Annotated in this window: 51 protein-coding genes (1 of these 51 running past the window's edge); 21 read left to right on the forward strand and 30 right to left on the reverse strand. The window is 42.2% G+C overall.

Annotated features, from left to right (window positions below; translation table 11 throughout):
* Positions 1–307 precede the first annotated feature (307 nt).
* Positions 308–556, reverse strand: a complete 249-nt coding sequence (locus tag D1164_RS20460; protein WP_119351774.1) for an AAA family ATPase — start codon at positions 554–556, stop codon at positions 308–310.
* Positions 557–573: 17 nt separating this feature from the next.
* Here D1164_RS20460 and D1164_RS20465 point away from each other — a divergent pair, with 17 nt between their 5' ends.
* A complete protein-coding gene (locus D1164_RS20465) occupies positions 574–774 on the forward strand; it encodes a hypothetical protein (protein WP_119351775.1) in 201 nt (66 codons plus the stop codon).
* A 280-nt stretch (positions 775–1054) separates the two neighbouring features.
* Positions 1055–1744, forward strand: a complete 690-nt coding sequence (locus D1164_RS20470) for a hypothetical protein (RefSeq protein ID WP_119351776.1) — start codon at positions 1055–1057, stop codon at positions 1742–1744.
* Between the two features lie 549 nt (positions 1745–2293).
* Here the strand turns inward: D1164_RS20470 and D1164_RS20480 are convergent.
* The 18 genes from D1164_RS20480 to D1164_RS20575 all read right to left on the reverse strand — a co-directional run bounded on the left by D1164_RS20480 (position 2294) and on the right by D1164_RS20575 (position 23579).
* Positions 2294–3508 carry a glycosyltransferase family 4 protein gene (locus D1164_RS20480; protein WP_119351778.1) on the reverse strand — a complete coding sequence of 405 codons (1215 nt, stop codon included), beginning with the start codon at positions 3506–3508 and terminating at the stop codon, positions 2294–2296.
* A complete protein-coding gene (locus D1164_RS24260; protein ID WP_394340406.1) occupies positions 3483–3545 on the reverse strand; it encodes a hypothetical protein in 63 nt (20 codons plus the stop codon). Before D1164_RS24260 ends, D1164_RS20480 begins: the two co-directional genes overlap by 26 nt.
* On the reverse strand, positions 3545–5260 hold the full coding sequence (locus D1164_RS20485) for an alginate lyase family protein (protein WP_172594557.1): 1716 nt from the start codon (positions 5258–5260) through the stop codon (positions 3545–3547). Before D1164_RS20485 ends, D1164_RS24260 begins: the two co-directional genes overlap by 1 nt.
* 84 nt (positions 5261–5344) lie before the next feature.
* Positions 5345–7648, reverse strand: a complete 2304-nt coding sequence (locus D1164_RS20495) for a bi-domain-containing oxidoreductase (protein ID WP_206611084.1) — start codon at positions 7646–7648, stop codon at positions 5345–5347.
* Positions 7649–7692: 44 nt separating this feature from the next.
* Positions 7693–8223 carry an acyltransferase gene (locus D1164_RS20500; RefSeq protein WP_119351780.1) on the reverse strand — a complete coding sequence of 177 codons (531 nt, stop codon included), beginning with the start codon at positions 8221–8223 and terminating at the stop codon, positions 7693–7695.
* Entirely contained in the window at positions 8201–9343 is a 1143-nt protein-coding gene (locus D1164_RS20505; protein WP_119351781.1) for a glycosyltransferase, read from the reverse strand. The genes D1164_RS20500 and D1164_RS20505 overlap by 23 nt, the downstream gene beginning before the upstream one ends.
* A 185-nt stretch (positions 9344–9528) precedes the next feature.
* Complete coding sequence (locus D1164_RS20510) at positions 9529–10461, reverse strand: glycosyltransferase family 2 protein (RefSeq protein ID WP_119351782.1); 933 nt, start codon at positions 10459–10461, stop codon at positions 9529–9531.
* A gap of 6 nt (positions 10462–10467) precedes the next feature.
* Positions 10468–11721, reverse strand: coding sequence for an O-antigen polymerase (locus tag D1164_RS20515; RefSeq protein WP_119351783.1), 1254 nt, complete (start codon positions 11719–11721; stop codon positions 10468–10470).
* A gap of 1 nt (position 11722) precedes the next feature.
* Positions 11723–12532 carry a glycosyltransferase gene (locus D1164_RS20520; RefSeq protein WP_119351784.1) on the reverse strand — a complete coding sequence of 270 codons (810 nt, stop codon included), beginning with the start codon at positions 12530–12532 and terminating at the stop codon, positions 11723–11725.
* A 50-nt stretch (positions 12533–12582) separates the two neighbouring features.
* Complete coding sequence (locus D1164_RS20525) at positions 12583–14061, reverse strand: oligosaccharide flippase family protein (protein ID WP_119351785.1); 1479 nt, start codon at positions 14059–14061, stop codon at positions 12583–12585.
* On the reverse strand, positions 14046–14759 hold the full coding sequence (locus D1164_RS20530; protein ID WP_119351786.1) for a glycosyltransferase family 2 protein: 714 nt from the start codon (positions 14757–14759) through the stop codon (positions 14046–14048). Before D1164_RS20530 ends, D1164_RS20525 begins: the two co-directional genes overlap by 16 nt.
* Before the next feature lies 1 nt (position 14760).
* Positions 14761–15009, reverse strand: coding sequence for a hypothetical protein (locus tag D1164_RS20535; protein ID WP_119351787.1), 249 nt, complete (start codon positions 15007–15009; stop codon positions 14761–14763).
* Between the two features lie 2737 nt (positions 15010–17746).
* Complete coding sequence (locus D1164_RS20550) at positions 17747–18031, reverse strand: GIY-YIG nuclease family protein (RefSeq protein WP_119351790.1); 285 nt, start codon at positions 18029–18031, stop codon at positions 17747–17749.
* Positions 18032–18107: 76 nt separating this feature from the next.
* Positions 18108–18740 (reverse strand): nucleotidyl transferase AbiEii/AbiGii toxin family protein, encoded by a 633-nt coding sequence (locus D1164_RS20555; RefSeq protein WP_119351791.1) that lies wholly within the window; start codon positions 18738–18740, stop codon positions 18108–18110.
* Positions 18695–19003, reverse strand: coding sequence for a DUF6922 domain-containing protein (locus tag D1164_RS23840; RefSeq protein ID WP_172594558.1), 309 nt, complete (start codon positions 19001–19003; stop codon positions 18695–18697). The genes D1164_RS20555 and D1164_RS23840 overlap by 46 nt, the downstream gene beginning before the upstream one ends.
* Before the next feature lie 387 nt (positions 19004–19390).
* A complete protein-coding gene (locus D1164_RS20565; protein WP_119351793.1) occupies positions 19391–20701 on the reverse strand; it encodes a nucleotide sugar dehydrogenase in 1311 nt (436 codons plus the stop codon).
* Positions 20702–21207: 506 nt separating this feature from the next.
* Positions 21208–21738 carry an ArsR family transcriptional regulator gene (locus D1164_RS20570; protein WP_119351794.1) on the reverse strand — a complete coding sequence of 177 codons (531 nt, stop codon included), beginning with the start codon at positions 21736–21738 and terminating at the stop codon, positions 21208–21210.
* Positions 21739–21776: 38 nt separating this feature from the next.
* Entirely contained in the window at positions 21777–23579 is a 1803-nt protein-coding gene (locus D1164_RS20575; protein ID WP_119351795.1) for an SLC13 family permease, read from the reverse strand.
* A 1005-nt stretch (positions 23580–24584) separates the two neighbouring features.
* Here D1164_RS20575 and D1164_RS20585 point away from each other — a divergent pair.
* Positions 24585–25376, forward strand: coding sequence for an XRE family transcriptional regulator (locus tag D1164_RS20585; RefSeq protein ID WP_119351797.1), 792 nt, complete (start codon positions 24585–24587; stop codon positions 25374–25376).
* A 4-nt stretch (positions 25377–25380) separates the two neighbouring features.
* Here the strand turns inward: D1164_RS20585 and D1164_RS20590 are convergent, their stop codons facing one another.
* Entirely contained in the window at positions 25381–26385 is a 1005-nt protein-coding gene (locus D1164_RS20590) for a helix-turn-helix transcriptional regulator (RefSeq protein WP_119351798.1), read from the reverse strand.
* Positions 26386–26607: 222 nt separating this feature from the next.
* On the opposite strand from D1164_RS20590, the gene D1164_RS20595 reads away from it, so the two are divergent.
* Genes D1164_RS20595 through D1164_RS20605 form a run of 3 tightly spaced genes read left to right on the forward strand, consistent with a single transcriptional unit; the run spans position 26608 to position 30468 of the window.
* Positions 26608–27441 (forward strand): sugar phosphate isomerase/epimerase family protein, encoded by an 834-nt coding sequence (locus tag D1164_RS20595; RefSeq protein WP_119351838.1) that lies wholly within the window; start codon positions 26608–26610, stop codon positions 27439–27441.
* Between the two features lie 7 nt (positions 27442–27448).
* The gene (locus D1164_RS20600) at positions 27449–29101 is read left to right on the forward strand and encodes a DUF6807 family protein (protein ID WP_119351799.1); all 1653 of its coding nucleotides are present in this window, start codon (positions 27449–27451) and stop codon (positions 29099–29101) included.
* Positions 29102–29112: 11 nt separating this feature from the next.
* A complete protein-coding gene (locus D1164_RS20605) occupies positions 29113–30468 on the forward strand; it encodes a Gfo/Idh/MocA family protein (protein ID WP_119351800.1) in 1356 nt (451 codons plus the stop codon).
* 6 nt (positions 30469–30474) lie between these two features.
* Here the strand turns inward: D1164_RS20605 and D1164_RS20610 are convergent, their stop codons facing one another.
* Positions 30475–32892, reverse strand: a complete 2418-nt coding sequence (locus tag D1164_RS20610; protein WP_119351801.1) for an alpha-ketoacid dehydrogenase subunit alpha/beta — start codon at positions 32890–32892, stop codon at positions 30475–30477.
* 164 nt (positions 32893–33056) lie between these two features.
* Positions 33057–33566 (reverse strand): DUF4251 domain-containing protein, encoded by a 510-nt coding sequence (locus tag D1164_RS20615; RefSeq protein WP_119351802.1) that lies wholly within the window; start codon positions 33564–33566, stop codon positions 33057–33059.
* Between the two features lie 109 nt (positions 33567–33675).
* On the opposite strand from D1164_RS20615, the gene nfo reads away from it, so the two are divergent.
* The gene (gene nfo / locus D1164_RS20620) at positions 33676–34524 is read left to right on the forward strand and encodes a deoxyribonuclease IV (protein WP_119351803.1); all 849 of its coding nucleotides are present in this window, start codon (positions 33676–33678) and stop codon (positions 34522–34524) included.
* A complete protein-coding gene (dat, locus tag D1164_RS20625) occupies positions 34521–35357 on the forward strand; it encodes a D-amino-acid transaminase (protein ID WP_119351804.1) in 837 nt (278 codons plus the stop codon). The genes nfo and dat overlap by 4 nt, the downstream gene beginning before the upstream one ends.
* Before the next feature lie 6 nt (positions 35358–35363).
* On the opposite strand, the gene D1164_RS20630 is transcribed toward dat, so the two are convergent.
* The 4 genes from D1164_RS20630 to D1164_RS20645 all read right to left on the reverse strand — a co-directional run bounded on the left by D1164_RS20630 (position 35364) and on the right by D1164_RS20645 (position 39308).
* Positions 35364–36515, reverse strand: a complete 1152-nt coding sequence (locus tag D1164_RS20630; RefSeq protein WP_119351805.1) for a pyridoxal phosphate-dependent aminotransferase — start codon at positions 36513–36515, stop codon at positions 35364–35366.
* A 1-nt stretch (position 36516) separates the two neighbouring features.
* Positions 36517–37416 carry a fructosamine kinase family protein gene (locus D1164_RS20635; RefSeq protein ID WP_119351806.1) on the reverse strand — a complete coding sequence of 300 codons (900 nt, stop codon included), beginning with the start codon at positions 37414–37416 and terminating at the stop codon, positions 36517–36519.
* Between the two features lie 336 nt (positions 37417–37752).
* Positions 37753–37935, reverse strand: coding sequence for a hypothetical protein (locus D1164_RS20640; protein ID WP_119351807.1), 183 nt, complete (start codon positions 37933–37935; stop codon positions 37753–37755).
* Positions 37935–39308, reverse strand: a complete 1374-nt coding sequence (locus tag D1164_RS20645; protein ID WP_119351808.1) for a purine-cytosine permease family protein — start codon at positions 39306–39308, stop codon at positions 37935–37937. Before D1164_RS20645 ends, D1164_RS20640 begins: the two co-directional genes overlap by 1 nt.
* Before the next feature lie 159 nt (positions 39309–39467).
* Here D1164_RS20645 and D1164_RS20650 point away from each other — a divergent pair, with 159 nt between their 5' ends.
* The 3 genes from D1164_RS20650 (at position 39468) to D1164_RS20660 (ending at position 41992) form a co-directional block, all read left to right on the forward strand.
* The gene (locus D1164_RS20650; RefSeq protein ID WP_119351809.1) at positions 39468–40169 is read left to right on the forward strand and encodes a class I SAM-dependent methyltransferase; all 702 of its coding nucleotides are present in this window, start codon (positions 39468–39470) and stop codon (positions 40167–40169) included.
* Positions 40170–40599: 430 nt separating this feature from the next.
* Complete coding sequence (locus D1164_RS20655) at positions 40600–40836, forward strand: hypothetical protein (RefSeq protein ID WP_119351810.1); 237 nt, start codon at positions 40600–40602, stop codon at positions 40834–40836.
* Between the two features lie 229 nt (positions 40837–41065).
* Positions 41066–41992: an aldo/keto reductase gene (locus D1164_RS20660; RefSeq protein WP_119351811.1), complete on the forward strand. Its 927-nt coding sequence runs from the start codon at positions 41066–41068 to the stop codon at positions 41990–41992.
* A gap of 61 nt (positions 41993–42053) precedes the next feature.
* On the opposite strand, the gene D1164_RS20665 is transcribed toward D1164_RS20660, so the two are convergent.
* Positions 42054–42821: a ThuA domain-containing protein gene (locus tag D1164_RS20665; RefSeq protein ID WP_119351812.1), complete on the reverse strand. Its 768-nt coding sequence runs from the start codon at positions 42819–42821 to the stop codon at positions 42054–42056.
* Between the two features lie 114 nt (positions 42822–42935).
* Here D1164_RS20665 and D1164_RS20670 point away from each other — a divergent pair, with 114 nt between their 5' ends.
* Both D1164_RS20670 and D1164_RS20675 read left to right on the forward strand, forming a co-directional pair.
* On the forward strand, positions 42936–44174 hold the full coding sequence (locus tag D1164_RS20670) for a M48 family metallopeptidase (RefSeq protein WP_119351813.1): 1239 nt from the start codon (positions 42936–42938) through the stop codon (positions 44172–44174).
* A 98-nt stretch (positions 44175–44272) separates the two neighbouring features.
* On the forward strand, positions 44273–45514 hold the full coding sequence (locus tag D1164_RS20675) for a competence/damage-inducible protein A (protein ID WP_119351814.1): 1242 nt from the start codon (positions 44273–44275) through the stop codon (positions 45512–45514).
* Positions 45515–45525: 11 nt separating this feature from the next.
* Here D1164_RS20675 and D1164_RS20680 read toward each other — a convergent pair whose 3' ends face one another.
* Positions 45526–45990 (reverse strand): MaoC family dehydratase, encoded by a 465-nt coding sequence (locus D1164_RS20680; RefSeq protein WP_119351815.1) that lies wholly within the window; start codon positions 45988–45990, stop codon positions 45526–45528.
* Between the two features lie 223 nt (positions 45991–46213).
* On the opposite strand from D1164_RS20680, the gene D1164_RS20685 reads away from it, so the two are divergent.
* Entirely contained in the window at positions 46214–47119 is a 906-nt protein-coding gene (locus D1164_RS20685) for a DMT family transporter (protein WP_172594559.1), read from the forward strand.
* A 44-nt stretch (positions 47120–47163) separates the two neighbouring features.
* Here the strand turns inward: D1164_RS20685 and D1164_RS20690 are convergent, their stop codons facing one another.
* A complete protein-coding gene (locus tag D1164_RS20690; RefSeq protein ID WP_206611085.1) occupies positions 47164–47991 on the reverse strand; it encodes a 3-keto-disaccharide hydrolase in 828 nt (275 codons plus the stop codon).
* Positions 47992–48402: 411 nt separating this feature from the next.
* Here D1164_RS20690 and D1164_RS20695 point away from each other — a divergent pair, with 411 nt between their 5' ends.
* The 4 genes from D1164_RS20695 (at position 48403) to D1164_RS20715 (ending at position 53955) form a co-directional block, all read left to right on the forward strand.
* The gene (locus D1164_RS20695; protein WP_119351818.1) at positions 48403–49515 is read left to right on the forward strand and encodes an MraY family glycosyltransferase; all 1113 of its coding nucleotides are present in this window, start codon (positions 48403–48405) and stop codon (positions 49513–49515) included.
* A 257-nt stretch (positions 49516–49772) separates the two neighbouring features.
* Complete coding sequence (locus tag D1164_RS20705; RefSeq protein WP_147372247.1) at positions 49773–51860, forward strand: hypothetical protein; 2088 nt, start codon at positions 49773–49775, stop codon at positions 51858–51860.
* 17 nt (positions 51861–51877) lie between these two features.
* A complete protein-coding gene (locus D1164_RS20710; RefSeq protein WP_147372248.1) occupies positions 51878–52939 on the forward strand; it encodes a DUF6340 family protein in 1062 nt (353 codons plus the stop codon).
* Positions 52936–53955: a DUF6340 family protein gene (locus D1164_RS20715; RefSeq protein ID WP_119351822.1), complete on the forward strand. Its 1020-nt coding sequence runs from the start codon at positions 52936–52938 to the stop codon at positions 53953–53955. The genes D1164_RS20710 and D1164_RS20715 overlap by 4 nt, the downstream gene beginning before the upstream one ends.
* 58 nt (positions 53956–54013) lie before the next feature.
* Here D1164_RS20715 and D1164_RS20720 read toward each other — a convergent pair whose 3' ends face one another.
* The gene (locus tag D1164_RS20720; protein WP_172594560.1) at positions 54014–54652 is read right to left on the reverse strand and encodes an RNA polymerase sigma factor; all 639 of its coding nucleotides are present in this window, start codon (positions 54650–54652) and stop codon (positions 54014–54016) included.
* A gap of 186 nt (positions 54653–54838) precedes the next feature.
* Between D1164_RS20720 and D1164_RS20725 the strand changes: the two genes are divergently transcribed.
* From D1164_RS20725 to D1164_RS20735, 3 genes are all read left to right on the forward strand, one after another.
* Positions 54839–55414 (forward strand): RNA polymerase sigma-70 factor, encoded by a 576-nt coding sequence (locus tag D1164_RS20725; protein ID WP_119351824.1) that lies wholly within the window; start codon positions 54839–54841, stop codon positions 55412–55414.
* Positions 55415–55630: 216 nt separating this feature from the next.
* Positions 55631–56647 (forward strand): FecR family protein, encoded by a 1017-nt coding sequence (locus tag D1164_RS20730; protein WP_119351825.1) that lies wholly within the window; start codon positions 55631–55633, stop codon positions 56645–56647.
* Between the two features lie 198 nt (positions 56648–56845).
* A protein-coding gene (locus D1164_RS20735; protein WP_119351826.1) for a TonB-dependent receptor crosses the window boundary here: on the forward strand, positions 56846–57671 show its beginning. Its footprint extends 2582 nt past the window's final position; 826 of the gene's 3408 nt are visible here — the first part of the coding sequence; the start codon lies at positions 56846–56848; its stop codon lies beyond the right edge, outside the window.

Consider the following 57671-nt stretch of genomic DNA (forward strand, 5'->3'; position numbering starts at 1 on the left):
CTCTTGAAGAGCTTCAAGTACTACTTTTGTTTTAAAGCCTGCGCTGTAAGTTTTTCTCTTTTTCATAACAACAAGTTTATTAAATTTTCAAATTATACTTGTTGTCTAAATTTTGGGGCTAATTATAAACAGATGCAATCAGTTGGTTCTGAGAAGGAGTAAGTATGGTTTGGTTCCAGATAGGTATGACGCGGTTACAAACCGCATATCCCGGCGGTAGCCGAAAACGACTGTGTTATTATAGTGTTGCTGTAATCAGAAAATTTTGAAAAAAGTGTGAAACCGGAAAGAGACAGGTAAGTAGCAATTACCCGACAACAGGGGCACGCTGTACTTCATCCAAAATAGCCCCCTCCGGGTAATTCGATAAAAATCCTCTCGGGTCATCTATTGCAAATCTTCGAATGTCCGGATTTTCCAGGTTAGCATAAGGCTTATCTTTAAATACCTTACGAACCAGGGTGGTTTTTCCTGATTGCCTTGGACCGGTTACAGCTACTGCTTTAAACTGGGCTGCCAGCATTCTTAATTCATTTTCTGCTTCGCGAAGTATCATGCTGTAAATTTACAAATATGGAATCTAATTCCAAAATTGTAAAAATGATTGGAGTCAATGCATTCGTTCAGGTACTTTTTCTGTTGCCAGTGAAACACAAAGAGGCGCACCGGGGCAGGGTGATGCGATTTTTAATCGCGTCTAATTGTTCCGGCGAATGCAATTCGCCGATCCCCGAGTTGGTCCCCGGGGTAACAGATGCAATCAGTTGGTTCTGAGAAGGAGTAAGTATGGTTTGGTTCCAGGTGAGTATGACGCGGTTACAAACCGCATCACCCCTACGCATCACCCGGTGGGAACCGGGAGGTGTGAGCTATTTTTATAGCTGTTATTGAGCATAAATTATTGTATAATAATCTGATCTTTTTTAATTTAAGGGCAAATATTACAATAATGTAAACCGCCGGCTCGTCTTTTCCCATCTAGTAGTAGTGTACCCGGACAGGCTTAAGAGGCCGGCGGAGCATGGGTAATATATAACTAAATTTTTATAAACAAATGTCTTACACCCAAGATTTTGAACAATGGAAAGAATCCATTGAAAATGTTCCGTCGAAAGAGGTAAAGCTGCCCCATCTACCCATTGATGATTTTGTGGCAGCTACCGAGACGCTGGCAGTTGATGCCAACGAAGACCGGGAGGCACTGACTGCTGCCGGTATGGATACTACCCTTATTGATGATCTGACGCCCTTGAGCGGCGCGCTGCGTTACTGCCAGGCGAACTGGATGAGTATTTTCAGGGCGCGGGAAGAAGCCCAGAACCAATGGTATGAGCAATCACCGTTCGCCTATGAATTTCGTAATGAACTCCTGCATGATTTTTCTTTTGCTTACCGTGATATCGACGATGTGAAAAAGAAAGTAATGCGTATCCGCGAAGGCGGAAGTAATGCCGATATGGTTCAGGACCTGCTGGAACTGGCTATTTTGGGCGAAAAATACCCGGAACCGCTGGCGGCTATTCAGTTTAATTCTGAAAAGCTTTCTCAGGCGCGTGCGCTTTCGCACACGATGTCGGAACTGCTGGCTGCAGCCAACGGAGCTGCCGGCGAAGGCAATGAGGCCAAAGTATTGCGCGACAAAGCTTTTACCCTGTTGGCCGAAAAGGTACGGGTTATTCGCGAGTACGGCCAGTATGTGTTCTGGAAAGACCCGGACAAACTTAAAAAATACTATTCGCAGTAATTTGTAAGTTGTTGGTTTTGAAAGCCCCTGTGGGATTTGACTCTCCCCGGGGGCTTTTTTCCTTCCCCCGCGACTTTTGACCCGCCCCAACACAATTTTTTATATCCCCAACGCGATTTGGCCCTCCCCAACGGAAAATTTCATGCTCCCAGAGGAAAATGACCCGCCCCGGCGCAATTTCTCACGGCCCCAGCGGAATTTGAGCTTCCCCGCTGCGATTTTTTGTGTTCCCAACGAAAAAATGACCCTCCCCAACGTAATTTCTGGTGTTCCCAATGGGAATTGAGTCTCCAAAGGACTGGCGCCGCCGAGCCGCATATTAAAATGGCACGGATTTTATGTGTCAATCTGTGCCAGCGTGGGGGTGATGCGATTTGTAATCGCATTTTATTGTAGCGGCGAATGCAATTCGCCGATCCCGATCCCGGGAGCAGGGAGTAAAGAAGTAACGGGGCCACATCTAAGTCCTTTTGTTCCCAAAGAGTCATAAGATACAATTTTGTGCTAATACTTAGTCAGGATATACGATTGGGGGTGGATGATGAGTGATTACATCGTATTTTTAACGATGTCCAACATTTCGCCAGCCAGTTTTTTGCGGTCAAAATCTATCGCCAGCTTTTGGCATCCTTTTTTTAGCGATTGTATTTTTTCGTCATCAGAGAATAAGGTAATGGCTTTTTCGATAAAATCTTTTTGATTTTCCGGTTCATAAAACAGGCCTGCATCGTATTTTTCAACTATTGAACGGGCCTCGCCATCAACTCCCAGTAAGATGGGAATTTGCATGGCCGCTGTTTCAAATATTTTTGAAGGAATAACTGTTGTAAAAAGAGTGCTTTTTTTCAGGTTTATGATAGCTACATCCAAAAGGTTTAGGTAGTGGGGCACTTCATTTTTGGATACTGTATTTAGCATGGTAACATTTCTTATACTTTCTGTTTTTAGTTTTCGTAATAGATTATTTTTTTCCGCTCCGTCGCCGATTAAAAGAAAGTGAAATGCTGGATTTGATTGTTGTAGTTGTTTGGCACAATCCAGAATAAAATGAAGGTTATGGGCCATTCCGTGAGTTCCAATGTAACCCAATACCTTTTTACCTTTCAAATTCAGTTTATCCAGTAACGATTCATTTTTTTGTTTGGGATTGTACAATTCAAGGTTTGCTCCGTTTTTTATTACTTCAATTTTTTTTTCGGGAATACCCTTATTAATAATGTTATTTTTGAAACTATCTGTTACCGTAATAATTTTACTAGCACGCCGGTAACACCATTTTTCTTCCATCTCAAAATAGCGGATGAACAGGTTATCCCTCATGGCACCAACCGTTTTGATGGACTCAGGCCACAGGTCACGAACTTCCATGATCCACGGTTTCCTTTTCCAGAAAGAGAGCGTACGTCCTGCCAGGGCAGTAAAGAATTGCGGAGAAGTAGCAATGATCAGATCTGTTTTCTGAAACAGGCCAGCAAAAAATGCAGAGAAGGAGAAGGAGATATAATCAAGTGTTCGTTTGATAAAACCTTCGTTTGCGGCAATGTAGGTCCATACTCGTATCACTTTGATTCCGTCTATGTTTTCGTGGCTGATTCGTTTATTCTGATAACCTTCATAGACTTTCCCCTGTGGAAAGTTTGGAAAACAGGTGATTACAGTTACATCAACTCCTTGTTTTACCCATTCTTTGCAATGTTCGTAGGTTCTTGTTGCCGGAGCATTTACTTCCGGAGGAAAATTATCGGTTAAAAATAATATGCGCATTTTCTACTTGATATTGGATTCTGGGGGCTTGATGAATTACTCTTTGGTTTCTATGATGGTTGTGAGTTTGTTCTGAAAAACAATTTCGAGTTTGTAGTAATTTACTAAGCGATTATAGCCGTCAGGAAGCTGTGCTTTGATAAGCGAAATTGTTTCAGCTCCCTCAAAGCTTAAACGAGAATCATTGATCAAAACTTCATTATTTGTTTTGGTTGGGTTCAGGTCAGGACTAAAGTGAAAATAAGCAGTCCCTTTGGTTTGGCGGCCGGTTAAAACATCTTCAATGCTTATTGTTTGTGCATTAAACAGCCAACTTCGTTGATGACTTATTCCAAAGCTTTTAAAGCCATCATGCGCGGCTGTAACTTCATTCTTTTCTTCTTTTATGATTTCAACATTGGCTCTTTGAGCAACCCGAAATGAGGACCATACTTTGGATGAATTGTGCTTGTTTACGGTGACCGTATTGTGAGCCGCGGTGCCTCTTTCTTTTAGCCGGGTGTCATTGGAATCATAGGTTGAAATGCCGGTATCAATCAAAAATGGTTGATGATTTATATTCAAGATAAAGTTAAACGTATCGGCATGGGCATGGCCGGGTTGGTAGGAAGGGCCAACAGGGCCTATGTCCAGAATACATTCATAGTTTTTCCCATCAAAGCGGCGGTACCCGGAAGTGGTTAGTGAGTAGTGATCAGTGGTTCGTATTGAGTCGTTGGTAGTCTTTGACAGCGCACCAACATTGAGTCGTGTAGCATATTCATTCAGTTGTGCAGTGGTTGGGGCGATACCTGGGGCTGAATCGTTGAGTAAGGGAGTACGACCATCGGAAAGCGTGATCGTATTTAGCCATGCCAACATTTGCTCCGCCTTGTGTCTGAGTAGTGCCAACAGTTTGTCCTGCCCGTCAAAACAGGTGTTGTTTTGCATGAGATTAATACAGTCCAGCAGGCGATCGAGCAAAATCTGGTGGTACATCGGGCTTAACTCGAAGTGAGCTCCATCTGATAACACCTGTTCTTTTAATTCCTGAATCAGTAACCTTTTAGCTTTTGCCCAAAATCGCTTCTCTTTAAAATACCAGGCTCCAAAAAGTAAGCTAAAAGCATCTTCCAGTAAATGATTACCCATCAGGTGGTACTCCAGGTTATCGAGAAGGATAAGGTATTGGGCGTACAGACATCCGTTTAAACGGATGAGGTTGCTTCGTCCTCCTTCGTCGTCCTCACAATGACCGGGCATTGAAGAATCTGAGGCGTTAATCTGAGGAGATTGCCGCGTCGTCGTTTCTCCTCCTTGCAATGACGTTCGACTTAAGAACTTGATCCAGTTGATGCCGCGGAGGGCGATGGGGTAGGGATCAAGGCCTTCGGAGTTTTGATGGAGGTTTTGTATAAAGCTTTCAATCAGTTGGAGTCCTGTTTCGGTGTCCATCCCGGGTTGGAGCAGGTAATCCATGTAATTGAGGTTGTAAGCCCAAAGCTTACCATGCTCTGTTTCATTCCAGTTGATGGTATCAAACGCTGATCTTTTCGAAAGATTCAAAAAAGTGAAACGATTGTTTAATAAGGAAACCGGTTTTTCAATCCAAGATATAAGTTTGAGCGGCGTTCCTTCTCTTTTTATGGAAAGCGGATAGGTAAATCGACTTGCTTTACGCCACATCTTTCTCAACCGGTACCAAAGCTGGTAACGTATCTGGATGGGACGCAGGTGGCGGATGGTATGAATGATTAGGAAAAGTTTATTCATTTCTGTTCGTTTCGAGTGTATGCGGACAGATTGCTTCATCGTTTAGGCTGCGCTTCCACTCCTCGCAATGACGGCTTCGATGACCTATACCTCAATCCACCTTCCTTCTTTTAAACTTTGGATGGCTGCAAAGCTGGCCTGAGTCGTGTTGATTACCTCGTCAAAAGGAATAATGGGAACCCCACTTTTAACGGACTCAACCAATTGTTTAAACTGGTTTTTATGTCCTTTGTCCAATCTTGTTTTTTGTTTCGAAAAGCCCTTGATGCCATAGGCTTTTAATGTTCGCCAGTTATCGATAATTAGTGTTTTTTCCTGGGCGAACGCCTCAATACGTTCTTTGGAATATGCTTTACTCCCATTGGCAAAATAATTGATTACCGCATTCGAACCATTTTCATATTTGAGCAAGATACTTGCATTGTCGGTATTTTCTTCGGGGTTGATACCCATGCTGTTCATGCATACAGCTGTTACCTTACTTCCGGCTAAATACGTGCACAGGTCGATGTAGTGGCAGGCTTCGCCAATGATCCGGCCTCCGCCAATCGCTAAATCATGTACCCATACTTCAGGAGGAATAAAGCCTGCATTCATGGTAGCCACAATATTTTTGGCTCCTTCGCCAAGCAGTTGTTTCATTTTGATGGCAAGGGGAGCGAAGCGACGGTTGAAGCCAACAACAATCATCGGAGCACCGTTATTGTGAGGAGTGACCGAAGGGAGCGACGCGGCAATCTGTTTATCAACTGTAGCCGGTTCTTCGTTGGAAGCGCTGCCAGGTGTTTCAACAAGTTGCTTCGGAAGGCTTCGTTGCACTTCGCCTTCCTCGCAATGACGGTTCTTTGAAGAGGCGGCAGCAAAAGCGCCGGTGGCTTCAAGGATCTGTTCCAGTTCTTCTTCTGTCAAACAAAGAGGTTTCTCCACAAAAACATTTTTACCAGCCTTTAGGGCTTCAATGGTCATGGGTGCATGGAGATTGTGGCGGGTGGTTATCATTACGGTATCCACTTCCGGATCATTCAGTATCTCTTTATAATCGGATGTTGCAACCGCAATATTTCCTTTTTTTGCCATGGTTTTGGCTGAAAGTCCGCCTGCGCTGGCAATGATTTTCAGGTTGGCACCAGCCGCATTCATCCCCGGAATAATGGTTGAAGATGTGAAGTTGCCGGCTCCAATAATTCCAAAAACTCCTTTTGCAGCCCCCCCTAAATCCCCTGAAGGGGACTGTCGTTCTATATGTGATTCTCTTAGTGATACTGAACTGTTTCTTTTAGAATTTTCGGGGTAAACGAGAATGCTGGCAATAGACCCTTTTTTGCGCATGTCTCCATAAATTTCGCCGTATTGCTCCAAAGGAACCTGTTCGGTGATTAAGGGTTTTACATCGAGCTGACCACTTTCCATGGCTTGAAGGATGGCCTCAAAATTTCGCTGTTCGGTCCATCGGACATAAGGGAGTGGATAGTCTTGTCCTTTTTGCTCGTAGTTTTCATCGTATCGGCCGGGTCCGTAAGAGCAGGAGACCTGAAAGGTCAGTTCTTTCTTGTAAAAATCGTCGCGACGGATATTTAAGCCAATCACACCCACCAGAATGATTCGTCCACGTTTACGGCTCATATCAGCAGCCTGATGGATTACTTCATCGCTTTTGGCCGAGGCCGTAATAATTACCCCATCGGCACCTGTTTCATTGGTGGCCTGTTGTACAAACTTTACCGGATCGGTTCCCTGTGATGGATTAAATGCTGTGAGCCCTTTCGAGCGGGCCATGTCCACCTTTTGCTGATCGAAGTCGTAACCAATTACCCGACACCCGTTGGCTTTTAATAATTCAGCTGTAACCAGTCCGATCAAGCCCAAGCCAATAATAACAATCGTTTCTCCAAAGGTTGGATTACATAAGCGAATGCCCTGCAGCCCAATGGCCCCAATGACCGTAAAGGCCGCTTCTTCATCACTTACACCATCCGGAATTTTCGCACAAAGGTTTTCGGGCACGCATACATATTCAGCATGATTGCCGTTGGAGGCTACCCGGTCACCCACTTTAAACCGGTGAACACCTTTGCCTACAGCTTCTACCACGCCTACATTGCAATAGCCCAGGGGGAGCGGTTGGTTCAGTTTATTAAAGACAGCTTCCAATGTGGGCAAAATGCCTTCGGCTTTCATCTTATCCAGCACTTGTTTTACTTTATCCGGCTGTTGACGGGCTTTGTCTATAAATCCGGCCTTGCCAAATTCAACCAACATTCGTTCGGTTCCCAAGGAAACCAAACTACGTGTTGTTTTAATCAATAAGCTTCCGGCCTTTACCTGTGGCGCCGGAACTTCTTCTAATATGGTGTTACCTTTTTTTAGGTCTTGTATGATTTGTTTCATGATTAAATGATAACTATTGAAGGAGTTATTTATATGATTTGGTATTAGTCTCTTTCTTTTAATTTTTTGGCAGGAATTCCCCCAGCAATTGTAAAAGGTTCAATATTCTTAGTGACTACACTTCCTGCTGCTATTACTGCTCCTTCTCCAATTGATACTCCGGGGAGGATAATACAGTTTGCTCCAATCCAAACATCTTTACCTATCGTAACTTTAGCGGAGAGGTGCCCCGATTGGAAAATTCTTTCATGATTTGCAGGGATAGCATGGTTGGCAGATAAGATTTGTGTTCGATAACCTATTAATGTTCTGTCTCCAATTTCAATGCCTCCTTTAGTTGTAATAATTACTCCCCAGGCTAAATCAACGTGGCTTCCAAGTTTTACCTTCTTTGCAAAGCCTATTCTAATACCTGGATAGTAGGTAACCCATCTCCCAATTTTTGCACCTTGTAGAATCAAAAAAGTCCGTTTAATAGGATTGATCAATTTATGACGAGGTAGCGAAAATATGAGAAATGAGATTGCTTCAAAGCTAGAGATAATAAAGTCTCTAAACAGTTGTTTTAAAGTCATGATAAATTTTTTCTAAAAATTCGATTTCCAACGATGTTTTTTCTTTAATACTTGGATACTCTTTCAGATTTTCCAAACCTGATTGAATTAATTGACTTTGTATGTTCTCAGATTTGTAAAGTTGATAAATCGAATCTGAAACCTCACGCGAAGACTCTCTGTTGACGTAGTACCCTGCATTTTTACATATTGCCTTAGACCATTCCTCATTGCTTACAATTAAAGGCTTTTTGAAATACCAAGCTTCAATAATATTGTTGCTAAAACTTTCCAGTTTACTCATTAATAGAACAAAGTCGATTTGAGAATAAAGTGATTTTAATTGCTGTTTTGATACCGGACCAATAATAGATATCATCTCTTTGACGCCATATTTTTCGACTAGTCTTGAGAACTCAAGATGATCTGTTGAGTTATCTTCAGGAGCTGTTATAATGAAGCGAAATTCCTCACTAGCTTGCTTCAGAAGACTGGCAATCTCCGGAACTTTCATAATATTTTTGTTTCTTTGCCAGCCACACAGCATTAGCAATTTTGTGGTATCTTTTTTTAATCCGTTGATTTTTAGCTCTTGTTGTTCAAAAGTGGGATTAAATGAAGGAGCAATGTAAGTTGTTTTGCTTTTAAGTATTTTATAAATTCTGTGAGCCCTTTCTTCCATCGCTTGGTTTTCAAAAATTAATGCATTTGCCTTTTTAATTCCATATAGCCTGTATCTGTCAATTATTTTATACATCAGAAGTTTTAATGAGGAACCTTCCCAAAATTTTATTTCAGGGAAGAATATGTTAGAGACAGCAACACCAGATACTTGAGGAATACTATTATTGAATAATCCGTAACCGAAATAGGTGTATGTGATGTCTATGTTCAACCTATTCAGAGTTTTAGGTAGCTTAAAGAATTCTTGAACTATTCTTTTTATCGGAGAGCCTGCTGAGAAAATAATATTTTGTTGTTTCCTTTCTTGCAGGTATTTATGGATTGCGGAATGCTTAACAACCAAAAAGAAGAAAGTATGGGTAGGATATTTTAACTCAAAAAGTCCATGGAGAAAATTAAGTGCAACATTTTGCCCTCCTCCTTTTTTGAGAGCAGAAAAATTAATTAAAATATTCATTTTAATCAAAATTAAGTAGAATAATTTAGCAAGAAGGCCATATGGTGTTTTATTATCATTATTGTACGCGTTATGGGGTCATGAGACAAACTGGATAATCAGTGCCAACTTAAGGGAAATGAATATTGCTTGCGTCATAAACGTTATTAGAATAAAAAGTTCTTTATCTAAATTCTAATATCAAACTATTTCTTTGGATAGAAAAAAAGTAATCCATAAAGTATTTTAAAGTCAATATAGCCGTCCACAAAGAATCGTTTAATTTTAGGTATGCTATCATTTGTTTTTCTTATAAAAAACATTTTTATTGACAAAACCATTACGTATAGTAGGAGAAAAGATGGATTTTGTATAATGGCAGTGAGAAAAATAGCTAATAATAATGAAAAGAATGAAAGATTCTTTCTGACAAGGTAAATTAGAATTTTTGAAAAGATATATTTTCGAAAAATGACTCCCTTAAATAAGAAGTTGTTTCCGCGTGCTAGATCTATATATCGTTTTTTATTTGTATAACCAATTGTGTGGTGCTCTGCAAAGATGCTTCCCACGTTCAAAATTTTAATATTCTTTTTTAAATAAATTCTATAAGCTAAGTCGTTGTCTTCAAAGCATCTAAGCTTGCTGTCCATTCCGTTCATTTGATGCCAAAGTGTACGCTTGATTATATATAAACCACCTGTTGTAATTAAGTATTTATCATTTTTAATTTTAGTAACTTCATTCTTTGTATCAGAAAGGAATCTTCCATTTTCATCATAATAAATATCAATTCGTTGCCCGTTTAAAAAAGGATAGATTAATTCTCCGTTTTTGATTATTTTGTTACCAAATTCCGGATATAAAACCATATCACCATCCACAAAAACAAAGTAATCACCTTCTGCATTTCTTGCTCCTAAGTTTCTTGCTTTAGCAGCATTACAAGGTGATTGTAGAATAAGAGTTTTGACCTTATTGAAATTGCTCGCTATGGCTAGACTGTTATCTGTTGATTGCGAGTCTACATATATTATTTCATAGTCAATAGCAATATTGTAAGCGAAGCTTATACAACTACTAATACATGCGGTTAGGTTTTTTCCTTCGTTCTTGCCAATTATAATAAATGAGAGCATATCGAATTAATTGAATTTAATCTTTTTGGGTAGAACTACAATAAATAAGTAGCTTATTATCAGACTAACAGTAGTTCCTATTGAAACAAAGGGCCACCCATGTAAAGAGATTAATATAACATAGTAGATCCATACCAATGGAATAAGTAATTGACTTTTTTGTGAGATGAAATATCCTTTGTAAATTTTAGATGCCCAAAAACCAAAAATGAAAAATAATGCAAAGGTTATAATAAATCCAAAGTCGTTGTAAAAGGGCGTTAAAATAGTAAAAGTATTTAGATTTGAACCGAACGGAGATAAAACGTAATAGGTAGAACCTAAATATTGAGCAGGATTTTCAAACCAAAGTCCCAATTTGTATAAAGTATATATTATTGGGTACAAAGTTGAGGCAAAATGTGTAGATAGATTCAGGTTATTTATATATTGATCTAATACAATCCAACTACCAGTAAAGTATGAATATAGACTTTCGAACATGGTCATTCTACCTTCTGACCGGGAAAATGTTATTAAAAGAATTAGAGCAGAAGATAGTATGGAAATGAAATATTTAACGAAGGCAGGTATTTGAATGCGCTGATTGGGAAATGAATATTTCCATGATAAAATGTAAGAAATACCCCAAAGAAATATTGTTGTAATGGTTGTTATTCTTCCAGCATTTCCTAAATCAAAAAGTATAGCTGCTATTATTGGTATGTATAGTATTATTTTTTTGTGATACCAGCAAGCTATGGCACCTGTAATAATTGAGGTTGAGTAAATTAACGCGGCAGTATACGTGTTTAGCAGTGCACCTGCAGAAAAGTCACCTCCTACTATGGTTTGACGAATTTCTTGTGACGCATAAATAAGTGCTAAAGGATTTGAAAGGTGATTAATTATTTTATTAATGAATGCAATAGCACCGACGAAAGATAACAGTATTAAAATGTGTAGGATAAGTCTTCCTTTAACCGAAGAGTATATTTTTATAAATACATTGGGCCTATTACTTGATATTTGCTTATTAATACGAGTTTGAGAAGCAAATCGAAAAAATACATACCCTAAAGAGAAAAGGAACCATGCTCCAAATATTAATAGTTGTGTATTTAGATTAAGTGTAGGGTACGGTTTGGGACTAAATTCATACATCAATAAACTTATTCCCCATAGGATTGAAAAAAAACCAATTGGTGAGAAATAGTTTCTATCCAACTTCTTTGAAAAAAATAAACCTATAGATATTAGAGGTATAATAAAAACTATCATGCTATTTCATGTGTCGATATACAGATAAAAGTAAATTCGCCTCGTACGATGCCGCAATAAAAGCAACTTTTAAACCATTTAGTCCAGATCTGTACTGCCCTCCATAGATTTGTAATAATAAAATCTTAATGAAAATAGGAATTATTTTAAATAGTGGTCTATTTCTATAAAAATTTTGAATTCGTATTATCTCTTCTTTTGAGTCAACATTGAAACCATCAATATTTGCAATGTCCTCTAAAATGTATTTAGTATGTTTTTTTATCCAATTTTTTTGTTTAGTCTTAAAGGTTTTTAAACTATAATTATCATATAAAGGCCAATGTTCTATTATATAAGGCAAATATGCTACTTTACCATACGTTTTCATTGGTTGGTGTGGAAAGTTCCATTGATACATTTTACTTTTTCTTGCTAAACAAAGTCTGTATGGGAATTTTAACGAAAATTGTTTTTTACCGTCAGTATAAGGCCATATGAATGCATATGCATCAATAGATTCATCTTTCACAAGAATTTTAATGTTTTTTTGAATTTCATGTGATAAATATTCATCTGCATCAATAGATAGTATCCAATCACTCTTTGTCATGGAATATGCAAATTTTTTATGTGCTTCGCACATGCCTTGGTGTTTTCGAATGAAAATTTTTTCCGTATACTTTTTTGCGATAGAAATTGTATTATCGAAGCATTCTCCATCATGGACAATTATTATTTCATCAACAATATTGTGTATACTTTTTAAGCACCGTTCAATTACTTTTTCCTCATTATAAACTATCAAGCATGCACTTATCGTTACATTCATAACGCTATATTTTTTTAGTTAGAATTTTTATTTTACTTTTTTGCTTTCGCTTACTTTTTAATGATACTATTTATAGCATCCTTAGCTAAAAAGATCTCTTTTAATGTGATAATCTTGAAAACAATTAAAAATAGGGCGTAACTAATTAATCCAATAAAAATTTGAATAAATAAGTTCAGACTTAATGTCAGATACAGAATAAAAGCTAATCCTAATCCGGATAAGATTATTCGTGGTACGTCAAATAGAAGAAAGCTTCTTAAATTAATCCCAATTTTTCTAATTTGTAAGTATAAGTATGTAAGAGCGGTAAGTTGAATTGTGAGTTGACTCAATGCAGCTCCCTTTATTCCCCAAAAATTTATTGAAATAGGATAGAGAATGAAAGCAATAATGAGACATAATAATGTTTGAATCATTACTTTTTTCCTTAAGTCTCTTGATAACAGATTATCTGCTGCTACGATAGACATATATATCACTACTTGCGTCCAAACCAGAATAATAAGAATCGGAGTGGATTGTGAGTAATTTGGTCCGTATATTAATTCAACAATCTTTGAGGATAGAAATGAAAAGCCTAAGCCAATTCCTACTCCAAGCGCTAATAAATATCGTGATGATTGACGAAATAATATATTTGAATGTGCCAATGCAGATTCATAGTCATTATTTTGAGAGGATAAAAATGGAAATACTGAGGAAACAAAAGCTGTTCCGATAATCGCCAATAATCCGGCTAATTGACTAGCTGCCCTATAATATCCTGCCATCTCAACATTTGTAATTCTTGATATGAGGACATGATCAATAGATGTGTAAATTATGATTGCCATTGCAGATATGCCTAATGGAATACTCCTCTTTAGTACTAGTGAAAAATCTTTTTTCAAAGGCTTATAAAATGGGAATAGTTTTGTCGCATTAAAAAAGTTGAGTGAAACGATAAAGATAGCTTTGGTTAAAAATAGCCATGCTACAAGGTTGAATGGTAGTTCTAATAATATTATCGAACCTATGATGATAAGTGTTAGTAATGCATTGATTAGCTGAGAGTATGTGATGAATATTGCTTTAGAAGTTGACTTGAAAGAGTAAAAGAAGATGTCATTAAAGGACATTACTATTACAGATAATCCAAACGGAATGATTGTTTTCGATTCAGCTGTGGTATAGTTAAGGATAAAGGTTGATGTAATAAAGATAATCGCTCCAATAGGAATAGCTAATAGTCGTAATATTCCAGCTGTCCAGACAACCTTATTGGGTGTTTTTGATTGAGCAACATCGATATAAACAATTTTCGAAATTCCATAATCAGTAAAGAAAATCATCATTGCTCCCAATGCCATTCCTACAGAATAAGCTCCAATATCATCGGGAAGAAACTTACGAACAATATAGATCCCAAATATTAATCGAATAATCTGTGAAACGATTTCACCTGATAATAAAAAGAATGTATTTTTAAATATTAAAACGTGTTTACTATGTTTATTCTCCTTTTCAATAATTATTGAGTCTTCCATTTGTCTTCAAACTTGTATTTGTTGGTCATAATTAAATCATTTTCAGATATGTTATTTGCTTTCATTGTGGCATGTGCCTCGTGCCAAACCCAAGCATGCTGAGCGATGTTTAATTTAAAACTATTATGTTTTGCTCTTTTACAGAAATCATCATCTTCGAATGTTCCTAATCCAAAACTTTCATCAAGTAATCCTATTTTTTTGAAAACTTCGCTTTTAATTAATATGCAAAAAAATGAGAGATATTCAACTTCTTGATTACTTGGAAGAAGCTTGCGAAAGGGTTTAATGAAAACTCTTTTGCTCTGTAACCCTTTTGCTTTGTTTGTTAACGGGCCGACAAGTGAAGCGTCTGTTTTTTCCATATGACGAATCATTAACTCAATAGATCCTTTAGTAACGAATGCATCACTATTGAGTAAGCAAATATATTTCCCTTTTGCCATTTTTATTCCTACATTATTACCGCCTGCGTATCCCTGATTAGAATCATTAAAAATGACTGTTGTGTTTTTATGGTTAGATTCCTTAAAATACTTTGCAGAGCCATCAGTAGAGCCATTATCCACAAGAATTACTTCATATGGGACAATAACATTTTTTTCTATGCTTTCTATACACTTTTTTGTAATCTCTAATGTGTTCCAATTTACAACAACAATCGAAACAAGTGGATTAGCTATAATAGTTGATTTCATTTTATAAAATATTTTGTTTTAGTGGACAATCCTCCCCTGTTGCGCGGATTTGCAATCCATGCTTTGTTTTGCAAAAACAAACCAAATCGTTCGAGTCATTTTTCAAGGCAGTGAGTATTTTTATTTTCAGTTCTGGCGGCTGGGGTAGGGATTGCAAATCTGCATCAGCAAAGGGAGGTCCCTTCGTCGCAAGCTCCCCGGGTAGTCGTGGGGCTGCCGCGTCGCTGCGCTCCTCGCAGACTCGTGCCATGTAGTTTGTTTTGTGTAGGGACGTCTGTGCTTTTAATATTGTTAGGTGCAAGGCTCCGCGAGGGAGGAACGACCGCAGCGGTCTTAAGCCCCTTGCACCGTGTACCTAAAGGACTTCCTTCCGTAGGAAGTGCGGAGGTTTTTTTTTTTATTTATTGACATTGTGCTGAAGGTCATGAGGCTGCCGCGGTCGTTTTTTCAGCCTTCGTTTCTCTTCGGCAGAAAAGCTCCCTCGCAGACCCGTACCATGTAATTTGTTTTGTGCAGGGGAAGTCGAGAGTTCCCTTCGGTCGCTGCGCTTCCTCGGGAAGTCGTACTCTAAAGTTTATTTTGTGTAGGGGCTGCCGCGTCGCTACGCTCCTCGCAGACCTGTGCCACGTAGTTTGTTTTGTGTAGGGACGTCTGTGCTCTTAATATTGTTTGGTGCAAGGCTCCGCGAGGCGACGCAGGAGCCGAAGCGGGCTTAAGCCCCTTGCACCGCGTAACGAAAAGACTTCCTTCCGTAGGAAGTGCGGTGGTTTTTTCAAAGGTCCGCTGTTCCTGTTTAGGGTGTTTTCTTTTTATTGACATTGTGCTAAAGTCGTGGGGCTGCCGCGCTCGTTTTTTCGGCCTTCGTTTCTCTTCGGCAAAAAAAGCTCCCTCGCAGACCCGTACCACGAATGTTATTTTGTACTGGGGAAGTCATGAGTTCCCTTCGGTCGCTGGGCTTCCTCGGGAAGTCGTACTCTAAAGTTTATTTTGTGTAGGGGCTGCCGCGTCGCTAGGCTCCTCACAGACCTGTGCCACGTAGTTTGTTTTGTGTAGGGACGTCTGTGCTCTTAATATTGTTAGGTGCAAGGTTCCGCGAGGCGACGCAGGAGCCGCAGCGGTCTTAAGCCCCTTGCACCGCGTAACGAAAAGACTTCCTTCCGTAGGAAGTGCGGTGGTCTTTTTTTTTATTTATTGACATTGTGCTGAAGGTCATGAGGCTGCCGCGGTCGTTTTTTCAGCCTTCGTTTCTCTTCGGCAGAAAAGCTCCCTCGCAGACCCGTACCATGTAATTTGTTTTGTGCAGGGGAAGTCGAGAGTTCCCTTCGGTCGCTGCGCTTCCTCGGGAAGTCGTGCTACGTAGTTTGTTTTGTGTAGGGGCTGCTGCGTCGCTACGCTCCTCGCAGACTCGTGCTACGTAGTTTGTTTTGTGTAGGGATGTCTGTGCTCTTAATATTATTAGGTACAGGATTCCGCGAGGCGACGCAGGAGCCGAAGTGGTCTTAAGCCCTGTGCACCATGTACCTAAAGGATTTCCTTCCGTAGAAAGTGCGGTGGTTTTTGTTAAGCTTCGCTGTTCCTGTTTGGGGTGTTTTCTTTTTATTGACATTGTGCTAAAGTCGTGGGGCTGCCGCGGTCGTTTTTTCGGCCTTCGTTTCTCTTCGGCAAAAAAAGCTCCCTCGCAGACCCGTACCACGAATGTTGTTTTGTACTGGGCTGCCGCGTCGCTGGGCTCCCTCGGGAAGTCGTACTCTAAAGTTTATTTTGTGTAGGGGCTGCCGCGTCGCTGCGCTCCTCGCAGACTCGTACCACGTAGTTTGTTTTGTGTAGGGACGTCTGTGCTCTTAATATTGTTAGGTGCAAGGCTCCGCGAGGCGACGAAGGAGCCGTAGCGGTCTCCTGCCCTTGCACTGGGTAACAAAAGGACTTCCTTCCGTAGGAAGTGCGGTGGTCTTTTCAGAGCTTCGCTGTTCCTGTTTAGGGTGTTTTCTTTTTATTGGCATTGTGCTAAAGTCGTGGGGCTGCCGCGGTCGTTTTTTCGGCCTTCGTTTCTCTCCGGCAAAAAACTCCCTCGCAGACCCGTACCACGTAGTTTGTTTTGTACTGTGGCTGCCGCGTCGCTACGCTCCTCGCAGACTCGTGCCACGTATAGGGATGTCTGTGCTCTTAATATTATTAGAAGCAGGATTCCGCGAGGCGACGAAGGAGCCGCAGCGGTCTTCAGCCCTTTGCACCGTGTACCTAAAGGACTTCCTTCCGTGGGCAGTGCGGTGGTTTTTTCAGAGCTCCGCTGTTCCTGTTCAGGGTGTTTTCTTTTTATTGACATTGTGCTAAAGGTCGTGGGGCTGCCGCGGTCGTTTTTTCAGCCTTCGTTTCTCTTCGGCAAAAAAAGCTCCCTCGCAGACCCGTACCACGAATGTTGTTTTGTACTGGGGAAGTCGTGAGTTCCCTTCGTCGCAAGCTCCTCGGGAAGTCGTGCTACGTAGTTTGTTTTGTGTAGGGGCTGCCGCGTCGCTACGCTCCTCGCAGACCCGTGCTACGTAGTTTGTTTTGTGCAGGGATGTCTGTGCTCTTAATATTATTAGGTGCAAGGCTCTGCGAGGCGACGCAGGAGCCGAAGTGGTCTTAAGCCCCTTGCACCGCGTAACGAAAAGACTTCCTTCCGTAGGAAGTGCGGTGGTCTTTGTTAAGCTTCGCTGTTCCTGTATAGGGTGTTTTCTTTTTTTATAGGCATGGTGCTAAAGTCGTGGGGCTGCCGCGGTCGTTTTTTCGGCCTTCGTTTCTCTTCGGCAAAAAAAGCTCCCTCGCAGACCCGTACCACGTAGTTTGTTTTGTACTGGGGAAGTCGTGAGTTCCCTTCGTCGCAAGCTCCTCGGGAAGTCGTGCTACGTAGTTTGTTTTGTGTAGGGACGTCTGTGCTATTAATATTGTTAGGTGCAAGGTTCCGCGAGGCGACGCAGGAGCCGAAGTGGTCTTAAGCCCTGTGCAACTCACAATGTTTCGTACAAGTCTTTCCACTCCGGGTTCATCTCTTCGATGAGTTTTATCTTTCGTGCCCTGTTCCCTGCTTTTAATTGTCGTTCCCTATCGCGTGCGTCAATGATGCTATCGAACTCCTGGAACCATACCAACTTATCTGCGTTGTAGCGGGCAGTGAAGGAGTTTGGATACTTTTTGGTCCGGTGGCTTTCCATCCTGCTTTTGAGGTTGCTTGTTACGCCGGCGTACAAAACCTTGTTTGCTTTGTTGGTTGTTAGGTAGGTCCAGGCTTTCATGGCGTTATTGTGCTTAAGTTCTTGAGTTCCCTTCGGTCGTTACCCCCCTTGGGAAGTGAATGAAATCCGGGATAGATTATATATCTGCATCAGTGGAGGTTAAATATTCCCTTAGTTTTATTGAGATTGTTTTTTTTACCTCTTCCCAATCTGTATTAACTAACATTCGTGGCATTGGTTCTTCTTCTGCATCATCAAAATAAGCTAAACTACGCAACACCTGAAATATTGAACCATTGGAATATTTCTGTTTGTAAAAAGTAATTAGTTCGCCCAGGGTGTATCTTTCTAAGATGAAGTGCAGATCAATAAAATCTTTTTTGCTTCCCCGGCCTGTAATAGCCGAAAGTTTCATCGCGGCAATGTCTTCAATTGCCCCCAGGGTAATGCCATCCTGCATCAGGGGGGACTTAAGCCAGGGATAAGGGTAATTGACAATGTCGACCTTGATATTGTTGATATTATATATATGTATGTTTTCAGTTTGTTGCAAAGACTCGGTTTTTTTCAGGGTGGTCAACATCTTATTCAACGAAATGGAATCCCCCTTTAATGTTCCAAACAAATCCAAATCGACAGAGATTCTGTGTCCGATTTGTAAAGCCAGGGAAGTGCCGCCCACCAGCCGCATTTCAGCTAAAATATCTTCGTTTTGAAGTTGCTTTAAAAGAACCAGTGTTTCAGGGAAGATGGTGTTGTAGAATAGCATTGAAAATTTGTTTTTGGTATATCACCCATAACCGACAAAAAGCTGGCAGTTCGTTTGTCTAAATTTTTTATGGTTTGCGCAGTTTTTACTATTTGCTCCAGGCCGTAGTAGGCAACAAGCGTTTTCCAGTCGGAATAATTTCCGTATTGCAAAACATTGGAAATGATATATTTCGAATGTTTCTCAGGGTGGATTGTATTGGGGTCAGTGTCCCAAAACAAATGTTTTGATAAAGCTGGTATAATATTGATTTTTTTACTCATTGTTGATGTCTCCAATTCAATGCCTGTAAGCATAAAAGTAGAAAATATTTTATAATTTTTTAGTGAATGGACATAAAAACACAACTTTTACTTTACTGGTGCAGAATGGCAATCCCCTGACACATCGGGGCAGGTTCTGCCATTATTCATCTGGCAGTATAATGCCATAAACAAAGGCTTTCATGGGTTCACTGTGCTATCCCTTCGGTCGCTGGGCTCCCTCGGGAAGTCGGGGCTGCCGCGGTCGTTTTTTCGGCCTTCGTTTCTCTCCGGCAAAAAACTCCCTCGCAGACCCGTGCCACGAATGTTGTTTTGTACTGGGCTGCCGCGTCGCTACGCTCCTCGCAGACTCGTACTACGTAGTTTGTTTTGTGTAGGGATGGAGTTTCAGAGTTTATAGACCTTATCTCCGGCTTCCTTAATCATATTTCGCATATCTACAATCATTTTTGCATGTTCCTGGATGAAGTGCACGTCAAAGGCATCGTGGTTCGTGGTTAAAACCACACAGTCTGCCGCGCGAATGGTTTCTTCGTTCAGCTCGACTGAGTCGAAGGTATTTCCTTCGTGGGTTTTGATGTGTGGAATAAATGGGTCGTGATAAGAAACCTGGCCGCCTTTATGGGCCACAATATCTATGATTTCGAGGGCAGGTGACTCGCGCTCGTCATCAATGTTGGGTTTGTAGGCCACACCCAGAAACAGGATGTTGCTGCCGTTGACTGCTTTTTTGTGGCGGTTGAGTGCGGTGGCAATTTTAATGTACATGTAGTGGGGCATGCGCATATTGATATGCCCGGCTGTATGTATCATACTGAGGTCGAAACTGAATTTTTTGGCGATGTGTTCCAGGTAAAAGGGATCGAGCGGAATGCAGTGCCCGCCAATTCCAGGGCCGGGATAAAACGGCTGAAAACCGAATGGTTTGGTTTTGGCCGCATCAATAACTTCCCAGATATTGATATCCATTTTTCCTGCCAGCAGGGTTAGCTCATTTATGAGGCTGATGTTAACCAGCCGGTAGGTATTTTCGAGGATTTTTACCATTTCGGCTATCCGGGGGGAACTTACCGGGTGGATATGGTCGATGGCTTTTTTGTAAAGCGCCTGCCCGATTTCCAGTCCGTCAGGATTCATGGCTCCCAGTACCTTGGGCGTGTTGCGGGTGTGGAAACTTTTATTTCCGGGGTCAACGCGCTCCGGGCTGTAAGCCAGCCAAAAGTCATCCCCGTGCTTCAGTCCGCTTTCGCGTTCAATAATAGGCAGCATAAAATCTTCGGTGGTAGTGGGGTAGGTGGTGCTTTCGAGGCTGATAAACGTCCCGGCTTTCATATAACGGCCAATTTCGGTACAGGCACTTTCAATGTAGCTCATGTCTGGCTTTTTGAAAATGTCGAGCGGGGTGGGGACGCATATCAGCAGGGCATCGCATTCGCCAATACGCGAGAAATCGGTGGTGGCGCTGAGGGTAATATTTTCCACTACTTCGCGCAGCACAGCATCGCGGATATCTTTGATGTAGTTGGTTCCGTGATTGATTTTATCCACTTTATCCGGATTTTTATCAAACCCGATAACTTTTACGCTGGCTTCTGCGAAATTAACGGCCAGCGGAAGCCCCACATAACCGAGGCCGATAACCCCAACTACCTCGGAGTTGGAAGTGATTTTTTGCAAGATTTGTGTTGTATAGTCCATGTTTTTAAAATATTAAGATTTGTCCGGACAGGGTAACTGAAATTATATTCGCTATTATTTAGTTTGTCTAATTTTATAATATTATATTGATTTTCAGCTTTTACCCCAACCCTGAAGGGTGTGCTGAAAATTTCAGTCTGACTTTTGGCAGGAATTTTTTTCCTTTAGTGCCGGTATGAAATAAATTGATTTTCAATATCATAATTTGTGTAATAAAATTTAAACCTATTTTGTATTACATTATACGAATCAAAAGTTGACATTATCTGATTATCAAAAATTCAACCCTCTCCCGGGTTGTGTCTTTACCCCGCATTGCCTTCCCCGAGCTTCGCACGGGGCTATTTTTATTTATGTCTTTCGGACACTTCTTTATCCCGAATGGGATTAAACAAATAATAGCCATGGGTTTTACCCGTGGTAACGAAGTGGATACGAAAAGAACCCCGAAGTGGGTTCAACCTTTGATTCGCAGACATTCTATTTTTCAATTTTTTAGCAGTCTCTTAATTTTCCTTTTCCCAAATAAGAAGGGCCGGTTTGTTTTTGAAAAAATATTCCATTTGATCGGGCGTAAAAACAAGGTACATTATTTTTCTGCCGATGAGTTTTTCTGCTTTTTCAACCAGGGCGTCAATGTAGTTTTTGTCCAGGCCGTAACCTACCAGCGCCAGTTCAATGGTGTCGGCATCAACCCCTTTGGCAAAACTGCCGGTGATATAGGCCGCTTCCAGGTGTCCGATTTTGCTGGTTATTCTCTCTACAATGTGGTCGATGCCCACCGTTTTTCTGACAATCCGCTTTAGGTCTTCGTATAACGGATGTTTGGGATTGGCACGGTAGAACCTTTTTTTTCCTTTAAATTCCGATTTCAGCAGGCCCGCTTCGGTAAATTTGTTTAACTCTACACGGATGGCATTGGTCGATTCATGGAATTCCCTTTCCATACTTCGCAGGTAATCCTGGTTTCCGTCGAAGAGAAAAAATTTAATCAATAATTTGATACGGGTTTTGGATGAGATAATAATATCGAGCATTGAAAAGTGGTTTAACTGTTAAAAACGGATGGTTGATATTAAAATTCCCAGAAATAAGGGATTAAGAAAATACTTAAGATAAATGCAATAAGTTGCATGGGAGCACCGATGCGCAGAAAGTCGCGGGCGGAATATTTTCCTGCAGCTTTTATGATGAGGTTGGCACGGTATCCGCGGGCGGTCATAAAACTGGAAGCGCCTGCCACGGCAATCGCCACAAAAAACGGTTTGGGATCGACGTTTAGCAATTGCGCAGCCACTACGGCAATGGGAAAGACCAGCGCTACCGCTGCGTTGTTGGTAATAATTTCAGTTAATACGGAGGTAATGAGCCAGATAATGGCCAGCACCCCCACCGGGCCGATGGAGCGGACAATGCTGATGGCATCGCTGGCAAGCAGTCCGGCCACTCCCGAGTTTTGAATTCCTTTTCCTATGGCAAATGCCGACGCGATGGAGATAATCATATCCCAGCTCACTGCCTTGGTATAATTTTGCTGAGGTAGTATTTTCAGCCAAATCAGTAGCACTGCGGCCAGCGAAACATAGATGAAAATGTTGAGGCTCATGCCGAATCCGTAAGAAACAATTTCATTGATGACAATGGCAGCCACCATGGCTAACAGGATAATAAGTGCGATCCATTTTACCCGCGAGCCTTTGTCGTGGTGTAAATCCTGCATGAAGTTCACCATGTAAAACATTTGTGAAGTACGCCAGGTATCGTAAAATTTCTCTTTGGCCAGCAATACAACGTTGTCGCCTACCTTCAGTTTCAGGTTGCTGAGGTTGTCGGTTATCCGTTCGCCATTGCGGTGAATGGATAGCACCACCGCATTAAAGTGATTGAAAAAGTTGAACTCGGTAACGGTTTGTCCGAGGCCTGAAAACCGGGGTGATAACACCACTTCATATTGTTTTAAATCTTCGGGTTTCTCGCCGGAAAGGTATTCCATACCCTTTAGCTTAACATCTTTATTTGCAAGAATGTAGTTAAGCCTCCCGGAGTTTCCGGTAACCAGTATATCGTCGTTCCGGTGGAGTTTTGTGTGATTCTTTTCCGGTTTCAGGATTTTTCCGTTCCGCTCAATGGAATGTACCTCAATGCCTTCGAGTCCATCAATCCGGTTTCCAGCTACTTCCTGGCCAATAAGCCTGCTGTTTTCAGGAAGTTGCAGGTTATAGTAATAATCCTTTACCTCGGGAAGGTCTTTTGCAAACCTGATTTTTTCCCCGGGCAAAAGCCAGTTACCAAAAACTGCCATGTAAATAAACCCGAAAAAAGAAATAAAAAGCCCGATCTTCCCCAGCTCAAAAAGGTGAAACCCTCCGTTGCCTGTTTCAAGCATGAGCCCGTGTACCACAAGGTTAGAGGAAGTGCCGATTAGCGTACACATTCCCCCCAAAATGGCGGCATAAGAAAGGGGGAGCAGAAATTTTTTGTAAGAAAGCTTCATGGCATCGGCCCACCGGATAAGAATCGGGGAAAAGTTGACCACAATGGGCAGATTATTCAGAAAGGCCGAAAAAAAAGCTACCGGCACCATTACACGCGGTAACATAAAAGTCATCGGGTTTCTTTTGTGCGGCAGGTAGGCCTGGGCAAAGCGCGTCATCAGCCCTGCCTGTTTAATTCCCTCGTTTACCAGGAAAAGCAGGGCAATGGTTATCAACCCGTCGTTGGAGAAACCGGCAATCAATTCCCTGTCGGTAATAATTCCCGTGGCCATAAAAATAACAGCAGCGCTGAGCAGTATCAGGCCGGGGCGCATGGCTTCCATCAAAAAAGCCACGATTAAAAATACCAAAACAGTAAGGACTATCCAGGCTTCAAATGTCATAATCCGGAATTTAATTGTCGATATTCTGGGTCAGCATAAATCCGGTGGAGTAAAAAAGTAATCACGCTTAACTTTCAATATTCATTTAACTTTTTCCCAGCCCTAAAATAATAATTGGGATTTATGTTCCGCTTCAACTTGAAAAAAAAATAGCACCCGGAAGAATTTTCTGAGCCAGGGTTGACTTTTACTTTGCCCCAAAATCTTTTTAAAATTCATAACAACAGACTGGTTATCCACTTGTTTGGGGCTTTGCCCCAATCCCCACTTCATTTTTCTCCTATGATGAGAAAAACGAAGCATGAGGAAGGCATTTCCGAGCATCATGTCAAAATTAACCTTGGCGTTTTTTCAATGCAGCGAGCTGGCCCGACTGACGGAATTTTGACACAGCCCGCATCAGGTATAGCTCACTTAAAAATATTGATGGAAAATGTATCTGAAAACAGACTATTTTACTGAATTTTGCGGGTGAGCAGATATTCAGTTGCTTTGGGGTTTTTACACTGCTCCGCTTCCTCAGTTACATGCTGTGATGTTCTGCGTCAAAAAGCGTCTGTAATAATGGTGTACAAATATTACTCAAAAAATAGTCAGGCAAATATATAAATGAATAGGGGTTAGTTCCAAAAAAAAACGGGGAATTTTATTGAATATTATTGGCGCAGGAAGAAAAAACAGGATACCGCGGAGTACCTTACAACGTATTGTTTTTACAACGAGTTGTTATTCAGACATGACGATGCACACCGGGCACAGGTATTTTTTTATTTTTGATTTTTGCAGAAGCCTTTTTTTACAGACTAAAACAAAAACGGAGAGGCTTGCCAGCAGGGCAACTATTCATGTGAAAGAAATCGATTACCGGATGAGGAAATGAGAGAATCGTCTGAAACAGATAATAAAGCAGGGGATGTTTAGACCGGGCAACAGAAAAAGTTTTAACTTTGGCTGATATTTAATCAATATATTCGATTGTATGTTAGTCATTAAAAAGAAACAAAGATGAACCTTTCTGCCAACATCAAATTCTTGAGAAAAAGGAGACGCCTGACGCAAAGCGGATTAGCGGAGGTATTGGGGATTAATCGTTCCGGAGTAAATAATTACGAGAACGGGGCGGCTGTTCCCCCGCTGAATATACTCATTGGCCTTTCCGACCTTTTTCATATTTCCATTGACACCTTGTTGCGCATCGATCTGTCAACATTGCGTGAAAGCCAGTTGTATCTGATTGAAAATGGTTCGGATGTTTTTGTAAAAGGCAATGAACTGCGGGTGCTTGCCACTACCGTCGACAGTAAAAACCGGGATAACATTGAGTTGGTTTCCATCAAGGCAAAAGCCGGTTACACCACCGGGTTTTTTGATCCGGAGTATATTTCCGGTCTGCCTGTTTTTCACCTGCCTTTTCTTTCCAAAGAACGGAAATACCGTACTTTTCAGGTCTCGGGCGATTCCATGCTGCCCATAACGGACAAGTGCTGGGTGACGGGCGAGTATGTGCAAAACCTGGAAGAGATTAAAGACGACGGCCTGTATATTGTGCTGACCCTGAATGAAGGAATAGTTTTTAAGAAGGTCCGGAATGAACTGAAAGAAAAAGGTACGCTCCGGATGATTTCCACCAACCCGGAATATGCGCCTTACGATTTACCGCTGGCTGAAATCCGGGAAGTCTGGAAATTTATTCATTTTATTTCTTCGGAAGTGCCTGAAGTAACCACAACGGAGCAGTTGTTCCGTCAGATTGAGTCGGTAAAAAAGGAGTTGGAAGAAATGAAAAAGAAACTGTAGCGGATTATTTTTTCCGGAATTTGTTGGGTGAAATACTGAAATGTTTTTTGAAGGCAAAATTAAAATATTGTGTAGAAGAGAATCCACACATAAATGCCACATCAATAACCGGTAGCGCAGGGTTTTCGCCAAGTAGTTTTGCGGCCTGACGTAAGCGCAGCTTGTTCAGGTATTCCATCGGGGAACAGTTGGTTACTTCTTTGCAGTAATGGGTAAAACGGGTTACCCCCAAATGGCAGTATTCAGCCATTTTAATAACAGTCCAGTCTTCATCTGTTTTAGATTCAAGGATGTTTAGAAAAAGTTCAACCGTTCGTTTGCTCTCAATCAATGATTGGTCAAGCACAATATTCCCTTCATTAAGAATTTCAAGGAGCAGGATAAGCAGGTTATTTATCTGGACTTTTAACCGGGAGTCGTATTTAATTTTGTTTTCCTGTTTGATAATTCTGCCCATTTCAATAAAACAATTCCTGAATTCCCGGTTCGCTTTCAATACCGGCTGTTCATTTTGTCTCAATTTCAGGGTTAGTTCATCCAAATCTTTAGGATTGAGGACTATCCAATCGGGCCATTCCCATTGCTGGTGCGGATACCTTACATTTACATCGAGGATTAACCAATAGAGTTTGCTTAAATTCACATTGGGATTTCCCAATTTATGAATAATCCAGGGGCGCGTAATGGTTATATCATTTGTTTGAACCTTAACCAGGTTGTCTCGCAGTAAAAAATCCAAACTGCCGTTTTCCAGGAAGCAAATTTCAATTCCTTCATTTGTGTGCCACTCAAGTCCCCAGTTTTGGAGCTTTTTTATGTCCCAGAAACCGATACTTTTTATTCCTTCGAGTTCATCATTTTTTAATCTCTTTCCGGGATAGGTTCCTCTGGCCAGGGTGGTCAATTCAAATTCATCATTGTTCCATGCCTGCCGGAGCGGCATACATGAATCCGCTTCATACGTTCGTTTTTCTATGGGATCATAGTATTTCGGAATGATTGGATTCATAGCCGCAAAATTAAGAAATCTTTCAGTGAAAATAATTGGAACCCTGTCACAAAAAACCAGTTTATATTTGACATACGGAAAGCATCTAACATATTAATTTATTCTGACATGAAGGCTAAAAAGATTGACCGAAGGCAATTCATAGAAGTTACTGCCTTGGGAACCTCAGGGGCTTTGTTCATTCCGCAACAAGTATTTTCTAATAATAAAAACAGAAGGAGTATGAAAACGAATGGAAAAATCAAGTTGGGAGTTAATATGGAATATGTGCGGCATCATGATAACCCTTTTGAGTGGGGTGTGGAGAAAGCAGCAGAAATAGGGTATGAATATGTTGAACCAATGGTTCACCTGGGGAGGGAACTGCTGAGCGAAGCCGGGTATTTTCATTCCGTATCAATGTATGACGATCCGCTTTGGATGAAGGAGGTTTGTGATAAACACGGGATTAAAATTTCGGGACTGTCAGCCCATACGCCTTTGTGTAAACCTGAAATAAGTGTGGAGTATTTAAAAATGGCTGTCAGGTATGCATCCGCAATGGGAGTGCCGGTTGTAAATACCGACGAAGGGCCCAAGCCATTGTGGACCTCCAAAGAAATGGATTATACCCTGATGAAATATACCCTGACCGAAGCTTCAAAAATGGCTGAACGCCATGGTGTCGCAATTGGTCTTGAGCCACACCAGCAGTACAGTACAACCCCCGCAGGGCTGAACAGTATTTATGAACTGGTAGATTCACCATCCATCGGAATAAATTTTGACACAGGGAATGCCTTTATCGGAGGCAGGGCAGATATATATGACTGGCTGGAGAGCGTAAAGGAGAACCTGGTTCATTTTCATGCCAAAGACATTAGTATGGAACAAAGCTCCATACGCGGCAAAGTAACCGGGGTTCCGGTTGGATGTGCCTGTGGCGATGGCGTGGTTGACTGGAAACGGGTGATTGACATTGTGAAAACTGCAGACAGGGAGATTGTATTCAGCGTGGAATGTGGGACAATAGATCAGGCTGTCAGAAGTTTTGAGTACCTTTCTTCCCTTTTGTGATGATGACATGAAAAGAATATTTGCTATCATTTTTACGGTTACCTTTTTCTTTGCTGCGTCAGGTAGTTTGCCCGGTGTTTCCGGTAATAAAACCATCAACGTGCTAATACTGAGCGGGAGCAACAACCATGACTGGAAACAAACAACGCCATTTTTAAAAAAGATGCTAACCGAATCGGGTTTGTTTTCAGTTGAATTTACAGAACAGCCGGATACATTAAAACTTTCTGACCTTGCAGATACAGATGTGATTGTCAGCAATTGGAACTCGTGGCCTGATAACGACATCCGCTGGCCGGAATCAACGGAAAAAGCGTTGCTTGATTTTATTAAATCAGGCAAAGGGTTTGTAACTTTTCATGCATCCACCTCTGCATTTTACAACTGGCCGGAGTTTAAAGAAATAAGCACTGCTGCGTGGTTAATGGATTCTACGCGGCATGGAAAAAGTAGCGACATCAGTGTGATAGTAGAGAATACCCGGCATCCTGTGACAAGGGGAATGTCCGGTTTTTTTGTTCATGATGAATTATGGATAAATGCCGGGAATAATAAAAAGTTTGAGGTTTTGGGAATTGCTGCGGATAAAGACACTAAAAGTCAACCGGCGGTTATGGTTACTGAATACGGGAAAGGGAAAATATTTCACACGATTTTGGGACATGATGTTCGGGCCATGCGGAATAGCGGCTTTCAGGCTTTGATTCTCAGAGGTACTGAATGGGCCGCAACGGGTAAAGTAACGCAAACCCTTCCTCAGGAACTTCAGGAAAACGGGAATACCGCCCCAAAGTTATCCTGGCAGAGGACGGATACCACATTTGCCTTGCTAAACGGAAAGAATGTGATATGGCAGTACAATTTTAATACAAAACATGGCCGGCCTTTTTTTCATCCGGTTTATGTTGGAAAGAATAACATCACCTGCCTAAGTCCTGACGACCACCTCTGGCATCTTGGTCAGTGGTTTTGCTGGAAATATATCAACCAGGTCAACTATTGGGAGTACCAAAATGGAACATACCGTTCTGACGGGGTTACAAAAATTGAGCGCATTGAAATTATCCCCGGGCCTGATTTTTCGGCAAAAATAAAACTGGAAATTGTTTACCATCCGGTGAATGGTAAAGATGTTTTATCCGAATTCCGAACCATTTCGATTTCACCTCCTCTGGATAATGGGAATGTTTGTATGGATTACCAGTTTGAATTTAAGGCTGTTGGTGATACAGTGGAATTGAATCGTACCCCGGTTGAGGGAGAGCCCGGCGGACAATCATGGGGCGGGTATGCCGGCCTGTCCATCCGGTTTAACCAGGATTTTATGGATGTACATTTTATGCCAAGCTGGGAAGACAACAAAAATATTAATGGGCAAACAGGCGATTGGCTGTATATGGGATTCAGAGGACTTGACGGCAAACAAACAGGTTCCCAGATAATAATAGCTCCGGATACCCGAAGGGAAGGAGCTGCCTGGTATTCAGTTAACAGGGAAGCCGTTCCATTTTATTATTTTAGTCCGGCTTACCTTTATAATAAACCTTTGACATTAAAAAAAGGGGATACGTTTACCCTGAATTACCGGGTTGTTCATTGGGCAAACAGGCCGGATTATAAACAGTTGGAATGTGAATATCTAAAATTTGTACAACAATAAAAGCTTGAGTTATGCATATGAATCCTTCAAGAAGAAAGTTTATACGAAATGTTTCTGCAGGAACTTCAGGAGTTATATTGATGCCCCATATTTTGTCATCCTGCGCCCGGAATATAAATGATCGTATCCTTGTTGCCCACATTGGTGTAGGAAGCCGCGGGCAGAGTACAATGATGAATTATTTTGTCCCCCTTGAAACTTCCCTCTCCGTGGCCACCTGCGATCCTTTTGAGCAGCGCCGGAACGCCTCGGCCGATCATATCAGAGGGCAATACCGCGAACGAGGGGTAAAAGCCCCGAAATGCAAGCCGTATCTGCATTTCGAAGAAATACTTGAACGCGACGACATTGACGCTGTTCACATTTCCACGCCCGACCACTGGCATGTTCCCCTGGCCATTAAAGCTGCCCGTGCCGGTAAACATATTTATCTTGAAAAACCGCTGGGGTTGAGTTATCCGAACTATAAAATACTGGAAAAAGAGATGAAAGCCAATAATGTCCGGTTTCATTATGGCACGCAGCAACGAACAATGAAACACATGCAACGCGGAATTGAAATGATAAAAGAAGGATTCATCGGTGAAATAGAGCGGGTGGAAGCGTGGGCCCCCGGTTATAATCCGGTTGAATCGCCGAAATGTATGGAATCTCCGGTGCCGGATGATTTTGATTACGATCTTTGGACCGGTCCGGCTCCATTAAATCCATATTGCCCTGATCGGGTTACCAATAACAGTTCCTGGTTTCAGTGGGATTACAGTATTGGGTTTCTTGCCGGCTGGGGAGCACATCCGTTAGATGTTGCGGTTTGGGCGCTGAAAGATAAATTAAAGGGGGTATATACCTGCGAAGGTGTGGGTGAATATTGGAAACCCGGCGGGATATACAATAATATTCGTTCCTGGGATGTGCGTTATGAATACGATTCGGGAATCCAGTTACATTTTTTTGACACGGACTTTGCCACGACAAATGATTTGTTACACTACCGGAAAGTCAAAGAGGGAAACGGAACCACTTTTTATGGCTCCAGAGGTTGGATATCTTTGAGCAGGAACTCGGCAGAATCTGACATACCCGAGGTTGACAGAAAATTGAATGATTTTCCCAAAAGTGACGGTGGAAAAATCAGCAGTGAGGAAAATACGATGGGGCAATATTTTGTGGATGTAGTTACAGATAAAATTCCGGAGATTTGTCCTTTGGATGAAGCCATCATTTCTGACTGTATCAGTCATCTGGCCAATATGGCCATTCGAACCGGCCGGAAGATTACATGGGATCCTGTAAAAGGAGAAGTAACAGATGATCCGGAAGCAAACAAGTGGTTTGTTCGTGATATGAGGGAGCCTTATATCATTTAAATGTTTTTACCACAGTTTTTTACGGATATTCACGTCCACTTCCCGCATCATTTCCCAAACTATTTCATAAATGAGTTCCACGTTGGGTTTTGAGAAATACTCTCCGTCGATACCGTATGCGGGCCGGTGTTCCCTGGCGGGTAATGTCCGGGGCGAAGCATCCAGGTAGTCGAAGGCTTTCTGTTCTTCCAGTACCTTTTGCATCATGTAGGCTGTGGCTCCTCCGGGAACATCTTCATCGATAAACAGCACTTTGTTTGTTTTTTTGATCGACGCAAGGATAACATGGTTTACATCGAACGGGAGCAGGGTCTGCACGTCAATTACTTCCGCTGAAATACCTTTTGTTTGCAGAAGGTTGGCGGCTTTTACGGCATGGTGGACATTCCAGCCATAGGTAACGAAGGTAATATCCGTTCCTTCCCTCATAATTTCGGGGACGCCCAGCGGCACTTTAAACTCACCGATATTTTCGGGAAGTATCTCTTTTACATTGTACCCTTTCAGTGGTTCAATGACTACTGCCGGTTCTGCGGCTTCCAGCAGGGTGTTGTACATTCCGGCTGCCTGAACAGTGCCGCGGGGAACACACAAGTGGATACCCCGCAACGAGCCCAGTAGCATTTGCATGGGCGACCCGGCGTGCCAGATGCCCTGCAACTGGTGCCCGCGGGTACGTACAATGACCGGCGCGGCTTGTTTCCCTTTGGTCCGGTACTGCATGCTGGCCAAATCGTCGCTTAGAGAAGAGTGAGCGTAAATCAGGTAGTCTAGGTATTGAATTTCGGCAATGGGACGAAACCCGCGTAAAGCCAGGCCAATGCCTTGCCCGATAATGGTTGTTTCCCTGATTCCCGCATCAGAAACACGGTGTACGCCATATTTCTCCTGCATTCCTTTCATGCCCTGATTTACATCTCCCAAATAGCCGGTGTCCTGTCCAAAAGTCACCAGGTTGGGGTACTTTTTGAAAAGGACATCGAAATTACGGCTGAGTATTTCAGAGCCGTTTACTTCAATGCTATTGTCGTTGTATCTGGCGGGGTCTGGTTTAACACTGAGGACAGATTTTTTCCCTTCGCGATAAAGTTGCCGGTTATAAAATTCCTGGCTCCTTCCTTCAAAGTTCTGTATCCAGATACCTAACAGTTTTTGTTCCTCTTTCAGGTTTGAGAATTCATGTATGTTGAAGTAGAGACGTTTGGCAAAACTCAGATACTTCCTGCGTGTCAGGAAAATACGCTGGCCGATTTCCTCCAGTTCCTCAATTTTGTCGAATTCTCCGTTTGAACCTGCTTTTATTTTGTGAACAATATTTTCCAGTTGTTCTACTTCCTGTTTGAAGTTGTTTTTGTAATGAGTCCATGCAGCTTGCTTCGCCTTTTTGGCGCGCTTCTCCGCTTCGTTTTCAATTTGAGTCAGGGTTTCTATATCTGCTTTCCCTGATTCCAGCAACCACTTTTTGAACAGGTTCAGGCCATCAAACTCTTTCTCCCATTCCAGTCGTTTTTTACTTTTGTAACGTTCGTGCGAACCGGACGTGGAATGCCCCAAAGGTTGGGTGAGCTCCCTGATGTGAAAAATGGCAGGAACCTGGGTTTCACGGCATTTGGCAATTCCTTCGGAGAAGGTTTTAACCAATGCAGTGTAATCCCATCCGTTACAGGAATAAATATCGATTCCGTTTGTATTTTTTTCTTTTTGAAAACCTTTCAGTACTTCCGAAATACTTGATTTGGCCGTTTGAAGTTTTACCGGGACACTAATTCCGTAACCGTCGTCATAAATTATAACAGCCAGTGGAACCTGCATCACGGCCGCGGCATTTATGGTCTCGAAAAACATGCCTTCCGAGGTACTGGCATCGCCAATAGTACCAAAAGCCACTTCATTGCCTGTGACATTGTTGTTCAGATGCTTTTTCATTTCAGGGTTTTCCCTGACTATTTTCGATGCCTGTGCCAACCCGAGCAACCGGGGCATCTGTCCGCCGGTGGATGAAACATCGGCCGCGGAGTTAAACTTCTCCAAAAGGTTTTTTATTTCCCCGTTTGCGTCCAGGTTCGAGGTGGTGAAGTGGTTGTTAAAATTTCGCCCTCCGGTGGAAGGATTCATATCCTCGTCGGTGTCGCCGTAAATCATGGAAAAAGACTCTTCGGGCTGCAATAAGCCTAATGCCAGCATAAAGGTCTGATCCCGGTAATAACCCGAACGCCAGTCGCCTTTCCGGAATGTTTTTGCCAAAGCCAGCTGGGGAATTTCCTTTCCGTCTCCGAAAATGCCAAAATGAGCCCGCCCGTTGTGAACCTCGCGCCTGCCAAGTATGCTTAACTGACGGCTTAAATAGGCGAGGTAATAATCGTTCAGTGCTTCTTCGGTGGTCAATTGGTTTATGGCGGATATTTCCGGTTTTTCTATATACATGTATGAAACTATTTCAGACAGTTTTGTCTTGTAACCGGATTAAATAACGTTTGGCGTAAAGATTTGTTTAAGGATAATCCATGCAGAAATGCCTAAATACCGGAAGGTCTGACTGTTTAAGTAATTACATTCTTCAAAATATTTTCCATCCCGCCATTCCCGCATTATTCTTTGTCAGCTTCAATTGTTCCGTAATATGAAATAGCCTGTCTGTTGGTGCTGGTCACGTTTAGTGTGGCATACCCCAGTTCCGAAATATGAAAGGTGAAGCTCAGAAGATCCATTTTGTTTTTAACTTCCAGTTTTACCACGTACCCTTTTTCATCCTCTTCCAGTTCGAAATTTTCAATGGGCTGTGTAAAGTCAAAGCCTCCGGTCCGTGCACCATAATCTACATGGTAAGCAACACCATAAAATGGCAGGTACGAAACCAGGGTGTCTCCTTTTATTTCGGCATCGAAAGTATAATTTAACTGAATACTTCCGCCACCAAGGGGCATGGCATGGGTGGGCGTAAAAACAAAAGCTTTTTCAAAGAGTATCTCTTTTACTTCCTGCTTTCTTTTTTCCTGCTTCTCAATACGCAGTTCTTTTTTGCTTTTTTTTACTTCCTGCGCTTTCAGAAAAGAAACAGGGAGAACCAGAACGATGAGAATATAGATTATTTTTTTCATGACTACTCATTTTTTTATTGATACAATTAAAACTATTTTCGCTAAAGTTTTTGTATGTAATTGACAAAAATCGTTCCGGCGATATATACGGATAAAAGGTAAATTGGTTATGACAGGAAAATATATTGGAGCCCACGTTAGCGCTGCCGGCGGAGTTGAAAATGCACCCGAAAATGCATACCGGATTGGTGCTTCAGCTTTTGCACTGTTTACAAAAAATCAGCGGCAGTGGCAGGCCAACCCGCTGTCAGAGGAGAGCATTTCGGCCTTTAAAAAGAATTGTGAAAAGTTTGGGTACAAACCCGGACAGATTTTGCCGCACGATAGTTACCTCATTAACCTGGGGCACCCGGAAAAGGATGCGCTGAAAAAATCGCGCGACGCTTTTTTGGATGAGATGAAACGTTGTGAGCAACTGGGGCTCGACCGGCTGAACTTTCATCCGGGAAGCCATCTGAATAAAACCAGCGAGGAAGCCTGCCTAGCCACCATCGCCGAATCAATCAATCTTGCGCTGGAACAAACCCGCGGCGTATCGGCGGTTATTGAAAACACAGCGGGGCAGGGGACTAACCTCGGTTTTTCATTTTTTCAGATTAAAAAGATAATTGAACAGGTGCAGGATAAAAGCCGGGTAGGTGTGTGTATTGATACGGCCCATGCTTATTCTGCCGGTTACGATATTAAAACCCGGGCTGGTTTTGAGAAGGTGTTTCAGGAATTTGAGGAAGTGGTTGGTTTTGAGTTCCTGAAAGGGATGCACCTGAATGACTCGAAAAAGGAGTTCGCTTCGCGGGTCGACCGGCACGAAAGCCTTGGAAAAGGAACGCTGGGACTGGAAGTATTCGAATGTATTGTAACCGACAGCCGGTTTAATGGCATTCCACTCATTTTGGAAACACCCGATGAATCGCTTTGGGCAGAAGAGATCAACCTTCTTGTAAACATGCAGAAATGAACGAAACCGTTTACCTCAACGGACAGTTTCTTCCGAGAGAGAAAGCTTCCGTTTCGCCCGACGACCGCGGATTTCTTTTTGCCGACGGTATTTATGAAGTAATAAAATATTATAACGGAAAGCCATTTCGTTTTCCGGACCACCTGGCCCGTCTGAAAAGGAGCCTGGAGGAGGTGCAGATTGAATGCGGTGGAGTGGCGCATTTTGAGCAGGTTTTTGCCCAACTCCTTGCAGAAAACAAGCTGGAAAAGTCTCATGCCGGGATTTACCTGCAGGTAACCCGCGGGGCGCACCAGCGGGTACACCATTTTCCTCCCAATTTGAGCCCCACTGTTTATGCCACTGCTTTTGCTTTCCCTTCTTTTACCGAAAATCTGGAAAACGGTATCGAAGTAATTACCCGGGAGGATATCCGCTGGTTGCGTTGCGATATTAAGTCGGTGGCTTTGCTGCCCAACACCATGCTTTATAACCAGGCCAGGGAAGCCGGGGCAGGAGAGTGCATTCTTATTCGCGACGGAATGGTTACCGAGGCCACCCACTCCAGTGTGTTGGCTGTAAAAAACGGGGTGGTGATCACCCATCCGCTTTCGCATCTTATTTTGCCGGGCATTACCCGAAAAGTAATACTGGAAATTTGTGCGGATAATAATATCCCGACAGAAGAACGGGCCTTTTCTGAAGAGGAACTCTACGAAATGGATGAGGTGATAATTGCCGGGACAGGCAGTGAAATTACACCGGTTATCCGGATAAATGAAACGCCTGTTGGCAACCAAAAGCCCGGCGAAGTTACCCGGTTTTTGCAGCGCACATTTTTTGAGATGGTTTAAGCTCCTTTATATTTTCATTTTCTGGTGACCGAGGTATTTTTCCAGCCGGTTCATACCTTCTTCAATATTTTCGATGGAATTGGCATAGGAAAAGCGCAGAAATCCTTCCCCGTTTTCGCCAAAATCAATCCCCGGGGTTACCCCAACATGTGCTTTCTCCAGAATGTCAAATGCAAGCTGGTAGCTGTCCGCAGAGAGGTGCCGGGCATTTACAAAAACATAAAAGGCGCCCGTGGGAATTACTTTGATATCGAACCCCATATTTTGCAACCGGCCAACCAGGTATTTTCGTCGCTTGTTGTAAGTCTCTTTCATTTTTAAAACATCGGGGCCTGCGGAACGTAAAGCTGCAATCCCGGCGCGTTGTGCAGTGGAGCTGGCACAAATGAACAGGTTTTGCTGAAATTTTTGCATGGGCCGGATATATTCCTGCGGCGCAATAACAAAGCCAAGACGCAGGCCGGTCATGGCAAACAGCTTGGAAAACCCGTTCAGAATAAACGTATTTTTTGTGAATTCAAGCATGGAATGGGCCCTGCCATTGTAAACCAGTCCGTGGTAAATTTCATCGGAAATAACAGGAACATCGAACTGGGCAAGCTGTTGCATCACCCCGGGCGATAACAGATTTCCGGTAGGATTCATGGGACTGTTGATGAGGATAGCCCGCGTCTTTTCTGAAATACGTTTGCAAATTTCCTCCGGACGGTACTGGAACCCATCTTCTTCGTAGACCGGCACTTTTACTGCACGGGCGTCGATAAACCGTAAAAAGTTGGGATAGCAGGCATAGCCGGGATCAGAAAGAATAACTTCGTCCCCGGGTTCGCATAAAACGCCCAGCGTAAGTAAAATGGCCGGAGAACTACCCGAAGTTATTATGATTTGGTCCGGTGAAATTTTCACACCGTATTCCTGTGCATACCTTTTTACAATTTCTTCGCGGAGCTCCGGATCGCCCAGGCTGTGGGTGTAGTGCGACCTTCCTTCTGCGTAAGCCTGCTGCACGGCATCGGCAATGCACCGCGGTACATCAAGATCGGGTTCGCCCACTTCCAGATGAATGATGTGGATGCCCTGCCTCTCCATTTCAGCAGCTTTCTCCATCACCTCCATCACGATAAACGGAGAGATATTTTTGGCTCTTTGTGGTAACATCTTATAAATAACTTTTGGCAATGTGAAACGCCTGGCTTCCGTAGCCGCCACCAAATAAATAATAGTGGTTCAATACATGGTACAGCTGGTAAAGAGAGTTGCGTTCGCGCCATCCGGCCGGCAATGGGTTTACTTCGTTGTAAGCACTGTAAAACCGTTGCGAAAAACCGCCGAACATGGTCATGATTCCCATTTCCATCTCGTAGTTGGCATAGTAAGAAGCCGGGTCTATTAATGCCGGTCCGTTCGCAGTGTTCATATAGTTGCCCGACCATAAATCGCCGTGAATCAAAACCGGCGTGCAATCACCGGGGATCAATTCCGGAATCCTTTCCAGTAGCTGCTCGTACACTTTCATTTCCGATGCCGGCAGTGAGCGTTCCTGTCGAATCAATCCCAGCAAGTACCTCAACCGGTTGTCCCTGAAAAATTCAGGCCAGCTGGTATGCCAGGAATTATTTTGTGGGGTGGAACCACAATAATTATCGTTATAGAAACCAAACTTTTCGGAAGAAAACCGATGGATTGTTGCCAGTCCGCGTCCCAGCTTTTCATCTGAATTGCCCTTGCCCCAACCGGGTTCCAGGTACTCGAGTACCAGAAAACCGGGCGTGCCGTTCACTTCTTTTGCTGCAAACACTTTGGGAACCGCAAGTTGGCCGCTGGCTGCATTTCTCAATTCCTCCAGGCTTTCTGCTTCCCGCAAAAAAATATCGGAGGCACAGTTCCCGTTCCATTTCAGGAAAAATGTGCCGGCATTGGTTTCTATTTTAGAGGCATTGTTAATGCATCCGCCTCCCAAAGAGCCGGAGGAATTGATTTCAACTGCTTTTCCAAATTTATCTGAAAGATGGGATTCCACTTCTTTTTCAATCGAATGGTCGTTTCGGATGAATTTCATACAGAATGGATACTTTTTAATTTGTTTAGCCTTGAAGGTTTCGTAAAATCTTCAAAGTTTAAAGATACAAAGTATATTTATTTTACCGTAAAAACATAACTTCCGGCAGTGAAGAGTATTCAGCCCGATTCCGTTTCAGAGAGTTTTTTTATTGGGATGGATTCAATTTAAATTTTGTTTTTGCTGGTTACAAAAGCGGCATTCATACCAGACAGAGCAACGGCTGCTAATGTACTGGAAAGAATGTTCAGGCAAAGGGGAAATTCTCTGCTCCCCGGTGGATAAAAAATAACCCGCAAATGGATTCATAACGTATCTGTTTTGAATGCCTTTTTGTTACTGGCCAGGTTTGGGTTTACTGCCCAGCCAAAAAATGGCACTGGCAAACCATACAATGGCACCCAAAAGCATCAATCCGTTTTGGAGCGTGTGACTTATCCTTCCCAAAAAGAACAGAATGGGCGGAAGGATGGTCAGCAATAACCCGGCAAGTGAAATCAGTTGAAGTATACGTTTCATTATCCAATTTTTTTCTGATAAATTTTACTCAGTAAAACAAACAAGCCGATAGCCAGCACCCAGGCGGGCAGCGGTAAAAAGTAGAGTTCTATCCCTACGATGAGGTTCATTGCAAGGGCGGCGGCAAGTAAAATAAACCAGGTGAGGCCGGCAGCCCAGTTGAAGTTTATTTTCATTCTTTCCGCATAATAATCTTTTAATCCGAATTTTTGCATCAGGTAGTAATCGGCGAAAATGACGCCACCCATCGGTATTAATACCAGTCCGTAAAGCGCCACAAAATCGAGTAATTTCATAACCAGTGCAGGGAAAAGGGCCGCGAGGGTGGTAATGAGTCCGGCAAGGAGCGTTACTTTCCAGCGGCTCCATCCGGGCGATGCTACCTGGAAGGCCAGTCCGGCACGGTAAAGTGTGGGATTGGCAGTAGTCCATCCGGCCACAATTACACAGAGCGCACCGGCAATTCCAATGGCCTGGTAAGCCACTTCGCCCGGGGCATCGCTGTTGGCAGCGGCGTACAGAATTCCAGATGCAATCCATGCCACATAATGTCCCAGGAACATGCCTACCGCCGAGGCATAACCGTATTGCCATTTTTTGGCATAGCGTAACAATGTAAGGTCACTCATGCCCAGGTGCATGGCGGCATTGGCAAACCACGTAAAAAAGATAACATGCCAGATGGTAAACTGAGACTGACCGGGTATGGCTGTTCCCATCCAGATTTTTGTGTTGGCCACTTCCCAAAAATTACTTAAATCGGTTTCAATACCCAGTCGGGGAAAAGATGAGATGGCGGCAGCAACAAAAATAAAAAACATCCAGGGAGCAGCCACTTTTGAAAAACGGGCCAGTTTTTCAAAACCTAAAATGGCAAATGTGGTAATAACGGCGCCCACGGCAAATACGGTAACCACCCATCCCACGCTGGAAGGATATAAATCGCTGAGTGTGGGCATTTTTACATCGAACGGGATGCCAACGGCCGTAGCTGAAACCGCTACCATGGCGCCGGCCAGAAAACAAAACATCAGTGCATTGATAATATTATACAGGAAAACCAGTACCGAACCACAGATCTTTTTCAGTTGCCAGTAAAGCGATAACCGCACTTTTACGGCAATGGGCGCCGTTATAAGCGCCCAGCTCAATACGGCCAGTATATTTCCGATTAATCCTCCCAGAAACATGTCGGTCACTGACACTCCATGGGCAACAAAAAGCATCCCGATAACAAACTCAGTTCCGGCAACATGTTCCCCGGCATAGGTTCCCAAAAAATTTCCAAGTCCCTGCAGTGCCTTATTATTTACCGGCTCGCGGTCGAACTCATAAAGGGAGTCCAGCTTTTTTGAAATGGCTGCAATCTTCATTTTACAGGTTTAGCATTTTTATTGAAAAGCCTAAGTTAAAGAAATATTTTGGAAGAATTTATCATGAGGAACCGGGAGGATCTGAAGAGGCCGGGTTCTGGTTCTGTGTAAAAAATGTTCCGTTGCAATAGAAATAAAATTTTATCTTCACCCAAAAAAATGAATGATCCTATTGGCAGGGCCATCGCCGATTTTTTTGAGAGGGGAGAGGCGCCTGATATTCTGATTGATACCAACTACACGGAAGGGGAACTACTTTCTCCCGCTTTCTTTTTCAGGAATGAAGATGGAATGCCGGAAATTGAAACAACTGCATTGAATCTTTGTCGGGGAAAAGTGCTGGATGTGGGAGCTGCCGCCGGGTGCCACGCGTTGGCTTTGCAGCAAAGGGGATTAGATGTTACGGCGCTCGAAAAATCAGTGTTATCTGCTGGCGTGATGCAAAAACGTGGTGTGGAAAAGGTAGTTTGTACCGATTTGTTCCACTTTCAGGAAAAAGGATTCGATACCATTCTTGTTTTAATGAATGGAGCGGGGATTGGTGAAACCACCGGGGGCCTGAAGAAGATGTTAGTGCATTTGAAAGAACGGCTGAATGAAAATGGGCAAATCCTGATTGATTCATCGGATATTCGTTATCTTTTTGAAGAAGACGATGGCTCGGTGTGGATTGATCTGGCCGATGACTCATATATGGGTGAAATGGTTTATGAATTGACCTACAAAAATGATTTTTCCCGTTTTAAGTGGTTGTTTGTTGATTTTGAGACCCTTTCAGCTATTTCCCGTGAGGCAGGATTACAATGTGTATTGATAAAAGAAGGCGATCATTTTGACTACCTGGCACAGTTAACTGTCTGAAAAGCTATGTAATGTCATGTCAACTTCAAAATGTCATTTCGACCCCAGGGAGAAATCTGCTAAAATATTGAGATTTCTCATCTTCGTGCCTCAGATTCGAAATGACAGCATGAGACAATTTATGTTTGACATGACAGTAGTTTAGATATGACTCGTTCATAAAAGAGTTCTCAAAATCAATTCAAACCCGTCTCATTTTTTTTGAAAGGAGGAAAAAAGGTGTTTACCGAGAAACGCATGCGTTTTGCAGAATAATTTTTACGGTTTGTGTCAAATTCCCTAATTTGGTTTCGATTTTCAGTTCAGGATTAAATCCGTTTAGAAAACTTTAAATTATGAAACGAGCATGTAAAACATTTACGCCCAGGAGAATGATTAAAATACATGCGAGTTCCGTACTATACCTTTGAAAACAAACAATTTTAATAGTATGAAAACAATTATTCTTATTTCCTCCATCTTTTTCCTTCTCGGATTAAAAATCAGCAGTACGATTGACCTCGGTGGAAAAGCCAATGCTGTTGACTCTATTCTTACCAACAAAATTATGCCATCGAAATCAGTGAAAGCGCTGCCACTGTTTAATGATTCGGATGCGGAAAAAGAAAGCCGTTCCGACTCTCTGCAAACATCGGCCGGGAAAGAATCAGATAGCGAAAACAGTTAGTCTCCGGGTGTAGTCGTTTTTGGGAAGAGGAACCGGGAGCCAAACTCTCCGTTTGGGTTTCTTTTTGAGAACATTAGGATTTTGAACCTCTGTTTTTTCTTTTGTAGGCTGTTCCCTATTTTATTATTTTAGAGGCAAAATAACAACAGGGTTGGTTAGAAAATGAGTTTTTTAAACTATTTTTCAATCAAATTTCCTGTTTTTTTGTTTTCATTAAAAACGAAGGGTTATGGAAAAGAAGAGACTGAGTTTACACCGGCGTAATTTTTTACGTGCCCTTTCTTTGGGCACTGCACATGTGTTGTTTTCCAATTCGTTGACTGCCTGCCAGACCAAATATGCGAGTATTGATCCGCTTCAAAAAGTAAAATTAGGTAAGTCGGGCCTTGAAACGACTTTACTTGGCATAGGCACTGGCGTTCATGCCGGGAATCGCTCGGCCTTTTTAACACGGCAGGACAAGCAAAAAAGTCTTTCACTGCTTCACCACGCATGGGAAAAGGGCATCCGGTTTTTTGACTGTGCCGATTCTTACGGAACCCATAGTCTGGTGGCAGAAGCCATGAAAAAAATGAACAGGGATGAGCTGACCCTTACTTCGAAAATTTGGGTGCGTGGGGGCGGAATCCCTGAACCTGAACGTCCTGATGCAGATATCGTGGTAGAACGCTTCCGGAAAGAACTGGATACCGATTATATTGATCTTGTGCAGATTCATTGTATGGTAGAAGAAAACTGGACGGAAACACAAAAAAGGCAGATGGATATTCTTGAAAACCTGAAAGCGAAGGGGATTGTCAGGGCGCATGGTGTGTCGGTTCATTCTCTCGAAGCTATGAAAGAAGCAGCCCGGAGTCCCTGGGTGGACGTCATTCACGTTCGTATAAATCCTTACGGAATTGCCATGGACAAACCGGACCCGGAAGAGGTGGTACAGGTGATTAATGAATTACATAGCGCGGGCAAAGGGGTCATTGGAATGAAACTGGTGGGCAATGGTAAGTTGCGCGAAGAAAGCGAAAAAATAGATCATGCTCTCCGTTTTGTGCTGGGACTTGAAACCGTTGACATGATGATCATTGGCTTTGAAAGCGGGAATCAGGTTGACAATTATCTTGCCCGTACCGAAAAAGCACTCACAGAGTTAAGAGGATAGTATAATAATTGAAGGACTTCTTTCCCTGAACACCACCTTCTCAGCCATCACCAGACAAAGGTTATTTGTCTGATCTTTTGACCACCCAGTTAATGGCGTTGGTAATATGTTCTATCACTTTTTTATCCTGAAAAGACTCATGCGTGTGTCCGAAACCAGTATAAAAGGTTCGCATTCCATCTTTTTCCTGCCACCAGATTATTGGGTGATCGCCCATTTCCCATTCGTCGTTTTTGTATTTTTTTACGGTGTTCTCGTCTAAAGTCGCCAGTACATTCACGTTTGGGCGTGGATTTTCTTTGAATGTGTACCATTCATCAAACGTGGTATAAGACTTCATTCCTTCAAATGGTTTCATGGCCGGATGATCGTGGCTTTCAAAAATAACAGTGGCTTCCTGGGCTGGTGGATGGGTTTTAAAATAGGCCCCAACCAGGTGCCCGTAATAGGGCCATTCGTATTCAAAATCTGCGGCAGCATGTATCCCAACCATTCCCTTTCCTTCTTCCATAAACGCCTCAAAAGCCGCCTGTTCATTTTGGTCCAGGGCATCTCCTGTTGGATTAAGGAAAATGACTGCATCGAATTTTGACAATGTTTCGTTATTAAAAAACGAAGCATCTTCGGTGGCTGTAATTACCCAGTTTTGCTTCTTGCTTTGATCGAATAACATTTTTAAGCCTGAGGAAATGGATTCGTGCCTGAACCCGTCAGTTTTGGTAAAAACCAGCAGGTGAGCGGCATTTTTATATTCCGGTTCCTTTGCCTGACCACACATGGCGAACGATAATAAAACAAAAACACTTAAAATCAATACTTTAAACTTCATGGTTGTTCTCTTTCAAATTATGGATTACAAGTTTACCAAAAAGACTTTAAAGGTAAGACATAAAAATGATAATTGTCAATTGTTATCTTTGCGTTTTACTGAAAAAAATTCATCATGCACGAAATTATATTTTGGGTAATCATAGCGATTCTTGTACTTGACTTTCTTTTTGAAAACTATTTGGAATATTTGAATACCAAACGGATGGGCACTCAACTGCCTGACGAATTGAAGGGGGTTTATGAAGCAGAGAAATATGCCAAACAGCAGGCTTACCAACGCGAAAACCATCGTTTTGGAATGATTTCCGGTACGTTTAGTTTTCTGGTGATTCTTGCCATGTTTGCTTTTTACGGGTTTGCCTTTGTGGACAGTATTGCCTGGAACCTTACTTCCCATGTAATACTGGCAGCTCTCCTGTTTTTTGGAATAATTATGTTTGCCTCCGACATTATTAATATACCCTTTTCTGTTTACGACACATTTGTGATTGAAGAAAAATACGGATTCAACAAAACCACTCCCAAAACATTTGTTCTCGACCACTTGAAAGGTTGGGTGTTAGGGGCTGTAATCGGGGGCGGGTTGCTCGCGCTTATTCTTTTTATTTACCAGAAAACACAAAGTATGTTCTGGGTTTACGCCTGGGGGGTAGTGGCTGCCTTTAGTGTGTTTATGGCCATGTTTTACTCCAGCCTTATTGTGCCTCTGTTTAACAAACAAACTCCGCTGGAGGATGGCGAACTCCGCGATGCCATTCAGGACTTTGCAGCAAAGGCAGGATTTAAGCTCGATAACATTTATGTAATTGACGGTTCCAAGCGCTCTACCAAAGCGAATGCCTATTTTACGGGATTTGGGGCTAAAAAACGAATTGTACTTTACGACACGCTTATCGACGAAATGGAAACCGATGAGATTGTGGCCGTGCTGGCGCACGAAATTGGCCATTACAAGAAAAAACATGTGACACAGGGACTGTTTATTTCGCTGCTGCAGACCGGAATTGTACTGTTTATTTTTTCGCTTCTTATCAACAATGCCTCCCTGAGTAAAGCCCTGGGAGTGGAAGAACCTAACTTTCATATCGGGCTGGTGGCTTTCGGTATTTTGTATTCACCGGTTTCATTTATACTGGGAATTTTTATGAATATGCTTTCCCGTAAAAATGAGTTTCAGGCGGATGCTTTTGCTGCACAGTATTTTAAACCGGATGCCCTTGCTGCGGCGTTAAAAAAACTTTCGCAAAAAAACCTGAGTAATTTAACCCCGCATCCGTTGTACGTATTTTTCAACTATTCGCATCCTCCATTGTTGGAGCGTCTGAAACATTTAAAAAGGTTTGAGAGTTAATTTTTTAAGATAATGGGAAAAGGAAGAAGATAGCCGGACTATTTCTATCCTTGTCCCCTAAATTTGTGTTCCGTTGTGTAATAACCGGATATAAAAAAATGAAAGCAGAAATTATAACCATTGGCGATGAAATCCTCATCGGACAAATTGTGGATACCAACTCGGCCTGGATTGCCGAACAGTTTAACCTGAATGGAATTGAAATTTACCAAATTACTTCGGTTCATGACGATACAGAGCATATTGCAGAAGCAATGCAGATAGCGGAGAAAAAAGCAGATCTGGTTATCCTGACAGGTGGACTGGGGCCTACAAAAGACGATATTACCAAGCATGCCCTGTGCGATTATTTCAATACAAAACTGGTTTTTCACGAACAAACTTTTGAAAATATCAAGAACCGGTTCAAAAACCGGAATATCGATCTGAATAAACTGAACCGTGACCAGGCAATGCTTCCCGGTGCCTGCACTGTTTTGACCAATAAAGTGGGATCGGCGCCGGGAATGTGGTTTGAAAAAAACGATACCATTTTTGTTTCTGTGCCGGGCGTTCCTTTCGAGATGAAATATCTCGTTGAGAATGAAATTTTGCCTCGCCTGCGAACCAATGGAAAAGCAAAAGCTATTTTTCATAAAACAGTGCAGACGCAGGGTTTGCCGGAGTCTATGCTGGCCGAAAAAATTGAAAATTGGGAAACTTCACTCCCGGAGAATATAAAATTGGCCTATCTGCCTAATCCTATGTCCGTACGCTTGCGGTTGTCGGCTATTGGGACTGATCTCGAAGAACTTAAAAGATTGGTTGGCGGTGAAATAGAAAAACTGAAGCAACTTATACCCGATTATATTTTTGGCTACGACAATGAAACGCTCGGGGAAATAACGGGACGGCTGCTGCGTGAAAAGGGCCTGACACTTGCGGTGGCTGAAAGCTGCACCGGTGGTTACATTTCGCACCTGATTACTTCGGTTCCCGGAAGTTCTGAATATTTCAGGGGAGGAGTTACTGCCTATTCCAATGAGGTGAAAAAAAGTTTGTTGGGGGTTAGTGAGCTTACTTTACAAAATTATGGGGCCGTGAGCAGCGAGGTTGTCCGGGAGATGGCTCTGGGTGTTCGAAAAAAGCTGGGCGCTGACTTTGCCGTTGCAACATCCGGTATTGCCGGTCCAACAGGAGGGACTGAGGAAAAACCGGTGGGAACAGTTTGGATTGCTATTGCAGGCCCGGAGAATACGATAACCGAAAAATTTATTTTTGGCGATAACCGCGAAAGGAATATTATCCGTTCCAGCCAAACAGCCTTGCAACTGTTAAGACGGCAGTTGATGGCAGTTTAGCGGGCAGGTTTTTATTCGAAGTGGTAAAGAAAAGTTACCAACGCGTCGTAAGCAGGCTTTTTTTGCCCTTCGATTTCCACCACAATTTTAACCTGGATTTTGGCAATTCCGCGCAGGTTTCTGATGTCTTCCAGCGAAACAACGGCCCGGATTTTATCGTTTACCAAAACCGGTTGCTGAAAGCGAAGTTTTTCAATGCCGTAGTTTACAATCATTTTTACGTTCCGAACGTCCACAATACAATACCAGAGATAGGTCAGCAGACTTACCGTGAGGTACCCGTGTGCAATCGTGCTTTTAAACGGAGATTCCTCTGCTGCCCGTTCCGGATCCGTATGAATCCACTGATAATCAAGAGTGGCATCGGCAAATTTATTGATTTGTTCCTGTGTAATCTGAATGTATTCCGAGGTGCCGATCTCTTTTCCCAGGAATGATTCAAATTCTTCGTAATTGTTAATGATTGTTTTTTTCATTTTGTAGTCGTGTATTTACGGCTGCAAAATAAGGCATTTTCCTGCTCTTTCAGAAGAAAAAAGGAAGACAACCGATGAAAACAAAAAATGAACCGGAACAATTATCAGAATTTTAACCCCACATGTTCCAACATTTTAGGCCGCCCATGTTGTTTGCAAATTATTTTCCACCTTTGCAGCTACTTTTTAGGTCATGAAGAATATATTTAAAAGCACAACATTTTTGGCGATACTTGCAACCTGGTTGTGGTCCACCGCTTTTGTGGGGGTCAAAATCGGGCTGGAATACCATACCCCATTCCAGTTTGCCGGTATCCGTTTTTTTATTTCAGGATTGTTCATATTTCTGTTGTTTGGCAAATTCAACCTGTTTTACTCACAGGTAAAAGCTAACTGGAGGTTTGTGCTTTGGATTTCGATTATTCAGATTTTTGCACAGTATGCCTTATTTTACAGTGGCCTTAACCTGGTGCCGGGAGCGTTGGGGGCCATGCTTATAGGCGCATCGCCATTGTTCGTGGCTATTGTGGCCCATTTTTCCATGCATAATGATAAAATGACGCCTTTAAAAACCTTCAGTATTTTGATTGGGGTTGCCGGAATTGCTGTCATTACACTGGGCCGGACAACGATTGAAATGGAAGGAGCGCTTAATCTCGAGTTGCTTGGAATAGGATTGCTTTTGGTTAATAATCTTGTGGCCGGATATTCCAACGTACTGGTTTCAAAATCATCGGCAGATGTTTCCCCTTTTGTCCTTAGTTCTACCTCGCTTATGGTGGGCGGAATAATGCTCTTTCTCGTTTCAATCCCGGCAGAAGGAATCAACATGGGCCCTTTTCCTGCTGAATATTATGTTGCTTTGGCGTGGCTCAGTTTTTTGTCGGCAGCGGCGTTCTCCATCTGGTTTACATTGCTCAAACGCCCGGGAGTAAAAGTTTCGGTTTTGAATGTCTGGAAGTTTTTGATTCCCGTTTCCGGAGCCATTTTAAGCTGGATATTACTGGAAGATGAAAACCCGGATCTTATATCGGTAATCGGAATGGTTATCATTGCAATATCCCTGCTGGCGCTGAACTTTGCCAATCGCAAAAGTGTAGCCACCAAAAGCCGGGCTACCCCGAAATAATTTATTTTCTGTAAAACTTGCTGATCTTATTTTTCAGGTTGTTTTTATTCCTCCAAAATGAGTAATTCTATTTTCCGGAAATCCGTCGGGTGGCTTTCCGCCTGAAGGGAAATAGTGCCTTGTGAAATAATTTTATTTCCGTCTGCTGGAAGCAGTTTTTCGTAATACTGTTCCCGCGGGTCGAGCTGGGGCTTTTCATAGCTCATTACTTCTTTACCTTCAATAAAATGCCGGATTACCTCGCCGCCTTTAACTTCTACTTCAACCGAAACCCACTGGTCTCCGTGAAACGTTTCAGACCCTGAATTTGTACAATGTTGTTCTATCAGAATACCGTCCATTTCCACATTGGTGCCTGGTGTGCAAAGGTTCATGGTAGATCTTTCATTTTTTCCGTTTCCTCCCAGTAACTGTACTTCAATGGAAACCGGGAAGTCCTGATCTATTTCCATCGATTCTGCGCTTTGGCCGTGGAGCATCAGTCCGTTATTCCGGTATGCCCAACCTGGCCCGCCCTCTATCTGTTTACCCACAAAGCGGTATTCTACCCGAAGCCGGTAGTGCGAAAACTCTCCGTCATAAAAAATATGACCGAACTGGCCTCCCCAGTCATCCCAGTCATCGTAGCGAACCCGCAGCAGCCCGTCTTCCACCCTGAATGTATTGTTTAAATTGTAGCCCAATTCATAACCGGTAAATTTGATTTGCCAACCCTCCAGGTTTTTTCCGTTAAACAGTGGAATCCAGTTTTCTTCCACCGATGCCTGAGCTGATTTTGTTTGTTCCTGTTGCGACTTTTTACCGGAATTACAGGCTGTTACCATCATAATCACTACAATAATCAACATTTTACAAAAAGGTATTATCCGCATAAGAGTTTCTTTAAATATTTATAGAAATTAGAATAAAATTGCGCAAATAAAGGTAACATAAAAATTTTTGAAGGTGCCATCGATTATGGAATTTTGTTGTGAGGCAGATTTACGGATTCTTCTTTTGAATAGCATCTTTCATTATTTAAATTCTTGTTTATTTGTGTTTTAAGAGGTGTTTGCGGTGCTTGTTAACAAAAAAATAAGACAGGATTGTCCTTTTTTCCGAAAAAAAATTACATCTTGCATACGTTTTACCATTAAATCAAAAAATATTCAAATATGCAAGACACAGAAGAAGATAATTAGATTGGAATGCAATTGAACAAAATGATCAGTTGTTGATGTTTCAAACACTACCCTAAAGGGTTTGAAAGCCATTGCCTTTATATAACACAAACAATTAAACACATGCTATTTACAAAGCTTTTTCTGAATTTGCTTTCGTTTTCTCTTGCTTTTTCAATTGTAATTATTACAATTCCCGCCATTTTGCGCGTTGCCCGGGCGAAAAAGTTATTCGATCCTTTTGACGACAGGAAGATTCACTCACAAACCGTTCCACCTTTGGGAGGAGTGGGGATTTTTCTCGGATTTATATTGAGTACTATTATTGCTTCCGATGGTTATGCTTTCAGCTCGTTAAAATATATTATTGCAGCCGTTATTCTTATGTTTTTTACCGGGTTAAAAGATGACTTGGTAGCGATATCGGCGCGTAAGAAGTTTGTAATACAGCTTTTTGCGGCCATTATCTTAGTGACTCTCGGAGAGGTGAAAATTACCAACTTATATGGTCTTTTGGGCTTTTACGAAATTAATTTCGCATTTGGCACGCTCATCTCACTGTTTTTAATGCTTGCCATTATTAATGCTTTTAACCTGATTGACGGAATTGACGGACTGGCCTCAGGCCTGGCCATAGTTGCCTCTTTCTTCTCCGGGGTTTGGTTTTTTATTGCAGGATACATGCCGTATGCCATCATGTCTTTTGCTCTATGCGGAAGCCTGGCCGGTTTTTTCCTTTTTAATGTTTTCGGGCACAGAAATAAGTTGTTTATGGGAGATACCGGCTCGCTGGTTGTCGGGATTATTATTGCCATTCTGGTTATAAAATTCAATGAATTTAACGCCGTTAGCAATGTCCCCTTTGCCATTGATGCGGCCCCGACGGTTTCATTTGCCGTTGTAATTGTTCCTTTGATAGATACGCTGAGGGTAATAGTCATCCGGATTTTAAGAAAGAAATCTCCGTTTTCACCGGATACAAATCATATTCACCACCGCTTACTGGTACTTTTCCCCAATCACCTGACGGTTACACTTATTATTATTTCAGCAAATATTTTTTTAATTGGCACCGCCCTGTTTTTCAATCACCTTTCCTTTAATGTAAATATGCAGTTTCTGCTCATTTTCCTGATAGGCGTGGCATTTTCATTTATACCGTCAAAACTTGTAGCCCGTCTTCAGATAAAAGAGAAAATGCAATTGACTTTGCTGCGATCGAAATCGGCCAGTTAGTGGCTTTGTATGGTAATGTTCCGGTTGGTTATTATCCAAATGCAGATTTTTTTGAATGTGCTTTTTTCGAAAATTAGAATAACCGCAGGGAACCTGCGTCAATAAAAAGGGGTACTGTCTGCTTTTGGGAAAGAGGCTGGCAAAACACTTTTCTCCCGAAAAATTTCTGCCCCGGAACCGGGAATATCACATACAATTCATCGTGATTCAGAACGGAGTTGTGTATATTTACCGCCGGTAATAAGAAAGGAATTATTTTGATTTCATTCGGTGTAAAATACTGGTTCGTTTTATTGCTTGTTCTATTGGTTGCGGCAACGGGCATAGTGCTTTTGTTGTATTTCAGGAATAAGGAAAACAGGGAGTTGACAAAAGGACAGCGCAATCTGTTAATGGTGTTGCGTTTTTTTTCGTTTGGGTTGATTGCCTTTTTATTACTGTCTCCATTTTTGAAGAGCCTGAAAAAAATGGTGCAAAATCCACTTGTTGTTACTGCCTGGGATAATTCGGGGTCAATGATTGCACCCGGCGATTCGGTTATGATTGCCTCCGAAATTTTAGCATTGAAAGATAAGCTAACGGAAGAAATAGGGAAGGAGTACACGCTGGTAAATTATTCGTTTGGGCAGGAAACAACACCGGATGGTGCATTGGATTTTTCGGGGAAACGATCGGATTACAGTCAACTTGTTTCTGATTTGGCAAACAATTATTTTAATGAAAACGTTGGTGCCCTCATCCTGGCAGGAGACGGGATATACAACCAGGGGAAAAGCCCTGTAAACATGCTGGAAGATATTCCTTTTCCGGTATTTACCATCGGGCTGGGAGACACTACCGAAGTAACTGACTCCCGCATTCAGGGGATACGGGTAAACCGCACCGCTTTTTCCGGGAACCGTTTTCCGGTAGAGATTGATTCCCGTTATTCAAAATTAAAGGGCCGTCCTCTGAAACTTACTGTACATGAAGAAGGTACAGAGGTAGCACAAACCATTGTTACGCCTCCCAATAATGATTTTTTTCATTCTCACCAGTTTATTCTTGAGGCGGGGACACCGGGCCTGAAAAAGTTTACGGTGTCTGTTGAGACGGCTGAAAATGAAAAAAATATAAAAAATAATACAACGACTTTTGTGATAAATGTCCTTGAAAACAAACAGAAAATATTAATTCTTTCAGATGGTCCGCATCCTGATATCGGAGTTGTAAAAAATACGTTGGAGCAACAAAAATCGTATGAGATTTCGGTTTTTACGGAGGAGCCTTACCCATCCAACCTGTCGGATTTCAACCTGATTATTCTGAACCAGTTGCCAACTTCCGGGATATCAATGGCTGGAATTATAGGCAACGAAGCCAATCAGCGGGTTCCGCTACTTTTTATAGTCGGGGACAAAACGTTTATTCCACAGTTGAACGCCCTCTCGACCGGAGTGACCATTCAACCGCTTGCCGGGTTGGCTGAGGAAGCGCAGGCTGTTATTAATCCGGCCTATGCCACCTTTTCGTTAAGCGAAAGTTTCAGGGAAGTTCTTCCTAAATTTCCCCCGCTGTTGGCGCCTTTTGCAAATTATAGCCTCGATCCCGGATTGTCCCCCCTGCTTTTTCAAAAGGTAAAAAATATTGAAACCGGAAAACCGCTTTTGGCTACCGGCATGCTTAACGGACGAAAAACAGGGTTTCTTTTGGGCGAAGGAATATGGCGCTGGCGACTAAACAATTACTTTCAGAACCAAAGCCACATTCAGTTTGACGAACTGATAAACCAGCTTGTGCAGTACCTTGCGCTTCGGCAAAATGAAGATAATTTTATTATGGACTATGAACCGGTTTATGCTGAAACCGATCATGTAGTGCTGAATGCAGAAGTTTATAATGATGCCTTTGAGCGGATTACTTCGGAAGAAGTGACTGTCGTAATTGAAAACGAGCAGGGGGATGAATTGGATTTTACCTTTGATGTGAGGGGAGACAGTTACCAACTGGATGCAGGAAACCTGTCAGTAGGAAATTACAGTTTCACCGCCGAAGTAACCGTTGGCAGTGAAACCTATACTGAATCCGGGAATTTTGCAGTTACTGCTGTTAATATTGAAAATATTGTTACACAAGCCAACCATCGTATGCTGTATCAACTGGCTGTGCAAAGCGGGGGCTCTTTTTATCCGCCTTCCCAGGCAGAGCAAATTATTGGAGATTTAAAAAGCAGCAATACCCTGAAGCCGGTAATCCGTTTTCAGGAAATGATAAACGAACTTCTAAACCTACGCTGGTTGTTTTTTGTTCTGTTATTATTGTTAAGTGTGGAATGGTTTTTGAGGAAGTTCTGGGGCATTTACTAAATGGAGGATTTTGCAGGATGATCAGGAAAATTAAAATCAAAGAAACAGTAAAGTTTACCGCATTGCTTTTGATGGCGGCGCTGTTTTTTTCTTGCGTTTCAACCCGTACATTAGTTATCGATATTCCCCTTCCGGCAGAAAATGCCCTTCCACCATCCATCCAAAGCTTTACCCTGGTTTCTCAATCAGTGAACGAGAATTACACAGACCTGGATTCCGACTCGTTGCAAAAAATATTTTACAAACAACGTTTTAATTTCGATACGGTGGTTTACGATCTGCAAATGGCTGATACAACCATGAAAGCGTTGGGCGAACTGCTTTTTGAATCAGGTCGTTTTGATTATGTCATTCCGGAAAGCCGATTTCTCGAATCGCCCAAAACTTCACTTTTCGCCACAGAAATGCCGTGGGAAGAAGTGAATGATTTATGTGAAACCTTTGAAACGGATGCCGTACTATCATTAGACCATTTGAAAACGAGGGTTTTTACAGAATACGACAACGAAACTTTTTTTGATCCTTTTCAGGGAGGTTTTTTATCGGCTGCCACTGCAGATATGAAAATATACTACGAGGCGCTCTTCAGAATTTATGATCCGGAGGAGGAGAAGATACTCTTACGTGAGTTTATAAGCGATACCCTCTATTGGGGAGACTCAGATGCCACTGCAAGGGATTTGTTTAGCCGGTTTACCCCGGTAAAACAAGCGCTTACTGAAACCGGTATTGCTCTTGCTCTGGAACTCTCGGAAAAAATTGCGGTCCGTTGGAAACCTGAACGAAGGACGTATTTTGTTACAGGGAATGCCGGGCTGAAACAGGGTAACCGGTTTGCCAGTCAGGGAGACTGGCTAATGGCTGTTTCACAGTGGAAGAAGACGGCAGATGAAACAGGTTCCAAAGCATTAAAAAGCAAAGCCCAGCTTAATATGGCGTTGGGCTATGAAATGCTGGGCGATGTAGACAGTGCCATTCAATGGGCGCTGAAGTCATACAATATCATGTATCGCCCGCTCACTTACGAGTACCTGCAAATTTTAAAACGACGAAAAAGTGAACTAAAAGAAACGAAATGAACCCTCGGTTTCTTCCTGCATTAATACTTTTGTTTTTGTCAGCCTGTACGGTTTACAAAGAATACCCTATTGAGGTTTACACCCCGGGTGAGGCGCCTGTCCCATCCGATACCCGGAAAGTGGCGGTTATTTACCGAAATTTCAAATATCCGGGAGATACACTCCTGCATTTTTACAGGGACGATTCCCAACTGATGAAATCCCAGAGTGATCCGGTGGAACTCGACAGTTTGTTGGTAGCTACCTGCTTGAATAAACTGGCCGCCAGTCTGAAGAACAATCAATCCTTCAGCGAAGTGCGAATTCTGCCCTACCATACTTTTAAAAGGCATACCGGTGAAGAGCTGATTGATTTGCCGGCTGATTTGGCAAAACAAATAGCCAACGCCTCAGGTACCGATTTAATATTATCGCTTGAAACTTTTTCCTCGTTTTTTTCAGGATACCCTGTCTCCTTTGGTGTTCCGAAAGCGAGCGAAGTGGTAACCGTGGCTGTTTGGAGTATTTATGATCCGCAGAGGAGCTTGACGCTGGAGCGAAAAACCATGATTGACACTATTTACTGGAATGGTTACGACAACAAAGGGAATTACCTGGAGAATTATGCACCTCCGCCGCGCTTAAATGCATTGCATATTGCCGCCGCATTATCCGGGGAGAACTATGCCAAACGTTTCTATGCTACCTGGCAAACCGTCGACCGCATGTACTCAGTGCCTCCTTTGCCTGATTTCTCAGGAGCCGCGTATTATTTTGAAGAAGGGGAGCTGGGTAAAGCCATCATCCTTTGGAAAAAATATTCGGATGAGAAAAGCGGGAAGTTGGCCATTAATGCCCGTTATAACCTGGCGCTGGCCTACGAATTAAAAGACGATCTGCTTACTGCACAGAAATGGTTGGCGGCTTCGCTTGACCTGGCACAAAAACATCGCAGTTCTAAAGACATTCGCATGATCAAAGCTTACCAGAAAGTGCTGGAAAAAAGGATAAAGGTGTTAGAAACAGTGGAGCAATAAGTGGTGAATTTTTAAGCTCCGGAGTTACATCAGTAATACATTGTTTGCAGACTTCTCTTTATGCGGGCATAACGGGAGGGGTGGAGGAGACGTCAGTCCAGTTGCCATTAGAAGAAAATGGATACACCCCGGTTTTGAGGATTTCGCTTTTTATTAAAAGCAGGAATAAATTAAAATCTTTTGGATCGAGCATCTCCTTTAACGCTTTGTAGGCACGTCCCATCTGGGTTTTGACCGTATTTCTGGAGATATCCAGTCTTTCCGCAATTTCATTGTAGCTGAGCGACTCAAAAACTGCCAGTTCCAGTACCATTCTGCATTTGTCAGGCAATTTTTTAACGGCGTGGTAAAGCCGGATATACTGCTTTTGATGATCAAAATCCTTGTCATCCCCGGGTGCCTGGAAATCGATGGTTAACGGTTCAGTCAATAATCTTTTTTTTCGGAAATGATCGATGATACTGTTGTGAAGGATAAAGAAAAGGTAGTATTTCACTGAAGATTGAATCTCAATTTTTTTCCGGTTTTCCCAAAGTTTTATAAAACAGTCTGAAACCAACTCTTCTGCTAATCCGTTATTTCCGTTGGTTGACTTAACTGCATAAAGGTACATCTGATGAAAATACCTGTTGTGCAACTGTTTTAATGCAGTTCTGTCACCCTGTGTAATATGTATCCAAAGATTATTGTCTTCCACAATTGGTTTGTCAGATTTAAAAACAAATATAAGCCATACGGGTAAAAAAAAGACAATGATATATTAAAAATGTTTTTGGAATGAAACAAAACGGAGCAGGAAAACCCCGCAGAAAAAATCCAATGGCTGTTTTGCTTTTATCGTTGCAAACCATTTTATTTGCAAAGACTTATTCTTGTGAAATTAATGATAGATATTGCTGATCCAAATATTTTCAGGCATATCCGGGAAGGAGATGAAGCTGCATTTAGCCGTTTATTTGATGGTTACTATTCTTCTTTATGCTTTTTTGCCCATAAATATTTAGGCGACATGGATCTGTCCCGTTCACTGGTACAACAGGTTTTTGTGGATTTGTGGGTAAAGCGGGAAAAAACTAAAATTATTTATACCGTAAAATCCTATTTGTACCAGACTGTAAAAAACCGGTGTATCGACTTTTTGCGGAAAGAAAAAAGGACGGCAGATATTCCAGAATCTGCTGAAATACAAAACCAGGTACCTTTTCGTGATTTGGTAGAGGAAGCTGAACTAAACGATCGCATCAATCAATCCATTAACGAACTTCCGGAAAAATGCAGGGAAATATTCCTGCTATGCCGTTTCGAGGGGCTGAAATATGCTGAAATTGCCCAAAAGCTGAATATCTCTGTGAAGACAGTGGAGATGCAAATGGGAATAGCCCTGAAAAAAATGAGGGAAAATTTATCTGATTACCAGATGGTTAATCTGCTTATTTTTGTCTTTTCGAAAAAAAAATGAATTTCGTTACAGGGTAAAATCTTTTTCTTTCGTCGTAGTATTAGTTGTCTAAATCTGTAAAGGTCGAGTAAAATGATTATACATTTTGTTTTTAGCGCCGTGGTATGTATCGAATTGTATCGGGTTTAAGCTTAAGAGACAGAAAGGAGCACCGCATTTAAGATGCGATACGGCATTAAAATCAGAATGAATTAAAATTGGATCAATAGTAAAAACGTGAACGAAAACAAAAAATATATTGATATTCTTATTGGCAAATCCATTTCGGGAAATGCCACATCAGATGAAATAAAGGAACTCCGGGAGTGGGTCGCATCCGCTGAAAATAATCACCTTCTTTTTGAAAGGAGTAAAAAAGTATGGGATAAAGGAGATCGTTTTATCCCGGCAGACGCTATTCAACAGGATAAATCCAGACTGGGTATGGAATACAACAGGTATCTTTCTGAAAAAGTAAAAAGGATCAGGCGTCAGTCGTTTATATACAAAATGGCAGCTATTCTGGCCTTTCCGGTGGCCCTTGCCATTGGTTTATATTTTTTTGGAGCCCCTGGTAATTTTGGTTCTGTTTCAGAACAAGTTTGCGAAGTTATTTCCCCCAAAGGACATGTGGCCAAATGTATTTTGCCTGACGGTACGGAAGTGTGGGTAAACACAGGCTCTTCCATAACCTATGATGCGTCCGGTTTTAATCAAAATAACAGGGAAGTCCGGTTAGAGGGAGAAGCGTATTTTGAGGTGACTTCCAATAAGAAAAAGCCGTTTAAGGTGATTACCCCCCATGCAGATGTGCGTGTTACCGGAACGGCGTTTAATGTGGTTGCCTATCCGGGAAATGGTATTTTTGAAGCGGTGCTGGCTGAGGGGAGTGTGCAGCTACAGCTAAAGTCAGGGAACAGAAAAGATTTGGAAATGAATCCCGGGCAGCGAGTCATTTTTAATACAACAAATCAGGATTTGGCTATTCAGGAAGTGGATGCCAATATATATACCTCCTGGCGTAACGGCGAATTGCTTTTTAAAGATGCCACTTTGAATGACCTGATAAACGAACTGGAAAGAATTTATGATATACAATTTCATCTGACGCCTGAAAACCTGGGTGAATTCAGGTTCAGGGGTATGTTTAGCTATAACAACAACCTGATTGAGGCGTTGGAAAAAATAAAACGGACTTCAGGGATTAGATATTATATTGAAAACAAGGAAGTTTGGCTCAGAGAATCTAACTAAAAAAACAAAATGCCTATGAAAAATGGATGAAAAATCAATTTGACCGGGAGAAGGGTGGATGAATCATTTTACGGTTTTGAATCGTTTAATGGTTTGTACTCAAAGAAAAGAGGGAAACTGTGGTGGCTTTCCCTCTTTACAAACTTCATTAGCCCGATAAAAGCTAAATCAGTTATTTATTAAAAAACATGTAAAAGTATGAAAAAAAATTTAGAACAGTTGGGGAGATTTAATCCCGGCTTAAAAAAACTATTGTTGATTATGCGGTTAAGTATATTACTCATTTTAATGGCCGTTTTTTCCTCCACAGCCAGTGTATATTCACAGGTGACGAGACTCACGATAAAAATGGAAAATGCGCGTATTGCCGATGTGTTTGATGCCATCGAAAACCAATCCGAGTTTTTTTTCTTTTATAATCGCGATTACTTCAATGATAACCGGATTGTTTCGGTAGATGTAAAAGATAAAAAAATTGAGGAAGTACTGGAGAGTCTTTTTAAAGGGCAGAAGGTGAATTACGAGATATTAGACCGTAACATCCTGATAAAAGTCCCTGCTATTTTCCCCGGTATTTCCCGGGATATGCAACAGCAACAACAAACAATTTCAGGAAGGGTCACCGATTCCGGCGGCCAGCCTCTGCCCGGGGTAACGGTTGTAGTAAAAGGTACTACACAAGGGACTATCACCGATGCAAACGGCTCCTATTCCCTTTCTAATATTCCTGGTGATGCAACTTTAGTATTTTCTTTTGTAGGGATGAGAACTCAGGAAATTCCTATAGACGAGAAGTCATCAATCAATGTTGCTCTTACTGAAGAAACTATTGGTATCGACGAGGTTGTTGCAGTAGGATATGGTGTGCAGAAAAAAGTAAACCTAACTGGTGCAATTTCAAGTGTAACTGCTAAAGAATTGGATGCCCGTCCAATTACTAATATGTCGAATGCACTTTCGGGATTGGCAACTGGTGTTTATGTAGCACAGGACGACGCTCAGCCTGGTAAAGACGGTGCGACCA

It is taken from the genome of Mariniphaga sediminis (genome assembly GCF_003573545.1).
GTDB classification, from domain to species: domain Bacteria; phylum Bacteroidota; class Bacteroidia; order Bacteroidales; family Prolixibacteraceae; genus Mariniphaga; species Mariniphaga sediminis.

What these genes read in the sequence shown, in the direction of transcription:
- D1164_RS20460 (WP_119351774.1), bottom strand. Translation starts at nt 556, where the DNA reads ATGATACTTCGCGAAGCAGAAAATGAATTAAGAATGCTGGCAGCCCAG.
- D1164_RS20465 (WP_119351775.1), top strand. Translation starts at nt 574, where the DNA reads ATGGAATCTAATTCCAAAATTGTAAAAATGATTGGAGTCAATGCATTC.
- D1164_RS20470 (WP_119351776.1), top strand. Translation starts at nt 1,055, where the DNA reads ATGTCTTACACCCAAGATTTTGAACAATGGAAAGAATCCATTGAAAAT.
- D1164_RS20480 (WP_119351778.1), bottom strand. Translation starts at nt 3,508, where the DNA reads ATGCGCATATTATTTTTAACCGATAATTTTCCTCCGGAAGTAAATGCT.
- D1164_RS20485 (WP_172594557.1), bottom strand. Translation starts at nt 5,260, where the DNA reads ATGAATAAACTTTTCCTAATCATTCATACCATCCGCCACCTGCGTCCC.
- D1164_RS20495 (WP_206611084.1), bottom strand. Translation starts at nt 7,648, where the DNA reads ATGAAACAAATCATACAAGACCTAAAAAAAGGTAACACCATATTAGAA.
- D1164_RS20500 (WP_119351780.1), bottom strand. Translation starts at nt 8,223, where the DNA reads ATGACTTTAAAACAACTGTTTAGAGACTTTATTATCTCTAGCTTTGAA.
- D1164_RS20505 (WP_119351781.1), bottom strand. Translation starts at nt 9,343, where the DNA reads ATGAATATTTTAATTAATTTTTCTGCTCTCAAAAAAGGAGGAGGGCAA.
- D1164_RS20510 (WP_119351782.1), bottom strand. Translation starts at nt 10,461, where the DNA reads ATGCTCTCATTTATTATAATTGGCAAGAACGAAGGAAAAAACCTAACC.
- D1164_RS20515 (WP_119351783.1), bottom strand. Translation starts at nt 11,721, where the DNA reads ATGATAGTTTTTATTATACCTCTAATATCTATAGGTTTATTTTTTTCA.
- D1164_RS20520 (WP_119351784.1), bottom strand. Translation starts at nt 12,532, where the DNA reads ATGAATGTAACGATAAGTGCATGCTTGATAGTTTATAATGAGGAAAAA.
- D1164_RS20525 (WP_119351785.1), bottom strand. Translation starts at nt 14,061, where the DNA reads ATGGAAGACTCAATAATTATTGAAAAGGAGAATAAACATAGTAAACAC.
- D1164_RS20530 (WP_119351786.1), bottom strand. Translation starts at nt 14,759, where the DNA reads ATGAAATCAACTATTATAGCTAATCCACTTGTTTCGATTGTTGTTGTA.
- D1164_RS20535 (WP_119351787.1), bottom strand. Translation starts at nt 15,009, where the DNA reads ATGGCACGAGTCTGCGAGGAGCGCAGCGACGCGGCAGCCCCACGACTA.
- D1164_RS20550 (WP_119351790.1), bottom strand. Translation starts at nt 18,031, where the DNA reads ATGAAAGCCTGGACCTACCTAACAACCAACAAAGCAAACAAGGTTTTG.
- D1164_RS20555 (WP_119351791.1), bottom strand. Translation starts at nt 18,740, where the DNA reads ATGCTATTCTACAACACCATCTTCCCTGAAACACTGGTTCTTTTAAAG.
- D1164_RS23840 (WP_172594558.1), bottom strand. Translation starts at nt 19,003, where the DNA reads ATGAGTAAAAAAATCAATATTATACCAGCTTTATCAAAACATTTGTTT.
- D1164_RS20565 (WP_119351793.1), bottom strand. Translation starts at nt 20,701, where the DNA reads ATGGACTATACAACACAAATCTTGCAAAAAATCACTTCCAACTCCGAG.
- D1164_RS20570 (WP_119351794.1), bottom strand. Translation starts at nt 21,738, where the DNA reads ATGCTCGATATTATTATCTCATCCAAAACCCGTATCAAATTATTGATT.
- D1164_RS20575 (WP_119351795.1), bottom strand. Translation starts at nt 23,579, where the DNA reads ATGACATTTGAAGCCTGGATAGTCCTTACTGTTTTGGTATTTTTAATC.
- D1164_RS20585 (WP_119351797.1), top strand. Translation starts at nt 24,585, where the DNA reads ATGAACCTTTCTGCCAACATCAAATTCTTGAGAAAAAGGAGACGCCTG.
- D1164_RS20590 (WP_119351798.1), bottom strand. Translation starts at nt 26,385, where the DNA reads ATGAATCCAATCATTCCGAAATACTATGATCCCATAGAAAAACGAACG.
- D1164_RS20595 (WP_119351838.1), top strand. Translation starts at nt 26,608, where the DNA reads ATGAAAACGAATGGAAAAATCAAGTTGGGAGTTAATATGGAATATGTG.
- D1164_RS20600 (WP_119351799.1), top strand. Translation starts at nt 27,449, where the DNA reads ATGAAAAGAATATTTGCTATCATTTTTACGGTTACCTTTTTCTTTGCT.
- D1164_RS20605 (WP_119351800.1), top strand. Translation starts at nt 29,113, where the DNA reads ATGCATATGAATCCTTCAAGAAGAAAGTTTATACGAAATGTTTCTGCA.
- D1164_RS20610 (WP_119351801.1), bottom strand. Translation starts at nt 32,892, where the DNA reads ATGTATATAGAAAAACCGGAAATATCCGCCATAAACCAATTGACCACC.
- D1164_RS20615 (WP_119351802.1), bottom strand. Translation starts at nt 33,566, where the DNA reads ATGAAAAAAATAATCTATATTCTCATCGTTCTGGTTCTCCCTGTTTCT.
- nfo (WP_119351803.1), top strand. Translation starts at nt 33,676, where the DNA reads ATGACAGGAAAATATATTGGAGCCCACGTTAGCGCTGCCGGCGGAGTT.
- dat (WP_119351804.1), top strand. Translation starts at nt 34,521, where the DNA reads ATGAACGAAACCGTTTACCTCAACGGACAGTTTCTTCCGAGAGAGAAA.
- D1164_RS20630 (WP_119351805.1), bottom strand. Translation starts at nt 36,515, where the DNA reads ATGTTACCACAAAGAGCCAAAAATATCTCTCCGTTTATCGTGATGGAG.
- D1164_RS20635 (WP_119351806.1), bottom strand. Translation starts at nt 37,416, where the DNA reads ATGAAATTCATCCGAAACGACCATTCGATTGAAAAAGAAGTGGAATCC.
- D1164_RS20640 (WP_119351807.1), bottom strand. Translation starts at nt 37,935, where the DNA reads ATGAAACGTATACTTCAACTGATTTCACTTGCCGGGTTATTGCTGACC.
- D1164_RS20645 (WP_119351808.1), bottom strand. Translation starts at nt 39,308, where the DNA reads ATGAAGATTGCAGCCATTTCAAAAAAGCTGGACTCCCTTTATGAGTTC.
- D1164_RS20650 (WP_119351809.1), top strand. Translation starts at nt 39,468, where the DNA reads ATGAATGATCCTATTGGCAGGGCCATCGCCGATTTTTTTGAGAGGGGA.
- D1164_RS20655 (WP_119351810.1), top strand. Translation starts at nt 40,600, where the DNA reads ATGAAAACAATTATTCTTATTTCCTCCATCTTTTTCCTTCTCGGATTA.
- D1164_RS20660 (WP_119351811.1), top strand. Translation starts at nt 41,066, where the DNA reads ATGGAAAAGAAGAGACTGAGTTTACACCGGCGTAATTTTTTACGTGCC.
- D1164_RS20665 (WP_119351812.1), bottom strand. Translation starts at nt 42,821, where the DNA reads ATGAAGTTTAAAGTATTGATTTTAAGTGTTTTTGTTTTATTATCGTTC.
- D1164_RS20670 (WP_119351813.1), top strand. Translation starts at nt 42,936, where the DNA reads ATGCACGAAATTATATTTTGGGTAATCATAGCGATTCTTGTACTTGAC.
- D1164_RS20675 (WP_119351814.1), top strand. Translation starts at nt 44,273, where the DNA reads ATGAAAGCAGAAATTATAACCATTGGCGATGAAATCCTCATCGGACAA.
- D1164_RS20680 (WP_119351815.1), bottom strand. Translation starts at nt 45,990, where the DNA reads ATGAAAAAAACAATCATTAACAATTACGAAGAATTTGAATCATTCCTG.
- D1164_RS20690 (WP_206611085.1), bottom strand. Translation starts at nt 47,991, where the DNA reads ATGCGGATAATACCTTTTTGTAAAATGTTGATTATTGTAGTGATTATG.
- D1164_RS20695 (WP_119351818.1), top strand. Translation starts at nt 48,403, where the DNA reads ATGCTATTTACAAAGCTTTTTCTGAATTTGCTTTCGTTTTCTCTTGCT.
- D1164_RS20710 (WP_147372248.1), top strand. Translation starts at nt 51,878, where the DNA reads ATGATCAGGAAAATTAAAATCAAAGAAACAGTAAAGTTTACCGCATTG.
- D1164_RS20715 (WP_119351822.1), top strand. Translation starts at nt 52,936, where the DNA reads ATGAACCCTCGGTTTCTTCCTGCATTAATACTTTTGTTTTTGTCAGCC.
- D1164_RS20725 (WP_119351824.1), top strand. Translation starts at nt 54,839, where the DNA reads ATGATAGATATTGCTGATCCAAATATTTTCAGGCATATCCGGGAAGGA.